A 55,588-nucleotide genomic window follows, 5' to 3' on the forward strand; every position below is an offset into this window, starting at 1 on the left:
CCGAGCTTGCTCGCGATAAGGCTGGAAGCAATCTAAAGTAAACCGCGCCCAGCTTCATCGCGAGCAAGCTCAGCTCCCACAGAGTCCCCGGACCCCACACACAAACAAAAAACCCGCCATCTCTGGCGGGTTTCTTGTTTACAGCAAACGATCGTCAGATCGCGCCGCGGCTGCGCAGCAGGTCGAGGACTTGCTTGACGCTGTCTTCGAGGCTCAACGATTGGGTGTCGATAACCAGATCCGCATTAAGCGGCACGTCGTACGGGAACGACTCGCCCGGAATGTTATCGCCATCAGCTGCGTACAGCCCCTGTGGATCGCGTTCACGGCAAACTGCAGGGGATGCCTGGACGTAGACAGTCAGCAGACGATCCGCGCCAATCAGGGACTTGGCCTGCTCACGACCTTCGCCATCCGGTGCAACGAACGCGGCCAGGGTAATCAGGCCTGCCTGGTTGAATTGACGCGCCACGTGAGCAGCACGACGCCAGTTCTCGGTACGTCCGGCACGGTCCTGCGGAAGCCCCTTGTTCAGGTCGTGACGCAGGTTCTGGCCATCCAGCACATAAACCGCGCGGCCCATGTCGAACAGCTTGCGCTCTACAGCGTAAGCCAAGGTGCTTTTGCCGGCGCCCGACAGGCCGCTGAACAGCACAGTCGCAGGCTGCTGACCGAAACGCTGCGCACGTTCTTCAGTGGCCACGTGCGCAAGTGCACCATGGTGGTTAGCCCCCGCACCACCGACCGGCTTGGCAATGATCATGCCCGCTGCCACGGTGCCGTTAGTCAAACGGTCAATAACAATGAACGAGCCAGTCGTGCGATTGCTGTCGTAACCGTCCAGCGCAATGGCTGAATCGAGGCTGATCTTGACGCGACCAATCTCGTTAAGCCCCAGAGAACTGGCAGGCCCTTCGGCCAGGGTGTTGACGTCTACGCGATGGGTGATGCTGGCGATCGAGCCCGGCACATAGCTGGTGGCACGCTTGATGTCGTATTTCTTGCCCGGCAGCATCGGTTCTTCGGCCATCCAGACCAGCATGGCGTCGAAAGCGTCGGCCACTTGCGGCACGTTATCGGCGTGGACCAGCAAGTCACCACGGGAGATATCAATCTCGTCTTCCATGGTCAGAGTGACGGCCTGACCCGGCCCGGCATTCTCCAGCTCACCTTCGAAGGTGACGATGGATTTGACGCGGCTGCTCTTGCCCGAAGGCAGCACGACGATTTCGTCACCCTTGTGCACGATACCGCTCGCCAGCGTACCGGCAAAACCACGGAAGTTCAGGTTTGGACGGTTGACGTACTGCACCGGGAAACGCATGTCGGTGTAGTTGCGGTCGTTGGCAATCTCGACGGTTTCGAGGATTTCCATCAAGGACTGACCGGTGTACCAAGGCGAACGCTCGCTCTTGTTCACCACGTTGTCGCCCTTGAGAGCCGACATCGGCACGAAGGCCATGGTGGTCGGCTTGAACGCGATGCCGTCGGCGAACTTCAGGTAATCAGACTTGATTGACTCGAAGACGCTTTCGTCAAAGCCATTGAGGTCCATCTTGTTGATGGCCACAACGATATGCTTGATGCCCAGCAGCGATGCGATGTAGCTGTGACGGCGAGTCTGGGTCTGCACGCCGTAACGGGCATCCACCAGAATAATTGCCAGGTCACAGGTCGATGCACCGGTCGCCATATTGCGCGTGTACTGCTCATGGCCAGGAGTATCGGCAATGATGAACTTGCGCTTGGCAGTGGAGAAATAGCGGTAGGCAACATCAATCGTGATGCCCTGCTCGCGCTCGGCCTGAAGGCCGTCAACCAGTAACGCCAGATCGACGTCTTCGCCAGTGGTGCCAGACTTCTTCGAATCGCGAGTAATGGCTTCAAGGTGATCTTCGTAGATCATCTTGGAGTCGTGCAGCAAACGGCCGATCAGCGTGCTCTTGCCGTCGTCGACGTTGCCACAGGTAAGAAAGCGCAGCATTTCCTTGCGTTCGTGCTGGCCCAGATAGGCGAGGATGTCCTCGCTGATCAAATCAGATGCGTGCGACATGACAACCCCTTAGAAATAACCCTGACGTTTCTTTTCTTCCATCGAACCAGCGCCATCGTGATCGATGACTCGGCCCTGACGTTCGGAAGTACGCGTCAGAAGCATTTCCTGAATGATGTCAGTGAGGCTGGTGGCCTCGGACTCGACTGCGCCCGTCAACGGGTAGTCGCCAAGTGTACGGAAGCGGACTTTCTTCTTGACGATGCGTGCCTTGTCCTCATCGCTGAGGTGATTGAGCAGACGCTCGTCGTCGATCATGATCCAGGTGCCATTCATCTCGATGACGTCGCGCTCGGCAGCGAAGTACAACGGGACAATCGGGATGCTTTCCAGATAGATGTACTGCCAGATATCCAGCTCGGTCCAGTTGGACAGAGGGAACACACGAATCGACTCGCCCTTGTTGACGTTGCCGTTGTAGACGTTCCACAGCTCTGGGCGCTGGTTTTTCGGATCCCAGCGGTGCTTGCTGTCGCGGAACGAATACACGCGCTCTTTGGCACGGGATTTCTCTTCATCACGACGCGCGCCGCCGAACGCGGCATCAAAGCCGTGCTTGTCCAGGGCCTGCTTGAGACCTTCGGTCTTCATGATGTCAGTATGCTTGGAGCTGCCGTGGGTCAACGGGCTGATGTTTTGCGCCACGCCGTCCGGGTTGATATGGACGATCAGGTCCAGGCCCATTTCCTTAACCATCTGGTCGCGGAAACGATACATTTCCTGGAATTTCCAGCGGGTGTCCACATGCATTACCGGGAATGGCAGCTTGCCCGGAAAGAACGCCTTGCGCGCCAGATGCAGCATTACGGCTGAGTCTTTACCGACGGAGTACAGCATCACCGGGTTATCAAACTCGGCGGCGACCTCGCGGATGATGTGGATGCTTTCCGCCTCCAGTTGCTTAAGATGCGTCAGTTTATCGACCATGGTTACTCACGGGTTGCATTCATTATTGACCGGACAACGCCCGGGACGGCCAGCGGGCCGTGTTCGAGGCGGCACTCTAGCACAGCGACTACTTCTATTCAGGGGGCCAAATAGACCTAAACGTTCTAACGATATACCGTCTCGTTTGGGAGATCAGACCGGGTTCGGGCAATCAATGAACAGGTGCTCAACAGCAAACCGGCGGGCCAGATAGTCTCCTAATGCCTGAACCCCGTAACGCTCAGTCGCATGGTGGCCGGCCGCGATAAAACTGATGCCGTTCTCCCGCGCACTGTGCACGGTCTGCTCCGACGCTTCACCGCTGATAAACAGATCGACCCCAGCTGCGATCGCCTGATCGATGTACCCCTGCCCGCCTCCTGTGCACCAGCCCACCCGACGAATCATCCCGGCGCCTTCTATCAGCAGCGGTTCGCGGCCCAGTGCTTCCTGCACGCGACGGGCAAAATCCCGGGGCATCACAGGCTCATTCAGCGAACCAACCAGCCCGACAACACGTGTGTTATCCGGATCGAGCGGACCTTCCACAGTAATGTCCAGCTGGAGCGCCAACTGCACGTTATTACCCACGTCCGGGTGCACGTCCAGGGGCAGGTGATAGGCCAACAGGCTGATATCGTGCTTGAGCAAGGTTTTCAGGCGACGCTGCTTCATGCCGACGACGCAGGGGTTCTCGCCTTTCCAGAAATAACCGTGGTGCACGAGAATCAGATCGGCCTGCGCATCAACCGCAGCATCCAGCAAGGCCTGGCTTGCGGTAACACCACTGACGATTCGCATGACCTGTGGACGACCTTCGACCTGCAGGCCATTCGGGCAATAATCCTGGATGCGGGCACTGCCCAGATAACGGTCGGCTTCTTCTACCAGAGTGCTGAGCGCAACAGCCATAAAAGACTCCTGAATGTGTGATTTAAAGCTGATAGGGTCGTGTTGCTGAAATGGTTCACTTCTGAATATCTTATTTGTGAAACACGACACCAAGTGCTCGTATAATGCCGCCCATTATGGCGCAGATGGGCAGAAAGCCGCAGCGTCGGATCACTTTCAGGATTTGCTCAATGTTCAAGGCGCTGCGCTTTTTTGGTTGGCCATTGCTGGCAGGCGTACTTATCGCCCTGCTGATTATTCAGCGTTTCCCGGAGATGGTCGGCCTGCCCAGTCTCGACGTTAATCTGCAACAAGCGCCACAAACCAGCTACGTCCAGCAAGGCCCGGTCTCGTATGCCGACGCGGTGGGCATGGCGGCCCCGGCAGTGGTCAATCTCTACACAACGAAGATGGTCAATAAAGCGGCCAACCCGATGTTCGAGGACCCGCAATTCCGGCGTTTCTTTGGCGATAACATGCCCAAGCAGAAACGCATGGAGTCGAGCCTCGGTTCTGGCGTCCTGATGAGTCCGGAAGGCTACATTCTGACCAATAACCACGTCACGACCGGCGCCGATCAAATCGTCGTAGCGCTCAAGGATGGTCGGGAAACCATCGCCCGGGTCATTGGCAATGACCCCGAAACCGATCTGGCAGTTCTGAAGATCGATCTCAAGAATATCCCGTCGATCACTATTGGCCGCTCCGACAGCATCCGTATCGGTGACGTCGCGCTGGCCATCGGAAATCCTTTCGGCGTCGGCCAGACCGTCACCATGGGTATTATCAGCGCCACCGGCCGTAATCAGCTCGGCCTGAACACCTACGAAGACTTTATTCAGACAGACGCAGCGATCAACCCGGGCAACTCGGGCGGTGCGCTGGTTGACGCCAGTGGCAACCTGACCGGTATCAATACGGCAATCTTCTCCAAGTCCGGCGGTTCTCAGGGGATCGGCTTTGCGATTCCGACCAAGCTGGCGATGGAGGTGATGAAATCGATCATCGAGCATGGCCAGGTGATTCGTGGCTGGCTGGGCATCGAGGTGCAGCCACTGACTCAGGAACTGGCTGAGTCATTTGGCCTGAAGGACCGCCCGGGTATCGTCGTGGCGGGCATTTTCCGTGACGGTCCGGCACAGAAAGCCGGATTGCAGCTTGGGGACGTGATTTTGAGCATCAACGGCGAACCCGCCGGTGATGGTCGCCGCTCGATGAATCAGGTAGCACGCACCAAGCCCAGCGACAAGATCGCCATTCAGGTCATGCGCAACGGGAAGGAAGTGAAACTCAATGCCGAGGTCGGCCTGCGTCCGCCACCTCCGCCTTCGGCTACGCCGGTTGAGGAGCAGTAATCGCACCGCCAGAAATTGACGACGTGGGACCGGATTCATCCGGGAAGGCGATACTGCTGACAATACAAATGCGTCGGCTGTACCGGCCTGTTCCCGGATGAATAGGGTCCCACTGAGTTGCGTAGATACCTGTGGGAGCGAGGGTTGCCCGCGATAAGAGCACTGAGGTTTATCTGATAAACCGTGGCGGCTTTATCGCGGGCAAGCCTCGCTCCCACAGGTGTGACGATGGTGAGACCGGGTTATTACAACCCCGCCAACCCATCCAGCAGCGCCTGGTTTTGCTCCGGCGTGCCAATGCTGATCCGCAGGAACTGGGCAATGCGCTCCTGCTTGAAGTGCCGAACAATCACACCCTGCTCGCGCAGCTTCGCCGCGATACCGGCAGCGTCGTGTTGTGGGTGACGGGCAAAAATAAAGTTGGCCGCCGATGGCAGCACTTCAAACCCGAGCGTTTGCAGCTCGCTGGTCAATGCATCACGACTGGCGATAACCGCATTGCGGGTGAACTCAAAGTGCTCACGATCTTCGAAGGCAGCAGCAGCCCCGACAATGGCCAGACGATCCAGCGGATAAGAGTTGAAGCTGTTCTTGACCCGCTCCAGCGCCTCGATCAAATCCGGATGCCCCACCGCCAGGCCGACTCGCAACCCTGCCAGTGAGCGCGACTTGGACAATGTCTGGGTCACCAGCAGGTTCGGATAACGATCCACCAGAGAGATCGCCGTCTCGCCACCAAAATCGATATACGCCTCGTCAACCACAACCACAGAATCGGGACTCGCCTTGAGCATCTGCTCAACAGCGTCCAGCCCCACTACGCAACCTGTTGGCGCGTTCGGGTTAGGAAAGATGATCCCGCCATTAGGCTTGGCGTAATCCTCAACCCGGATCTGAAACTGCTCATCCAGCGCGATAGCGTCGTACTCAATGCCATACAAACCGCAGTAGACCGGATAGAAGCTGTAGCTGATGTCCGGAAACAACAACGGTTTGCCGTGCAGGAAAAAAGCGTTGAATGCATGTGCGAGCACTTCATCCGAACCGTTACCCAGAAATACCTGGCCGGGTTGCACGTCGTAGTAGCTTGCGACTGCCTGTTTCAGCACGTCGCTGTTCGGGTCAGGATAAAGACGCAGATCGTCGGTCAGCTCGGCACGCATCGCGGCCAAAGCTTTAGGCGAAGGGCCATAAGGGTTTTCGTTGGTGTTGAGCTTGACCAGTTTGGTCAGCTTGGGCTGCTCACCCGGCACGTAGGGCACCAGACCGTTGACGAAAGGACTCCAGAATTTACTCATGCTCAGTTCCCCTGCCCTTCGTTATCGATGATGCGATACTCGGCGCTGCGTGCGTGCGCAGTCAATGATTCGCCACGAGCCAGTACCGATGCGGTCTTGCCAAGTTCGGATGCACCCTGCTGCGAGCAATAGATGATCGACGAACGTTTCTGAAAATCGTAAACCCCCAGCGGCGATGAAAAGCGCGCGGTGCCGGAGGTTGGCAACACGTGGTTGGGACCCGCGCAATAGTCGCCCAACGCCTCAGACGTATGACGCCCCATGAAGATCGCGCCCGCATGTCGAATCTGCGGCAACCAGGCTTCCGGGTCTGCCACCGACAATTCAAGGTGTTCCGGCGCAATACGGTTGGCGACTTCAATGGCCTGCTGCATATCAGCAACCTTGATCAACGCACCACGGCCATTGATCGACTTGTCGATGATCTCTGCACGCTCCATGGTCGGCATCAATTTGGCGATGCTCGCGGCCACCTGATCCAGGAAGTCTGCGTCCGGGCTCACCAGAATCGCCTGAGCGTCTTCATCGTGCTCAGCCTGGGAAAAAAGATCCATCGCAATCCAGTCCGGATCGGTCTTGCCGTCACACACCACCAGAATCTCGGAAGGGCCGGCAATCATGTCGATACCAACCTGACCGAAAACGTGGCGCTTGGCGGTGGCTACATAAATGTTCCCCGGCCCGACGACCTTGTCGACACGCGGCACGCTTTCAGTACCGTAAGCCAGCGCAGCAACGGCTTGGGCGCCACCAATGGTGAACACGCGGTCAACTCCGGCAATACAGGCCGCGGCCAGCACCAGCTCATTGATTTCCCCACGTGGAGTTGGCACCACCATGACCACCTCGCCCACTCCCGCAACTTTGGCCGGAATAGCGTTCATCAATACCGATGACGGGTAAGACGCCTTGCCACCCGGCACGTAGAGACCGGCGCGATCCAGTGGCGTGACCTTTTGGCCCAGCACAGTGCCGTCGGCTTCGGTGTAGGTCCAGGAGTCCTGTTTCTGCTTCTCGTGGTACATGCGCACCCGATCCGCAGCCTTTTCCAGCGCGGCACGCTGGGCCGGGGTGATACGGGTCAGCGCCAGCTCCAAGCGTTCGCGAGGCAGAATCAGATCAGCCATGGAGGCGACTTGCAGCCCGTCGAAGCGCTCGGTGAACTCGACCAACGCAGCATCGCCCCGCTCACGTACGGCCTTGATGATGTCGAGAACACGCTCGTTGACCGAATCGTCAGACACACTTTCCCAGCTCAGCAGATGATCCAGATGATGTGCGAAATCCGGGTCAGCAGCATTGAGTCGGCGAATTGCAGTCGGTGCGGTCATAGCGAGAGCCTCATAGGAATGGCAAAAACTCAGGCGCCCTAAACTAGCAGTCGATCCGCTTGGGCACCTGAGAATTCTGGCTATGAGGCGGATAGACGGGCGCAACTTAACGTCGCGCGGGTAGGTCAGCCGCGGTGTCGTGACTCCACTGCATTGCGCAGGGTATCGATAAGCGACTGGATGCGGGCGTGCTGCATTTTCATGGAAGCCTTGTTGACCACCAGACGAGAACTGATCGTAGCGATCAACTCTTGAGGCTCCAGACCGTTAGCACGCAGGGTGTTGCCGGTGTCCACGACGTCAATGATCTTGTCTGCCAGGCCAATCAGCGGTGCCAGCTCCATGGAGCCATACAGCTTGATGATGTCAACCTGACGACCTTGCTCGGCATAGTAACGTTTAGCGACGTTGACGAACTTGGTTGCAACGCGCAGACGGCCTTTCGGCTCGGCAGCCCCAATAGCGCCAGCAGTCATCAGACGGCACTTGGCAATTTGCAGATCCAGTGGCTCATACAGGCCCTGGCCGGTGTATTCCATCAGCACATCTTTACCGGCAACGCCCAGATCAGCAGCACCATGTTCAACATAAGTCGGCACATCGGTGGCACGCACGATCAGCAAGCGCACATCGGCCTGGGTCGTGGGAATGATCAGCTTGCGGCTCTTGTCCGGATTCTCGGTTGGCACAATGCCCGCTTCGGCGAGAAGCGGCAGGGTGTCGTCGAGGATGCGGCCCTTGGACAATGCGATGGTCAACATGGGAAACGTCAGTCCTTATCAGGAAACTTCTGCCCGAGCGCAATCGGCGCCGAACAAAACCTGATGCCGGTTCAACACGGGCACCAGGTGAAACGAATCAGAATTCACACGCCGTGAAGCGCGCAATACCAACGCCCGAACCACAATTGGCTCGGGCGTCAGGTCGTTCAACTACTAGCCCGGAACGCGGCGAATCTTCGCGCCCAGCATCTGCAGTTTCTCTTCAATGCACTCGTAGCCACGATCTATATGGTAGATGCGGTCGATGAGCGTGTCGCCCTGGGCAACCAGAGCGGAGATAACCAGGCTGGCCGATGCACGCAGGTCGGTGGCCATGACTGGCGCGCCTTTGAGGACCTGGGTACCGGTGACGATAGCAGTGTTGCCCTCGACCTGAATCTGCGCGCCCATGCGATGCATCTCGTAGACGTGCATGAAACGGTTTTCGAAGATGGTCTCGATCACTGCACCAGTGCCTTCGGCGATGGCATTGAGCGAGATGAACTGCGCCTGCATGTCAGTCGGGAACGCCGGGTAAGGAGCGGTACGCACGTTAACAGCCTTCGGACGCTTGCCGTGCATGTTCAGCTCGATCCAGTCGACACCGCTGGTGACTTCAGCACCCGCTTCCTGCAGCTTGAGCAGCACCGCCTCCAGGATGGTCGGATCGGTATCCTTGACCTTCACGCGGCCGCCAGTAGCAGCAGCAGCCACCAGATAGGTGCCAGTCTCGATACGGTCCGGCATGACCTTGTAGGTCGCCGAGTCCAGGCGCTTCACGCCATCGATGGTGATGGTGTCGGTACCGGCACCGTGAATCTTCGCGCCCATCGCAATCAGGAAGTTAGCCAGGTCGACAACTTCAGGTTCACGAGCGGCGTTTTGCAGAACGCTACGGCCGTTAGCCAGGCTCGCAGCCATCATGATGTTTTCGGTACCGGTCACACTGACGGTATCGAAGAAGAAATTTGCACCGCGCAGGCCGCCTTCAGGGGCCTTGGCCTTGATGTAACCACCTTCGACATCAATGATTGCACCCATGGCTTCCAGGCCACGAATGTGCAGGTCCACTGGACGCGAACCGATCGCACAACCGCCAGGCAACGCAACTTCAGCTTCGCCGAAACGAGCAACCATAGGACCAAGCACGAGGATCGAGGCGCGCATGGTTTTCACCAGCTCGTACGGAGCAATCAACGTTTTGATCGTACGCGGATCAATTTCAACACTGAGCTTTTCGTCGATGACAGGCTCGATGCCCATGCGACCGAACAGCTCGATCATGGTGGTGATGTCGTGCAGGTGCGGCAGATTCTGTACGGTTACCGGGCCATCAGCCAGCAGCGTAGCGGCAAGAATCGGCAGGGCAGAGTTTTTCGCCCCGGAAATGCGGATTTCGCCATCAAGACGAACGCCGCCAGTAATAATCAATTTATCCATTAGAGTCTCGACGCCAAGTGGCTCAGGTGCGCTCGGCCCACGCAGCGCGGCTGAAAAATTTCATGGTGACCGCGTGGATGCTGCCATCGGCAATCCAGGGGTTCAAATGCGTGTAGATCTGTTGCTGACGCTTGACCGGGCTCAGCGCAGCCAGCTCGTCATTGATCACGTTCAGCTGGAAGTTGCAGCCTTCGCCTTCAACTTCAACCTGGATCTCGGGCAACTTCCCTTCAAGGAAGCTCTTAACTTCTACGGCGTGCATGCTAAACCTCTATTGGCGACCTACGCGCGCGGGTCGGCCATCATACAAAAAAGCCCACTCAATGCGAACCCCGCAACGCAGGACCCGGACGAGGGGCTTTCATAAACGGGGGATCAATGATCGTGGAGCAGTTCAGTCAGCTCTGAGACCTGAGCAATCTTGCGCATGTCTTCCGGCATCGAGCGGATGCTGACATCCTTGCCAGCGTCTCGTGCATCGCGCATGAAAGCCAGCAACAAGGCCAAGCCTACACTGCTGGATTTTTCAACGCCTGCGCAGTCCAGCACAACGGTCGGCAACTCACTCGACTTGATCAACGCGGCGCCCTGCTTGCGCAACGCCGGACCGGTCAAATAGTCGAGCGTGCCGATCAATTGCAACTCACCCGGCGCGACGAGCCGTACGACTGATTCTGTCATTGCGCGCCCGGACCCGCTGCTTCTGGCGCCTTCTCTTTAGCCTTGGCAACTTCACCTGCCCAGCTATTGATCGTCTCGTCCAGATTATTACCGTTACGCTGCATCGCATCAGCGAACTGATCACGGAACAGCTTCCCGATGTTGATGCCGTTAATGATCACGTTGCGTACTTTCCACTCGCCGCCAATCTTGACGAGCGTGTAGGACACCGGATAAACCGCGCCATTGTTACCCTTCACCTGCATTTCAACGCTGGTGCGGTCCGCGCCTTCAGCCTTTTCCGGGGAAACAGTGATGCCCTGATTGTTGTACTCCAGCAATGCGTTGCCATAGAACTGCATCAGGCTACGTTTGAAGTTTTCCTGAAAACGCTGCATCTGCTCAGGAGAAGCATTGCGTGAATACTTCACGGTCATGATGCTTTTGGAGATGCCGTCGGCATCTACCACCGGGCCAACGATGCGGTTCAAGGCATCATAAAAGGCGCCAGGATTACTTTTGTACTGTTCTTTGTTGGCTGCCAGATCGCTCAACAATTCCTTGGTGGTGCGATCCACCAGATCATGAGCGGACGGTGTGGTGGCAGCATTGCCCAGCATTGGTAACAGTGCCAGCAACACCAACAGACCACGGCGCACGATTGAGATCATCTAAAAGCTCCTCATTTAGCGTCTTTACTCACGGTATTGAGCAGGAATTTTCCGATAAGGTCTTCCAGCACAAGCGACGACTGCGTGTCATGGATAGTGCTGCCATCCTTTAGCAACCCGTCGTCGCCACCCACGCTGATACCCACATATTTTTCACCGAGCAAGCCTGCGGTCAGAATCGACGCAGTGGAATCGACAGGCAGGTTGTTAACCTTTTTCTGCACTTCCATCGTCACTCGACCTGTAAAGGTATCGCGATCCAGATCGATCGCAGTGACCTTGCCGATCGTCACGCCTGCCATGCTCACTTTGGCTCTGACAGTCAAACCGGCAATATTGTCGAAATTTGCATAAAGTTTATAAGTATCAGTGCTGGCACTGGAGCTCAGACCGCTGACGCGCAGGGCAAGCAGGAGCAAAGCCAGTATCCCGGCCAGCAGGAACAGGCCGACACCTGTTTCGATGGTGCGGTTTTGCATCAGAAATCTCCAAACATCAATGCGGTCAGAATAAAGTCCAGGCCCAACACGGCCAGGGAGGCATACACGACGGTCTTCGTCGTGGCACGGCTGATCCCTTCGGAAGTGGGCTCGCAGTCATAACCCTGAAACACGGCAATCCAGGTCACCACGAAGGCAAATACGACGCTCTTGATAACGCCGTTAATCACATCATCTACAAAAGAAACGCTGTTTTGCATGTTCGACCAGAACGAGCCTTCATAGACTCCCAGCCAGTCGATCGCTACCCAGGAACCTCCCCAGATACCCACTACGCTAAAAATCATTGCCAACAGAGGCAGTGAGATGAATCCGGCCCAAAGCCTCGGCGCAGCAATGTACTTGAGCGGGTCGACGCCGATCATTTCCAGGCTGGACAACTGCTCGGTGGACTTCATGTTGCCAATTTCGGCAGTTAATGCAGAGCCTGCACGACCGGCGAACAACAACGCAGTAACCACTGGCCCCAGCTCTCTCAGCAATGTCAGGGCAACCATTTGCCCAACCGCTTGCTCGGAACCGTATTTGGTGAGGATGCTGAAACCCTGCAGCGATAGCACCATGCCGATAAACATGCCCGACACGACGATGATCGCCAGCGACATGACACCCACCGAATAGAGCTGTCGGACGAGCAACTGAAAGCTGCCGCCAATCGAACTGCGCCCCAGCAAGGCATGAACCAGAAAAATCGCTGAACGTCCGAGTACTGCCAGGATATCTATTGCGGAACGCCCAAGCAGGCGTATCCGCTCCATTAATGACTTCTTGCGCATCAGCGCTTCCCCAAAAGATCTTCGCGATAATCCGGCGCAGGATAATGAAACGGCACCGGGCCGTCCGGATCGCCGGTCATGAATTGACGAATGCGCGGGTTATCCGAGCCCATCAGCTCCTCGGGCGTACCCTGCCCCAGCACCTGACCGTCGCCCACAACATAAAGGTAATCGGCGATACTCGCCGTTTCGTCCAGATCATGAGAAACCACGACACTGGTGATCCCGAGCGCGTCATTAAGCAGTTTGATCAGACGCACCAGAACCCCCATCGCAATCGGGTCCTGCCCCACGAAGGGTTCGTCGTACATGAGAATTTGCGGATCAAGAGCAATCGCGCGGGCAAGCGCCACACGACGTTTCATTCCGCCCGACAGTTCATCAGGCATCAACTCGATAGCACCGCGCAGCCCCACCGCCTGCAATTTAAGCAAGACAATGTCGCGAATCATTTCTTCCGGCAGCTCGGTGTGAACGCGCAATGGAAAGGCAACGTTCTCGAATACATCCAGATCAGTGAACAGCGCACCGCTCTGAAAAAGCACACCCATATGCTTGCGCGCATCGAACAGATCGCTGCGCGACAGGGCGGGCAGGTTCTGACCGTTGACCCATACTTCGCCCGCAGAAGGCCGTAACTGGGCGCCCATCAGCCGCAGCAATGTGGTTTTGCCGCTGCCCGAAGGTCCCATGATGCCGGTGACTTTGCCACGGGGAATACGAATATCGACATTTTCGAAAATGCTGCGCGTACCGCGCTTGAAGGAAACGCCCTTCAGCTCGATCGCGTAGGCGTTATCGGCGCTCATCTAAACTCCTTGCGATACAGCCTCACGTTCAGCTGCCGAGTCCCTGGCGGGAGACATGCTGTCCCGGTGGGCTGAACAGGCCGCGAACTATACCACCGCTATAAGGCGCCGCCCAAGAGAGAAGCCGATCAATCAATATCACCGCACACAATTTGCGACACTTCACACAAAGGCAGCCCGCTTTTCGTCATCCGCAACGATTAAAAACAAACCTCGACGATCAGACGTGAGGGAATCGCGCATTACCGCTATAATCGCCGCCTTTTAACGAGCTGACCGATTTTCCACATGAACCAGACCAGCGACCTTATCCAATCAGCACAACGCACCATTCGCCTCGAAATCGAAGCGGTGGAAGGCTTGTTAGCGCATATCGATGCGGATTTCGTCCAGGCTTGCGAGATGATTCTGGCGAGTAAAGGGCGCGTTGTTGTGGTTGGCATGGGCAAGTCCGGCCATATCGGCAAGAAAATCGCTGCCACACTGGCAAGCACCGGCACCACGTCTTTTTTTGTGCACCCTGCCGAAGCCAGTCATGGCGATATGGGCATGATCACCTCCGACGACATCATTCTGGCCTTGTCGAACTCGGGCACTACCGCCGAAATAGTTACCTTGCTGCCCCTGATCAAACGCCTGGGCATCAAGATGATCAGCCTGACCGGCAACCCTGAGTCGACTCTGGCGGAAGCTGCAGACGTCAATCTCAACGCCCACGTAGAACATGAAGCCTGCCCGCTGAATCTGGCCCCGACCTCTTCCACGACCGCAGCGCTGGTCATGGGTGACGCATTGGCGGTCGCATTACTGGAAGCCCGCGGTTTCACAGCCGAAGACTTCGCGTTCTCGCACCCGGGTGGCGCACTGGGCAGACGCCTGCTGCTCAAGGTCGAGCACGTCATGCACAGCGGAGACCAACTGCCGAAAGTACAACGCGGTACCCTGCTTCGTGACGCGCTGATGGAAATGACCCGCAAAGGCCTGGGTATGACCGCCATTCTCGAAGCTGACGGGCAACTGGCCGGGATCTTCACCGATGGCGATTTGCGCCGCACCCTGGATCGCCCTATCGACATTCGCCAGGCGATCATAGACGACGTAATGACAGTGCATGGCAAAACGGCCCGCCCTGAAATGCTCGCTGCTGAAGCGCTGAAAATCATGGAAGACCACAAAATCGGCTCACTCATCGTCGTCGACGAAAAAGATCATCCGGTGGGCGCTTTCAATCTGCAGGACCTGCTGCGTGCAGGCGTCATGTAATGGAGATGTACAAATGACCACCGACCTGCTGCAACGCGGCAAAAATATCAAACTGGCGATTTTCGACGTCGATGGCGTGCTGACCGACGGCCGCCTTTATTTCCTCGAAGACGGCAGCGAATTCAAGACTTTCAACACGCTGGACGGCCAAGGCATTAAAATGCTGATCGCCTCGGGCGTGACAACAGCCATAATCAGTGGCCGCAAGACCCCCGTAGTCGAACGCAGGGCCAAAAATCTGGGCATTGAACATCTTTATCAGGGCCGTGAAGACAAGCTCGTGGTACTCGACGAGCTGCTCGCGCAACTTGGCTTGAATTACGAACAGGTCGCTTATCTGGGTGATGATCTGCCAGACTTGCCAGTCATCCGGCGTGTCGGCCTGGGCATGGCAGTAGCCAACGCAGCTACTTTCGTGCGGCAACATGCCCATGGCATTACCCAGGCGCGAGGCGGCGAAGGCGCAGCCCGCGAGTTCTGTGAATTGATCATGAGCGCTCAGGGCAGCCTTGAAGCAGCCCACGCAGCCTACTTATAGAAGCCATTTATGCTTAGCAAAAGAATTCGAACGTTTCTGATCCTCGGTGTGTTGGCATTCCTGCTAGCGGCTGCAGGCTACTGGAACATCAGCCCGGAAAGCTTCATGGAGCAACCGGCTGCAGCGGTGGATGAAAGCGCCATCGACTTTTACGCGATCAATGCGCACAGCGTGCAGTATCTGCCCGACGGCAAACTGCAGTACGAGATGACCGCCGACAAGGTCGAGCACATCAAGGCTACCGATGTAACAATGCTGACCACGCCAGACCTGCAAATGTACCGTGGCACCCTTTACCCTTGGCATATACAGAGCAAAACAGGTGAAGTGTCCCCAGGTGGCGAGCAAGTGGAATTGATCGATTCGGTTCGCGTAGCACGAACCGACGACAAAAAACGTACGACCATTATCACTAGTAGTCGCATGACCGTATTCCCGCAGAAGCAATATGCGCAGACCGAGCAAGCCGTTAGAATCGACGGCGCAGGCGGTGTGACTACGGCCAAGGGAATGAAAGCGTATTTGAACGACGGCAGGATGGACCTGCTATCTAAAGTAAGAGGACAGTATGAGGCTCGTTAAAACCCTTCCTTTTTTGCTCGGCCTGGGTGCAGCACTGGGAAGCGCGAGCGCCTGGTCCCTGCCGACTGATCGCGATCAGCCGATCCACATCCAGTCCGATGACGCACAACTCGACGACAAGAAAGGCGTTGCCACCTACAAAGGCAACGTAATCATCACCCAGGGCTCGATGAAGATCACCGGTAACACCGTGACCATCACACGTAATGCCCAAGGTGAAGTCGACGTATTCACGTCTGTCGGCAACCTTGCCTACTACGAGCAGAAGCCGTCAGTGGACAAGCCTATCGTTCAAGCCTACGCGATCACTATCCAGTACTACGCTGCCCAGGATCGTATCGTGCTGATCGACAAGGCCAAGGTGATCAACGATGGCAACACGTCCGAAGGCGAAAAAATCGTTTACGACACCGTGAAGCAGATCGTCAGCGCAGGTCGCGCCAATGGCGGCGGCAAAGTGACTACGCCGCGTCCGCGTATCGATATGGTTATCCAGCCGAAAAAGAAACCCGACCAGCAGAAGGCCCAGTAAATGGCGACGCTGAAAGCCCAGCATCTGGCTAAAAGCTACAAGGGCCGTCAGGTCGTTCGTGATGTGAGCCTGTCCATTGAGAGCGGCCAGATCGTAGGATTACTGGGGCCTAACGGTGCCGGCAAGACCACCTGCTTCTACATGATTGTCGGTCTGGTTCAGGCGGATCAGGGCCGCGTGCTCATTGACGACCTGGATGTCAGCCATCAACCCATGCACGGCCGTGCACGTGCGGGTATCGGCTATCTGCCTCAGGAAGCCTCGATCTTCCGCAAGCTGTCCGTGGCAGACAACATCATGGCGATTCTCGAAACCCGCCAGGAACTGGACCGCGACGGACGCCGTAAAGAGCTGGAAAGCCTGCTGCAGGAATTCCACATCACCCATATTCGCGACAACCTGGGCATGAGCCTGTCCGGTGGTGAACGCCGTCGGGTAGAGATCGCCCGCGCACTCGCTACCTCACCGAAATTCATTCTGCTCGATGAACCTTTCGCAGGTGTAGACCCGATTTCGGTAGGCGACATCAAGCAGATCATTCATCACTTGAAAGCCAAGGGCATTGGCGTTCTGATCACCGATCACAACGTTCGTGAAACCCTGGATATCTGCGAAACCGCTTACATCGTCAATGACGGGCAATTGATCGCCGAGGGCGACTCGGAAACCATTCTGGCAAATCAGCTGGTGAAAGAGGTTTACCTCGGCCACGAGTTCCGCCTGTAAATAACCGCAGCGTCTGGCCTCTGAAGGCCAGCAACCTGGGGGGTTAGTTCTGACACTTTTAAAATGCCAGCACTCCCCCTAGGCAAACACTTCGGTTTCAGGCATATAATTTGCTTATGTAGGCGCCTCGGCGCTCGGTAGTGGATGGCGCATGTGCGCCGGCGAATAAGGTGTTAAGCCCCAGCCATGAAACCATCGCTAGTCTTGAGAATGGGCCAGCAGCTGACGATGACGCCGCAGCTGCAACAGGCCATCCGCTTACTCCAACTGTCTACGCTGGACCTCCAACAGGAGATTCAGGAGGCACTGGAGTCAAACCCCATGCTGGAACGCCAGGAAGAAGGCGACGACTTCGACAACGCCGATCCGTTGGCTGACAACATCGAACAGAAGCCGAACCCAGACGTTCAGGAGCCGACCTATCAGGAGTCCGCACCAACGGTAGACAATCTTGAAGAGGGTGACTGGAGCGAGCGCATTCCCAACGAACTGCCCGTCGACACCGCCTGGGAAGATGTCTATCAGACCAGCGCCAGCAGCCTGCCCAGCAATGACGACGATGAGTGGGACTTCACCACCCGCACGTCTGCCGGTGAGAGCCTGCAAAGCCATCTGCTCTGGCAACTGAACCTTGCGCCAATGTCCGATACCGATCGCCTGATCGCAGTGACCCTGATCGACTGCATCAACAATCAAGGTTATCTGGACGAAACGCTCGAAGAAATTCTTGATGCCTTCGATCCCGAGCTCGATATCGAACTCGACGAAATCGAAGCCGTTCTACACCGTATTCAACAGTTTGAACCCGCAGGCATCGGCGCCCGCAACCTCAGCGAGTGCCTCTTGCTGCAACTGCGTCAGTTGCCTGCGAAAACCCGCTGGCTCAGCGAAGCCCAACGTCTGGTCAGTGATTTCATCGATCTGCTGGGCAGCCGCGATTATTCACAGCTGATGCGGCGCATGAAACTCAAGGAAGATGAGCTGCGCCAGGTCATCGAGCTGGTACAAAGCCTCAATCCGCGGCCAGGCTCGCAGATCGAATCAACCGAAGCAGAGTACGTGGTCCCGGACGTCATCGTGCGCAAGGACAACGAGCGCTGGCTGGTCGAGCTGAATCAGGAGTCGGTTCCCCGCCTGCGTGTAAACCCGCAGTACGCCGGGTTTGTTCGCCGCGCCGACACCAGCGCCGACAACACCTTCATGCGCAATCAGCTGCAGGAAGCCCGCTGGTTCATCAAAAGCCTGCAAAGTCGCAATGAAACCCTGATGAAGGTGGCGACACAAATCGTCGAGCACCAGCGCGGTTTCCTTGAGTATGGCGATGAGGCGATGAAGCCTCTTGTCCTGCATGACATCGCCGAAGCGGTAGGCATGCACGAATCGACTATTTCCCGGGTTACCACCCAAAAATTCATGCATACCCCACGTGGCATTTACGAGTTGAAATATTTCTTCTCAAGCCACGTAAGCACCTCGGAAGGCGGTGAGTGTTCGTCCACAGCCATTCGCGCGATCATCAAAAAACTGGTTGCAGCGGAAAATCAGAAAAAGCCGTTGAGTGACAGCAAGATCGCTGGTTTACTGGAGGCACAAGGCATTCAAGTAGCCCGTCGCACAGTTGCCAAATACCGCGAATCACTTGGCATAGCGCCTTCAAGCGAACGCAAGCGACTGATGTGACGAGAGGTACAGTAGTAACCGTACCACCGCTCCACGTTACGGTTTTTACGCAACCCGGTTGCTAGCCACAGCGTTCCAGTGGCAGGCAAAAGCCTGCCTCTTTATGCACTGGCAATAAGGAGAAAGCGGTATGCAAGTCAACATCAGTGGACATCAACTGGATGTGACCGACGCCCTACGCGACTACATCACCGAAAAACTCGGACGACTGGAGCGCCACTTCGACAAGATCACTAATGTGCAGGTCATCATGGAGGTCGAGAAGCTGAAACAGAAAATCGAAGCCACCCTGCACATCCCCGGCTCAAAGGTCGTCGCCAATGCGGAACATGATGATATGTACGCGGCAATCGACCTTTTGACCGACAAGCTGGATAGACAACTGCTCAAGCATAAGGAAAAGCAGCTCAGCCTCCTTCAGGGCGCAACGGCTCGCTGATACCCCCAAAACATGATCCGACTAGAAAATATCCTGACCCCCGGCCGTTCGCGTGCGAACGTGCCGGGCGGCAGCAAGAAAAAAGCACTCGAACGCATTGCCAACCTGATCGGCGAGCAAGTGGCTGATCTGGATTCGCAAGTCGTGTTCGAGAGCCTTGTCGCCCGTGAGAAACTTGGTTCTACCGGCTTTGGTAATGGCATTGCCATTCCTCATTGTCGCTTGAAGGGCTGCAGCGCACCCGTCAGCGCCTTGATACGGCTGGATGCCCCTATTGATTTCGACGCCATCGATGGTGCGCCAGTGGACCTGTTGTTTGTCCTGCTGGTACCTGAAGCCGCTACCGATGAACACCTTGAGCTGCTTCGCCAGATCGCCAGCATGCTGGACCGCACTGAAGTGCGCGACAAGCTGCGTAAGGCCCAGACTGGCGATGAGCTTTATAAAGTGGTGCTGGACGTACAGAACGGGCATTAATCATGCGCATGATCATCGTAAGCGGTCGCTCAGGCTCCGGCAAAAGCACGGCGCTGGACGTACTGGAAGACAACGGCTTTTATTGCGTTGACAACCTTCCGGCGGGACTGCTCCCGGAGCTGGCCGAACGTGCCCTGATCAATACCGAGCTGGCTGAACCTTTACTGGCCGTCTCCATCGATGCCCGTAACCTGCCCAGTCACCTGACCCGCTTCCCGCAGATGCTTGAAGAAGTGCGTTCACGCAATATCCAGTGCGATGTTCTGTACCTGGACGCAGATGAGTCGACCCTCTTCAAACGCTTCTCGGAAACCCGCCGCCGCCATCCGCTGAGTAACGCCAATCGTTCGCTGGCAGAAGCCATCCGCGACGAGACAACGCTGCTCGGGCCGATCATTGATCTTGCCGACCTGAAGATCAACACGACCCACCTGAATCTTTACCAGTTGCGCGATACGCTCAAGCTGCGACTGCTGAACAAGCCTGAGCCAGGTACTGCGTTCCTGATCGAGTCTTTCGGTTTCAAGCGCGGTATGCCAGTGGATGCCGACCTGGTATTCGACGTACGTTGCCTGCCCAATCCTTACTGGAAACCGGAACTGCGAGAGCAGTCGGGAAAAGATCAGCCTGTTATCGACTATCTGGCCGCACAGCCTGATGTCGAAGAGATGTTTCAGGACATTTTCACTTATCTCAACAAGTGGCTGCCGCGCTTCGCTGCCAGCAACCGCTCGTATGTCACCATTGCCATTGGCTGCACCGGCGGGCACCATCGCTCGGTATACCTGACCGAGCGTTTGGGTCAGGTCCTGCAACAATCCCTCAAAAACGTTCAGGTTCGCCACCGCGACTTAAGCTGAAAGGACTTTCCCTGCGATGCCCGCTCGTCAAATTACCATTATCAACAAGCTGGGCCTGCACGCCCGCGCAGCCGCCAAGTTTGTAGGCGTCGCAGGCAAATTCCCCTGCCAGATCCGTGTGGGGCGCTCACCTGAAAGCATGGTTGACGGCAAAAGCATCATGGCGGTGATGATGCTCGCTGCTGGCAAAGGAACCGACATCCACCTTTCAACCGAAGGCGATCAGGAACAGGCCGCGCTGGATGGTCTGGTTGAGTTGATCAATAACAAGTTTGATGAGGGGGAGTAGAGCGGCGCCCGCGTCAAAAGATTTTCTTGACCAGCCCATCTGTCTGCCGCTAAGATTTTTATCTTAAATTTTAGATATTAACCGAGGCGATTATGGCTCTCCAATTTCATGAAAGCCCTTTTCATGTCACGCATGATGATGAAACTGCCAGCAAGATGGCCCTCAAAATGGATTTATCCATATTCATCACTAACTGCCTGAAGCAGTTGAATCTTAAGCAGAGTGAAGCTGCGAAATTGCTTAACCTGACCCAGTCACGGGTGTCAGAACTGGCGAACGGCAAGATTGAGAAATTCACTATCGATGCCATGATCGACATGCTTGATTGCCTGGGCTTTCGTGCCAATTTCACCATGTCGAATGCAGGTGCCGAAGCATCTCCGCAGATTGTCATTACCAAATCTGCCTAAGTTGAGTAGCCCATCCCCCGCAACTCACTTTTCAACAGCTTGAATCTCTGCTCAGCAACGGCCATCGCGTGCCGATCAGTCTTATTGGTGGTTTTCACGAACGAATGTAAAACGACCACCATGTCTGCGTATTTAGCAATGTAGACACAGCGAAATGCAGGGTTGCCGTTTATGATCAGCTCGACCACACCAGCACCTACTGACTCTGTAAGTTGCTTGATTGCTAGCCGCGGGTCCTGCTCGAACTGAATCCTCCGCAAATCCTTGCCAAACTCGTCCTGAACACCTTCGGGCAGATCCTTGTACTCCCGCTCAGCGGCAACGCTTACAAAAGCAAACCTTCTCAAAAAACACCTTCAGATCGACCTGGGTTTACGCTTCAAATAAAGACTCTCCGAACAGAAAGCCCAGCATTCACACGAAATCCATTCTACTCATGAGGCTCGAAGGAAAAGTCTGCAAAACTCGTGCGCCAGATACGAAAAATCCGAAGTCCTCTCGAACTCCGGATTTAGATACTCAGTAATCTGACGTTGGCTCAGAGGTGCTTTAGCAACCCACTACCTTACCCCTTCTTCACAAATTCCGACTTCAGCTTCATCGCACCGATGCCATCGATCTTGCAATCAATGTCGTGATCGCCATCCACCAGGCGGATGTTCTTCACCTTGGTGCCAACCTTGACGACCAGCGAAGAGCCTTTGACTTTAAGGTCTTTGATAACAGTGACGGTGTCGCCATCCTGAAGGGTATTGCCTACTGAGTCTTTGATGACTTTGACGTCATCGGCCGCTTCGCTGCTACCGTCTGCGGACCACTCATGCGCGCATTCCGGGCAGATCAGTTGAGTACCGTCTTCATAGGTATATTCGGAATTACATTTTGGGCAGGCAGGTAAGCTCACAGACATTCTCGCGTCGAAGGGTAAAAACCATGGATTATAAGTGGTTTTAGACGTGCGCAGGAGGCGAATGTCACTTCGCCGCCCTGCCCGCTCCTTCAAGCCAGTGCTGTGTCCATCACCATCATCAGACAGAACCCGGCGATCAGGCCGAGACTGGCGACTTTATCGTGCCCATTACGACGCGACTCAGGGATGATTTCCTGGGTGACCACCAGCAACATGGCACCTGCAGCAAACGCCAGGCCTAGCGGCAACAGCAACTCGGCAATTGCCACCAGCCACGCGCACAGCAACGCAAAAACCGGCTCGACCAGCCCTGAAGCAGCACCGATCAGAAATGCCTTGAAGCGCGACATCCCTGCTCCGGCCAGTACTAGCGCAATGACCAGCCCTTCGGGTACGTCCTGTATCGCGATGCCCATGGCGAGACTGTCGGCGTCGGGCAAACCGCCACCGGCAGACACACCAATAGCCATCCCTTCAGGGATGTTATGGGCAATGATCGCGATCACGAATAACCAGATCCGCGGCGCAATGGCAGGCAGCTCTTGACCGCTCAGGGGCGAACCTTTGGAGACTGTGTGATCAACTATAAACAAGCCCACAGCCCCGAGAAAAATCCCGAAACTGACGAGCCCGCCAGCTCCCCAAGGGGAAAACCCAAGATTTTCAGCCGCCGCCAGCCCGGGCACGATCAGCGAAAATGCCGTAGCTGCCAGCATCACCCCGGCACCGAAGCCGAGCAAACCATCGGACACAGAGGCAGGCATACCTCTGATGACCAGTACAGGAACAGCGCCCAGTGCGGTCCCCAGAGCACAGATTGCTCCGCCCTCCAGCGCCCGCATCAAGCGCGGCTCAAGATCCAGCCATTCGAGCGCGTGCGCAACCAGAAGCGCCATACCTGCCAACAGCAGAACCGAACCCAATGCCAGGCGAAACAACCGCCCACTGCTGATGGTGAGTATTTCCGTGCGCATAAACTGCCCTGGATCTGATTATTGGAAGATCAGGCCAGAGCGGCCTGGTAACGCCGGGCAACTTCCGGCCAGTTGACGACGTTATAGAACGCGGCGATGTATTCCGGACGGCGGTTCTGATAGAGCAGGTAATACGCATGCTCCCAAACGTCCAGGCCCAGAATCGGTGTATTGCCGTTCATGAGAGGGCTGTCCTGATTACCGCTGCTCTCGACGACCAGTTTTTTCTCCGGTGTCACGCTCAGCCAGGCCCAGCCACTGCCGAAACGAGTCAGCGCCGCTTTGGTAAACGCGTCTTTGAACTGCTCAAAACCACCCAGTTGCTCGTCAATGGCTTTAGCCAGTGCGCCGTCAGGCAAACCGCCACCGGTTGGCGCCATAACCGCCCAGAACAACGAGTGGTTGGCATGACCGCCACCTTGATTGATCACTGCCGGGCGCAGTTTCTCAGGAAGTTGAGCAACTGAGGCCACCAGCTTTTCGATCGGCCATTCAGCCCATTCGGTGCCCTCAACTGCAGCGTTGAGGTTATTGATATAGGTCTGGTGATGCTTGCTGTAGTGGATCTCCATGGTCTGCGCATCAATGTGCGGTTCCAGGGCGTCGTAAGCATATGGCAAGGCAGGCAGGGTAAACGGCATATCAATGTACTCCGTAGAAAAGGCCGGAAGTGGCAGCGGCATTCCGTTGTAATGACGAGCGCGAATGCTCGCCGCCACTGTTCAACAGGCGATGGGTGCGCGGGTATTCACCATGCTCACTGATAAAACTCAGCAGCTCGGCGTAGGTTTTACTGCTGTGGCGCAAGGCGGCCTGGCGCAACGCTGGCGGTAAGCGTTGCTCTTGCATGACCCGCAGCAGGTGCTGATGGATCGCGCACAGGTACTCTGCGCTTTCCTCCGGCTGACCCAGACTCAAATGCAGGTCAGCGAGGTTGTGATGGGAAATGACGCAAGCGGCCACCGCTTCGTCAGGGTTGGGCCAACGCTCGAACAACACCTGAGCCAGCGCCAGCGCCTGCAGATACAACTCGCGGGCGTCAACCAGCTCACCGAGATTGAAACAGCGATTGGCTTTTTCGATTGTGCGTTTCCAATGCTCCATGGCGCGACTCCTCAAGCGATGGCCGACAGGTCAGATCCCGCCAGCGGTGAGTTTTTCCGGATCCAGCAATGCCTCCAGTTGGCTGCGCTGCAGGTCGGTGTGTTCAAGGGCGACATCAATAATCGGACGCCCCTGTTTGTAAGCCGTCTTGGCGATTTCGGCGGCCTTCTGGTAACCGATGATCGGGTTCAGCGCGGTAACCAGAATAGGATTTCGCGACAGCGCTTCCTTGAGCTTCGCTTCATTGACCTTGAACGTCGCAATGGCCTTGTTCGCCAACAGTCGACTGGAATTAGCCAGTAGCTCAATGCTGCTCAACAGGTTCTGCGCGATGATCGGTAGCATCACGTTCAACTCAAAGTTGCCCGACTGACCCGCGACCGTGATCGCTGCGTCATTGCCGATGACTTGAGCAGCAACCATGGCAGTGGCCTCCGGGATTACCGGATTGACCTTGCCCGGCATGATGGACGAGCCCGGCTGCAGCGCTTCAAGCTCGATCTCTCCCAGCCCGGCCAGCGGGCCAGAGTTCATCCAGCGCAGGTCATTGGCGATTTTCATCAACGATACGGCGGTGCCTTTGAGCTGGCCTGATACGGCCACAGCGGTATCCTGAGAGCCGATCAGCGCAAACAGGTCCTTGCCCGGTTCAAACGCGACGTTACTCAAGCGGCTCAAATGGCTGCTGAAGCGTTTGGCGAACTCCGGGTGCGCATTGATCCCGGTACCGACCGCCGTACCACCCTGAGCCAACGCCTGAAGGCTCGGCAGTAAAGCCTGTAAATGCTCGATGTTGGCGCGGATCTGCTGAGCCCAGCCATTGAGTACCTGGCTCATGCGCACCGGCATGGCGTCCATCAAATGCGTACGACCGGTCTTGATGAACGGGTGCACCTCATCAGCCTTGCGCTCGATCACTTCGACCAGATGGGTCAACGCCGGTAGTAACTGCTCGTGCAACGCCAGGGCGGCACTGACGTGGATGGTGGTTGGAATAATGTCGTTGCTGCTCTGTCCACAGTTGACGTGGTCGTTGGCATTGACCTTGTCACCCAGTACGCGACTGGCAATGGTCGCGATGACTTCGTTGGCGTTCATGTTGGTGCTGGTGCCTGAGCCAGTCTGAAACACATCCACCGGGAAGTGCGCCATGTAATCACCGCTCAATAGTTCCTGGCAGGCACTGACGATGGCTTCGCTTTGTGCGGCCGTGATTTGCTCAAGCTCAAGGTTGGCATGTGCAGCGGCAGCCTTGGCGAGCAATAGCGCCCGGATGAATTGCGTTGGCATGCGCAGATTACTGATCGGGAAGTTATTTACCGCACGCTGGGTCTGCGCGCCATACAAGGCCTCGGCAGGGACCTGCAGTTCGCCCATGCTGTCGCGTTCGATACGGGTATTACTCATCGGAATTTCCTTGCACCAGTTCAGTGAGAGAGATCGAGGGCTGCAGCAGGCATGTCGCCAATTGCCAGGTACAAGCCTGCCAGCGTTGTTGGTCGGCCGCGCAATTGATCAGGGCCTTGAGATCACGTAACGGACGCCAGGCCTGATCGACGCACAAACAGCGCCAATGCCAGGGCAGAACCGTATCGCGAGCGGTATCGATGAGCAGTCGAAAGGAGGTTTCAGCAATCATTCGCTGAGGCGTGGCGGTAAATCGCGCCAGGTAACGGCCTTCGGCCAGATAACGATCAATCAGCCGTGGTTCGTCAGGCTCAAGGGCACAACGAATTCTGAAACTCATCCCGCGCCAGTTTTCGAGGTGCGCAGGAAGCGCGTGCAAAACAGGACCCATGACCACGGCTCATTCAGATAATGATATTCATTATTAAATGATATTGAGAATCAAAACAACCGTAGAGGATGAAGGGATTTAGAGGGGGAGGAGAATAATTGTCGGAGCGGCATGTTTTTCTTGGGAGCTGAGCTTGCTCGCGATAAGGCTGGACACGTTTCACTTCAGATCGCATCCAGCCTTATCGCGAGCAAGCTCAGCTCCCACAGTGACAAAGGTGGGGGCGACAGCTTTTTGTATCAGCTACCGGCGACGGTCATCCGTTCGATCAATACCGAACCCGTGCGGATATTGCTGCGCAACTCGAGGTCGCTGCCTACGGCGACGATTTGTTTGAACATGTCGCGCATGTTGCCGGCAATCGTCACTTCCTGAACGGGGAACTGGATCTCGCCGTTCTCGACCCAGAAACCAGCTGCACCACGGGAATAATCACCCGTTACCATGTTCAGACCGCTGCCCATCAACTCGGTGACCAGCAAACCGCGGCCCATGCGTCGAATCAGCGCCGCCTGGTCCTCAGTACCATGAGTGACGAACAGATTGTGCACACCGCCCGCGTTGGCGGTACTTGGCAAACCCAGTTTACGGCCCGAATAGGTGCTGAGAATGTATGAGACCAATTCGCCATTTTCGACGAATGGCTTGGCGTAAGTCGCCAGGCCATCACCGTCGAACGCCGAACTGCCCATGGCGCGCATCAAGTGCGGACGCTCGTCTATGGTCAGCCACTCGGGAAACAATCGCTGACCGATAGAGCCCTCAAGGAACGATGATTTGCGGTACAGATTGCCGCCAGAAATCGCCCCGAGGAAACTGCCGAACAGTCCGCCAGCCAGCTCGGCCGAGAACAGCACCGGCACTTCGCACGTCGGCACCGGACGCGCGCCCAGCCGACTCGCAGCACGCTCGGCGGCTTTACGGCCGATGCTCTGTGGATCCGCCAGCAGCTCACCCTGGCGACTTACGTCATACCAGTAATCGCGCTGCATCTGGCCATCGCCTTCAGCAATCATTACGCAACTCAAACTGTGACGGGTCGACGCATAGCCGCCGATAAAGCCATGGCTGTTGCCGTACACGCGGCAACCCTGATGGGTATTAAGCGTTGTGCCGTCGGCATTCTTGATCCGGCTATCAGCGTCAAAAGCTGCTGCTTCGCAGATCAAGGCTTTCTCGATAGCCTGTTCGGGCGTGATATCCCATGCGTGAAACAGGTCAAAATCCTGCTGTTCCCTGGCCATCAATGCAGCATCGGCCAGTCCTGAGCTTTCGTCTTCGGAGGTGTGTTTAGCGATTGCGAGCGCAGCGGCGACGGTTTCACGAATCGCGTCAGCACCACTTGCCGAGGTGCTGGCCGAACCTTTGCGCTGGCCGACATACAAGGTGATACCGAAACCCTGATCACGATTGAATTCGACAGTTTCGACTTCACGTTGACGAACGGATGTCGACAGGCCCTGCTCCAGCGACACTGCAACTTCACAGGCACTGGCACCCTGGCGTCTGGCTTCGGCGATGATTTGTTCGACTTGTTCCTGCAGTGCAGGCAGGGCCTGTGGGCCGACGCTTTGTGATGCACTCATGACTTTCTCCATCAAATTCTGCTTTCGGCACGAGCCGAATACCGAGTGGGCCGGACAAGAGGCCCCTGACTGGTTATCATGGCGGCGTTTATTTGCGGACTGCCCCCATGGTTGATTCTTACGACGACTCCCTCGACGGGGAGAAAAGCAAAACCCAGGTCAAACGTGAGCTGCATGCTCTGGTTGAACTTGGCGAGCGTCTTGTGTCGCTCAAACCCGACCTGCTGAACAAGCTGCCTTTGACCGATCCGCTGCGTAGAGCTTTGGCCGATGCGCCCAAGCACACCGCTCATATCGCACGCAAACGGCACATTCAGTTCATCGGCAAGCTGATGCGCGATCAGGATCTGGACGCCATTCTGGTGCTTCTCGATCAACTCGATGCCTCCACTCGCCAATACAACGAACGTTTTCACGGCCTGGAACGCTGGCGTGATCGCCTGATCGCCGGCGATGACGGCGTCCTCGAAATGTTTGTTGCTGAATATCCGGAAGCGGATCGTCAGCAACTGCGTTCTTTGATCCGTCAGGCTCAACACGAGCTGGCCCATAACAAGGCGCCCGCTTCGAGCCGCAAAATCTTCAAGTACATTCGTGAGCTGGACGAGAAACAACGCGGTTTGCGTTAACACTCGACCATGGGGCGGACTGTTCATCAGTCTGCCCCGGCCTCACATCCTCAACCGCCTGTGCCGCCTACCGTGATCGCATCGATCTTCAGGGTCGGCTGACCCACGCCTACCGGAACCGATTGGCCATCCTTGCCGCAGGTACCGACGCCGCTGTCCAGCGACAGATCGTTACCCACCATCGACACCTTGCTCATGGCCTCCGGCCCGTTACCGATCAAGGTGGCACCTTTGACCGGCGCAGTAATTTTGCCGTCTTCGATCAGATACGCTTCGCTGGTTGAAAACACGAACTTACCGCTGGTGATATCCACCTGACCGCCGCCCAGATTCGCGCAATAGATGCCGCGTTTGACCGACGCAATGATTTCCTGCGGATCGCTCTGTCCACCCAGCATGTAAGTGTTGGTCATGCGCGGCATGGGCAGATGCGCGTAGGACTCACGGCGCCCGTTACCGGTACGCGCCACGCCCATCAGGCGCGCGTTGAGCTTGTCCTGCATGTAGCCCTTGAGGACGCCATTTTCAATCAGCGTGGTGCATTCGGTTGGCGTGCCTTCGTCATCGACGCTCAACGAGCCGCGACGTCCGGCCAGGGTGCCATCGTCGACGATGGTGCAAAGCTTCGAAGCAACCATTTCGCCCATACGGCCGCTATAAGCCGAACTGCCTTTGCGATTGAAGTCGCCTTCCAGACCATGGCCGACAGCCTCATGCAGCAGAACGCCGGACCAACCGGACCCTAGAACCACAGGCAGCGTGCCCGCCGGAGCCGGAATCGCTTCAAGATTGACCAGCGCCTGACGCAGCGCTTCCCGGGCATAGCCCATGGCGCGGTCCTCGTTGAGGAAATAACGGTAATCGGTACGCCCGCCGCCGCCATGGCCGCCACGCTCACGACGTCCGTTCTGCTCGACGATCACGCTGACGTTGAAACGCACCAGAGGCCGCACATCAGCCGCCAGCCCACCATCGGTGGAGGCTACAAGAATCCGCTCCCAAACCCCGGCCATACTCACCGTGACTTGCTGAATGCGTGAATCCAGCGCCCGGGTCGCAACGTCGATACGCTTCAATAACTCAACTTTTTCGGCGCGGGTCAGGACTTCCAGCGGATTGTCCGGCGCGTATAACTGGGCCACATCCTGAGATGTGAACGCCTGTACGGTGCCATTCTGACCGGCCCGAGAAATCGAACGAGCCGCGCGAGCAGCAGTGCTCAGTGCTTCCTGCGTGATCGCATTGCTGTAGGCAAAGCCGGTTTTCTCTCCGGACTGGGCGCGTACACCGACACCCTGGTCGAGGTTGAAACTGCCTTCTTTGACAATGCCGTCTTCCAGAGACCAGGACTCAGAAATCTGCCCCTGGAAATACAGGTCAGCGGCATCGATACCCGGACCCGCCAGCTCACCCAGCACCGACTGCAGGCTGTCGAGGTTCAAGCCGCCGGGAGCCAAAAGGTGTTCGCTGACAGAGGACAAGTCGCTCATATTCACTCCGAGGTCTGCACAGGCCGCACTGCGTCCTGCGTAAAAAATCGCCGATGACTGGACACCGGCATCCGCGCCCGTATGGACGCCTGTTCTTCATTGTCTCGCGTGGCCAGCAGCACCGCTTCACCCTGTGCCTGCTCAGCCAGCACTCGTCCCCAAGGGTCGACGATTGCCGCATGTCCATAAGTTTCACGGGGTCCCGGATGGACTCCGCCCTGCGCGGCCGCCAGCAGGTAGCACTGGGTTTCAATAGCACGCGCACGGATCAGAATGTCCCAGTGCGCTGCGCCAGTCACCGCGGTGAAGGCCGACGGCGCAGTAATCAATTCGGCACCTGCTTCTCGCAGGGCGGTGTACAGCTCAGGAAAGCGCAAGTCGTAACACACGCTTAACCCCAATCGGCCTACGGGCGTATCGACGACCACCACATTGCTGCCATGAGCATAGTCATCAGACTCCCGATACCGTCCACGGCTGTCAGCAACATCCACATCAAACAAATGTAGCTTGTCGTAACGCGCCACTTGTTCGCCCTGCTCATCAATCAATAGCGAGCACGCCGTGATTTTGCCTTCAGGCTGAGCGCCTGGCGGCAACGGCACGGTACCCGCAACTATCCATAACTTGAGGTCGCGGGCGGCGAGTTTCAACCATGGCAGGATTGGCCCTTGCCCCAAAGCCTCGGCCCGACCGATATCAGCGGCGTCGCGACGGCCCATGGCAGCAAAATTTTCCGGCAATACCGCCAACCGCGCGCCAGAGGCTGCGGCCTGCTCCAGCAAACGCCGCGCCTGAGCCAGATTACCCGCTACATCGCTCTGGCTAACCATTTGAATCACGGCAAACGACATGGCGGCTTCTCCTCAAACAACACGCAACCACCCGAACCGGAATGCTTTTCTCTGTAGGCGCTGACGAGCACCGCGAGGCTGCGATAGCGGTCCACCTGATCGACCGCTATCGCAGCCTCGCGGTGCTCGTCAGCTCCTACAGAGTCTTCCGGCGCTTGAACGGTCACTGTACTCCATAGCGCCCTATTGAGGCTTTTCGAAAGGCTTGTCGAAGGTAATCTTCGGCTCTTTCCAGGGCCCTTCAACCTTGTACTGAACACTGGCGAAACGTGCGACGCGATCACCCAGTAATTTATCGACCAGGAACAATGCCCCACCAATCGCGGGCGCCCCGACAATCAGAGCGGCAATCGGCAGGTTGTTGGTGACTGGCAGCGTAACCAGAAGCTTGGCATCGACACGGTCTTTGACCATGTCCAGCGTACCGTTCAGCTCAAGATTGCTTGAAGGGCCGGTCAAGGTAATCGGGGTTCGCGTGACATAAACGCCATCGCTCGCCACCAGCAGACCTTTGACCCTGTCGTAGCTCAGGCCTTTGCCGAGCAAATCCGAGAAGTCCAGGCGCAAACGACGACCAATGGAATTGAAGTTGAGCAGGCCAAACACTCTCAGTGCCTGTGCGCCGCCCTCGACTTCGACAAACTGCCCTGTTTCGAGCTTGGCATCCAGGCTGCCAGAGAACCGCTTGAGCGATACCCAGGCAGGCGAACCGGGCCAACGGCCGTCTGCTTTCAGTTCGAACGATTCGCTGGTGACCGTTGGAGCAAACCCCCAGGCTTTGAGCACATCACCCAACTGCTTGCCTTCAATGTTGCCACGGTACCAACTGCTGGTAGCGCCCGGTGCGCCTTCCCAGCCGCCCTCGCCTTTCAACTGCATGCCTTTGAGGCCAAGGTTCAGATCGGACAGACGAAGACCGGTAGCCGTCGGACGAACTTTAAGCGACCAGGCGCCAAGTAGTTGTTCACCCTGAAAGAGCTGCGTGACCTTGATATCCAGTGCCGGGATTTTGCCCGGATCGACATCTGCCAGTGGGTCGGGAGCGTTTTCCACGACAACCGCAGCGGGGTCAGGCGCAGGCAGACGGACATAAAGCATGTCGATGCCAATGGGCGCACCCTTGGCATCCGGTAACGTTGCAGTCCCTTTGGCAAGCTGACTGTCCAGCGACAACGCCCAATTGTCAGTACTGCGTTTGAGCTGAACACTGGCCTTGTCCAACGTTGTCCCCATGGCCGTCAGCTTGCCGATTTGCAGGTCGACGTTATTGACCAACTGCTTGGCACTACCGCCCGGATCTTCACCGGCATAACGGTTGACCATTGCCTGCCAGGGTGCAACATCGAGCTCAGGCAGAGAGCCGCGAACGCGCAGGCCTTTGGCCTCAGGTACGATTGCACCGCCATCCCCCAGAAACAACTCGCCACGCCCCTCCGCCAGCTTGCCCGGCGCGGCAGCGTACGCCAGATTGGCCAGCTTGCCGTAAGCAAAACCAAAGCGCCGCTCCGCGCCCTGAAGTGTCATGCGAAACTCGCTGTCCAGGCCTGTATCCGCTGGCTTGCCAAAAGGCGCCGGCAAATCAACCGCTACACCCTTCAGGCTGGAGTTGATCCGCAGCAGGCTGTCGGGACCACCGAGACTGAGCTGCAACTGAAACGGAATATCACCCGATACGGGCAATGGCTGGGTAACGCCCAACCATTCGGTGAGCCTTTTGACGGGGATCTGACCATTGGCAACCACACGGGTCAGGTTCGCACCTGGCTTACCTTCCGCCGCGATTTCCGCGGTGACCGGACGATCAAACGCCTGAGCCCGCACACCTTTGCCACTCAACCCTTTGGCATTGTCGAAGCGAAACTCGCCTTTCAACTGGGTCAGATCCAGCGCCGGATCAGCCAGTTTCAAACGCGCCCCTTCGGTGCGGAAGTCCACCGCTATCTTAGGTTCCTGATTCTTGACCAGCGGGATATCCAGTTTCAGCTTGCCATCCAGAGGACCATCGCCCTGCCAGCCCGCGAAGGTGCTGGCGGTGCCAATGGGGGCCTCCTGGAGGATCTTCACACCGTCGGCCAGATCGCCGGAAAAATTGCCGTCTACCAGCAAATGACTGGGTTGCCCGGCTGGCACGTGGGGAATATTGACCAGCACCTTGCTGACGTCAGTATTGAGCAGCTTGCCCTTGCTGGCCTTGACTCGTACACCGCTGTTCTCCACATAGACTTTGCCATCCACGCCGGTCAGGCGTGGCCAGCCCGGCTCGAAGTCCAGTGTTGCGTCACGCACCTTGAAGAACAGACTGATCACCCGCGCAGTGTCCGCAGCGTTCTTGCTCAATGAACCTTGATACTGGAAGAATCCCTGATCGACCTTGCCGCCAATGATCGCCGTACGCAGCCACTTGTCCAGGTCCGGGCTAAGCACCGCTGGAAGGTACTTGCTGGTGTAACTGCCATCGCCATCGACCATGCCGACCCGCAGGTCCATGTAATCTTCGTCAGCCCGCTCATGAGCCAGATGCAGCCGGATCAGGAAGTCGGCTGCGATCTTGCCCTCATCACCCAAGACCTTGATATAGGGCGCCATGAGGGTAAATGTCTCATCATCCAGGCGCCAGGTCAGACGTGCATTGGCTTTCGGGTAAGTCCATTCGTTGTTGAAGATCGGATACAGATGCAGCATGAAACTGTCGCTGTCGAGGCGCAACTCACCCTGGCCCAGATCCCCACTGATTGCACCGCTGACGTTTCCGGCAGCCGGGGCACCGTGATAAGCGTGGAAACCGATATTCTCCAGATTGGCAGCGAAGCTCAATCGCTGGTCGCCTGCTGCCTGGGGACGGTAATCAAGCAACACGTTGCGCAGAGCGCCGGTCACCTTGAGGTTATCAATCACCTCTTTGAGCGTTTCAGGGAGCGGAGCAAGAGAATCCAGCAGCGGTGTAACAGGCGTCAGATCGAGCCGGTCAGCCTGAACGTGCCAGAGTTCTTCCTGATCAGTGCTCGCAACCTTCTGATCGAGCTGAATGTGGCTTTCCCAACGCTTGCCATTGAGGTCCATGGCCAGAGAACTCAGGTTCACCTTGAGGCCATCGTCGCGACCACGACTGAGCCAGGCATTCAGCGCCAGATTCTTGATTGTCGATGATTTACGTTCGGCGTATCCGGCCTTCACCACCAGAGCATTAAGGCGCGCAACCGCGCTTTGTACGGTGCCCTCGCCCCAACTCAACCAGAATTCGCCACCGGCCTTGAGCGTCGACACCTTCCATTGGCGGGTCAGGGTTTTAGGCAGCCATTTCGACCAGTCGCTTTGTGGAAGACTCAGGTAAATATCCGCTTCACCCTGTTGCCACTGCCGGGCCTGAATCCGCGAACGAACGTTCAGCGCCAGCGGCTGACCGTCGGGAAGCGTCAAACGCGCGTCAATACGTTGATGAACGCTACCCGTGGCCAGGCTTAGGTTGACGTAAGTGAGGGTAAGCGGAGCTTGCTCAAAAGGTTGCAGGGTAACCTGACTGTTGAGCAGCGAGAGACGTGACACAACCTGCAGCTGGTTGAGTATCTGCTCAGGGTCCAGAGGTTTGTCATCCTGAACTGGCAGCCCTTGCAGGGCCCAATGACCGTCCTGATCTTCCTTCAGAATGAGTTGCAGCCCGTTGACTTCCACGTGTGCCAACCGCACGTCCCATGCCAGCAGACTGGCCCAGAGGTCAGGCTCTGCCCGCACTTCATCGAGACGCACGGCACTCGCGCCGTCCCCTACCATCACATCGTTGGCAACGAAAACCGGGGAAAAGCCCCGCCAGCTCCCCTCCAGGCTACCAATCGCCAAAGGCATTCCGATTGCTGCCTGAGCCTTGCTCTGGACCTCAACGCGATACCCGGCGATCAGCGGCGTCAGTTCACGGCCTACGCTGACATACAACGCTGCCATGACCAGAACCAACGCGCAGAGGCTCAGACCCCAACGCGTCAGCAGCGAGAAGAAACGTGTCAGGCGCCCCATATCGGCGAGCCTCCAGACGGAGGCGCGCAGCAGCTGGCTTGCGTGAAATGACCCCACTCAATGGTGCAGGTGCTGTAGGGGGTTTGCTCATTTACCACGCAGAGTTCTCTTAGTGACGGCTTCCTTGCCGCTGGCCCTGAGGCACCGTTATCAAATCATTTTCATTTTGAGCAATGTCAGAGCAGTACGACGTCGTATTGTTCCTGTGAATACATGGTTTCGACCTGAAAACGAATCGTACGGCCGATGAACGCTTCCAGTTCGGCCACATTACCCGACTCTTCATCAAGCAGGCGGTCCACGACACGCTGGTTAGCCAATACACGGTAGCCCACAGCCTGATAGGCGCGGGCTTCGCGCAGGATTTCCCGGAATATCTCGTAACAGACAGTTTCCGGTGTTTTCAATTTGCCGCGTCCCTGACACGCATGACAGGGCTCGCAGAGCACCTGCTCAAGACTTTCACGGGTACGCTTGCGGGTCATCTGTACCAGACCCAGCTCAGTGATACCGATAATGTTGGTTTTAGCGTGATCGCGCTCCAGTTGCTTCTCCAGAGTCCGCAACACCTGGCGCTGATGCTCACCGTCTTCCATGTCGATGAAATCAATAATGATGATGCCGCCCAGATTGCGCAGACGCAGCTGTCGGGCAATAGCGGTAGCCGCCTCCAGGTTGGTCTTGAAGATAGTCTCTTCGAGATTGCGATGCCCCACGAATGCACCGGTATTGACGTCGATGGTGCTCATCGCCTCAGCCGGATCAATCACCAGATAGCCACCGGATTTGAGCGGTACCTTGCGTTCCAGGGCTTTCTGGATTTCATCCTCGACGCCATAGAGATCAAAAATCGGTCGTTCACCTGGGTAGTGCTCCAGACGATCAGCGATTTCCGGCATTAGTTCAGCGACAAACTGCGTGGTTTTCTGAAAGGTTTCCCGGGAATCGATACGGATCTTCTCGATACGCGGGCTGACCAGATCACGCAGGGTGCGCAATGCCAGGCCAAGGTCTTCGTAAATCACATTGGGCGGGCTGACGGTCTTGATCTGCTCTCCGATCTGATCCCAGAGACGACGCAGGTAACGAATATCCATAAGGATTTCGTCAGCTCCGGCGCCTTCAGCGGCGGTACGCAGGATAAAACCACCGGCCTCCTTGATGCCTTCGAGGGCGACGCAATCGCTGACTACTTTTTTAAGCCGCTCACGCTCGGCTTCGTCTTCGATTTTCAGGGAGATCCCGACGTGTGCGGTCTTGGGCATGTACACCAGATACCGCGACGGAATGGACAGCTGTGTCGTCAGACGCGCGCCCTTGCTGCCGATCGGGTCTTTGGTCACTTGTACGACCAAACTCTGACCTTCGTGAACCAGCGAGCTGATGGTTTCTACGGCCGAGCCTTCACGCATGGATATTTCCGAAGCATGAATGAATGCGGCACGGTCCAGACCTATGTCGATGAACGCCGCCTGCATGCCCGGCAAAACCCGTACAACCTTGCCTTTGTAAATATTGCCAACGATGCCACGCCGCTGGGTCCGCTCGACATGGACCTCTTGCAGAACACCGTTTTCCACCACTGCCACTCGTGATTCCATTGGCGTGATGTTGATCAGAATCTCTTCACTCATGACTTGTCACCTTCCTGGCCTTGCCAACAGGGTATGCCGAAACGGCCCAGCAGTTCTGCGGTTTCGCATAGAGGCAACCCGACCACTGCGGAATAACTGCCCTGCAAGCCCTCGACGAAAATCGCCGCCAGCCCCTGAATAGCGTAGCTGCCCGCCTTATCCACAGGCTCGCCACTGGCCCAGTAGGCTCGGGCTTCGGTGCCGGAAACAGCACGAAACCTCACTCGGCTGGCCACGACGCGAGTTTCGCAGCGTTGCCGGGTCACCAGCGCAATCGCCGTCAACACTTCGTGCTCACGCCCGGACAAGGCCGCCAGCATGCTCAGAGCATCAGCTTCATCGACCGGTTTGCCTAGGATACGGCCATCGAGCACCACTGCCGTATCAGCCCCCATGACGCAACCCTGATCGTCCGCCAACGACGCCAGCCCGGCTTGCGCTTTGCCACGGGCGAGCCGCTCGACATAAGCAGTGGGGGTTTCGTCGTCGAGGGGAGTTTCGTCAATCTGTGCGCTAAGCACCGTGAAAGGAACGCCAATCTGGGTCAGTAATTCCCGACGGCGTGGCGAGCCAGAGGCCAGAAAAAGCGAGGGCATGGGGACATCTCCGTGTCAAAGATCGTGATGCCGCCCCCGAGCCAGAGATGCTCGCCCGGGACCGGACGTACACGCTGCGTCAGTTGATTTTCAAACGCTTGCTCAGGCCGCGCAGGCCATAGCTGACCCATGGCCACAACAATGCGCTGACCAGAGCAGGCAAGACCAGCGCCAGCGTAGGCTGCCGGTTACCGGTCAAGGCACTGAGCCAGAGCTGTGCCAACTGGGCGAGACCGAAGATGACCAGCAAAATCAGGCACTGCTGCCACATGGGAAACATGCGCAAACGTTGTTGCAGAGACATCACCAGGAATGCGATCAGACACAGGGTCAGAGCATTCTGTCCCAACAATGTGCCGTACAGCACGTCTTCCATCAGCCCCAACAGCCATGCCGTGGTCATGCCGACCTTATGGGGCAGATACAGCGCCCAGAAGGTCACCAGCAGCGCCAGCCAGAGCGGACGAAAGATCTCCATGAACTGTGGCAGCGGTGAAACGCTTAACAACAAACCCACGACAAAAGTGAACCAGACGACCCACCCGTTACGTTCCGGGGCATGACTAGCCATCAATTCTCTCCCGAGTAGTGGCAGGCGCGGTGGCCGGTGGCTTGGTCGCGGCAGGCTTTACGGGCGGCTTGCTGGCGGGCTTGGGTGCAGGCGTTGCGGGCGAAGCAGGTGTGGTGGCTGGCGCAGCAGCCGGAGTGGCAGCGCCATGGGCAGCGGGCGCAGGATGTGCAGCCCCCGCAGGCGCAGCAGCGTTATTTGCAGGAGCAGTCACTGGTGCAGCCGTTGGATCAGCCGCTTTCTCGATGGATTCCTGCGCTCTCGCGGCATCGGCCGCACGCTCTTCGGGAGAGCGGCCATCAGAAAACACCAACAACAGGTAGCGACTGCGGTTCAGCGCAGCAGTCGGCACCGCACGAACAATGGCGAATGGCTGCCCGGAGTCATGAATGACTTCTTTGACCGTCGCGACAGGGTAACCAGCAGGAAAACGCTGACCCAGACCGGAACTGACCAGCAGATCGCCTTCCTTGATGTCAGCGGTGTCGGCCACATGACGTAATTCCAGACGCTCCGGGTTACCGGTACCGCTGGCGATAGCGCGCAATCCGTTACGGTTGACCTGTACCGGAATGCTGTGCGTGGTGTCTGTCAGCAACAAAACACGCGACGTGTAAGGCATCAGTTCGACCACCTGCCCCATCAGACCGCGAGCATCGAGCACCGGCTGACCCAGGACAACGCCGTCGCGCTCGCCTTTGTTGATAATGATTCGATGGGTGAACGGATTGGGATCCATGCCGATGAGCTCGGCCACTTCAACCTTCTCATTGACCAGTGCCGACGAGTTGAGCAACTCGCGCAGACGCACGTTCTGCTCGGTCAGGGCTGCCAGCTTTTGCAGGCGCCCTTGCAGGAGCAAGGCTTCAGTCTTGAGTTTTTCATTTTCGGCGATCAGTTCGGTACGGCTGCCGAACTGACTGGCAACGCCCTGAATAAGACGTTGCGGCAGATCGACGATCCAGTACGACTGCATCAGCACCAGAGACATCTGGCTACGCACGGGCTTGAGCACGGTAAACCGGGCGTCAACCACCATCAGCGCCACCGATAAAACGACCAGCACCAACAGGCGCACGCCCAGTGAAGGGCCCTTTGCGAAAAGCGGTTTAATAGGCCGCTCCTCCGAAGCAAGATTTCAATCGGCTGTTGTTATTCATGCGGTATCAAACCGGCCTGGGCAGATGAAAAGGTAAACGCCATATTTCGGCGGCCTAAAGCATACAGGTAGCCAAAGCGCTACCTGTATGCAGAAGGATGCATGATAGATGCTCGCCGCGCGTTATTCGCTGGAGAGCAGATCCATCGTGTGTTTATCCATCATTTCCAGCGCACGGCCACCGCCACGCGCTACACAGGTCAGCGGATCTTCGGCAACGATCACCGGCAGACCTGTTTCCTGAGCCAGCAATTTATCCAGATCACGCAGCAAGGCGCCACCACCGGTCAACACCAGACCGCGCTCGGCGATGTCCGATGCCAGCTCTGGAGGGGATTGCTCCAGCGCGCTTTTGACTGCCTGAACAATGGTCGCCAGAGATTCCTGCAGCGCTTCAAGCACTTCGTTGGAATTCAGGGTGAAGGCACGTGGGACGCCTTCAGCCAGGTTACGGCCGCGCACGTCGACTTCACGTACTTCGCCCCCCGGGTAGGCAGTACCGATTTCCTGCTTGATGCGCTCGGCAGTCGACTCACCGATCAGGCTGCCGTAGTTACGACGCACGTAAGTGATGATCGCTTCGTCGAAACGGTCGCCGCCGACCCGTACGGATTCGGCATAAACCACGCCATTGAGCGAGATCAGGGCGATTTCAGTGGTACCACCACCGATATCGACCACCATCGAACCGCGTGCCTCTTCAACCGGCAGACCGGCACCGATAGCAGCAGCCATTGGCTCTTCGATCAGGAACACTTCACGTGCACCGGCACCCAGAGCGGATTCGCGAATCGCACGACGCTCAACCTGAGTGGATTTGCACGGTACGCAGATCAGCACCCGAGGGCTTGGCTGCAGGAAGCTGTTCTCGTGAACCTTGTTGATGAAGTACTGCAGCATTTTCTCGCAAACGCTGAAGTCGGCAATAACGCCGTCTTTCATCGGACGAATAGCCGCGATGTTGCCTGGAGTACGGCCGAGCATGCGCTTGGCTTCCATCCCGACAGCAACGACGCTTTTCTGGTTTCCGTGGGTCCGAATGGCCACAACTGATGGTTCATTCAGAACGATGCCGCGCTCACGCACGTAAATAAGGGTGTTGGCAGTGCCCAGGTCGATAGACAGATCGCTGGAAAACATGCCACGCAGTTTCTTGAACATGGGAAAGGGACCCTAGGGAACGCGTGGGTAAAAAAGTGCGGCAAACTCTAACAACGACAGGGATTTTGGGCAAGGAGCCAATATGCTAAATTAGCGGTTTTTCCGAGCACGACCCTCGACGTTCGCGGCCTTATGACCGTAGAAAATGCGATAGTGTTCGCCAATCTAACACACGGACCCCATCCGTAGGCATTCCACTGGAGAACCCCATGGCGCTTGATCGCTCCGACGTGGAAAAGATCGCTCATCTGGCCCGACTTGGTCTGAATGACGCCGATATCCCACGTACTACCGAAGCACTTAACAGCATTCTTGGGCTGGTAGATCAGATGCAGGCGGTCGATACAACCGGTATCGAACCCCTTGCACACCCCCTCGAAGCGTCCCAACGCCTGCGCGAAGATGCGGTTACCGAACAAAATCATCGGGAAACTTATCAAGCCATCGCACCAGCGGTCCAAGACGGCCTTTATCTGGTTCCAAAAGTCATCGACTAAGGGAATGTGCCTTCAATGCATCAAATGACTCTGGCTGAGATCGCTCGCGGGCTCGCCGATAAAAAGTTTTCTTCCGAAGAATTGACCCGTGTCCTGCTGGCTCGCATTACCCAGCTCGATCCACAGCTCAACAGCTTCATTACCCTCACCGAAGACCTGGCGATCACCCAGGCGCAGGCCGCTGACGCTCGACGCGCGGCCGGTGAAAACAATCCGTTGCTGGGCGCACCCATTGCCCACAAGGATCTGTTTTGCACAAAAGGTATCCGCACCAGTTGCGCGTCGAAGATGCTTGATAACTTCAAGGCACCGTACGACGCCACTGTGGTCAGCAAACTGGCTGCTGCGGGCACTGTGACGCTGGGCAAGACCAACATGGACGAATTCGCCATGGGTTCTGCCAACGAGTCCAGCCACTATGGCGCAGTGAAAAACCCGTGGAATGTCGAGCACGTACCGGGCGGTTCTTCCGGCGGTTCGGCTGCGGCCGTTGCTGCACGCCTCCTGCCTGCTGCAACCGGCACCGACACCGGCGGCTCGATTCGCCAACCGGCTGCACTGACCAACCTGACCGGGCTGAAACCGACCTACGGGCGTGTTTCCCGTTGGGGCATGATCGCCTATGCGTCCAGCCTCGATCAGGCTGGCCCGATGGCCCGCACGGCTGAAGACTGCGCACTGCTGCTGCAAGGCATGGCCGGTTTCGATCCGCAGGATTCCACCAGCATCGACGAACCGGTGCCGGATTACAGCGCCAGCCTCAACGGCTCGCTGCAAGGCCTGCGCATCGGTATCCCGAAAGAATATTTCAGCGCCGGTCTCGATCCACGCATTGCCGATCTGGTCATGGCCAGCGTCGAAGAACTGAAAAAACTGGGTGCCGTGGTCAAGGAAATCAGCCTGCCAAACCTGCAACACGCTATCCCGGCTTATTACGTGATCGCTCCGGCAGAAGCATCGTCGAACCTGTCGCGCTTTGACGGCGTGCGTTTCGGCTATCGCTGCGACGACCCCAAGGACCTGACTGATCTGTACAAACGCTCCCGTGCCGAGGGCTTTGGCCCGGAAGTGCAGCGTCGGATCATGGTGGGCGCGTATGCTCTGTCAGCCGGTTATTACGACGCTTATTACCTGCAGGCACAGAAAATCCGTCGCCTGATCAAGAACGATTTCATGAATGCTTTCGCCGAAGTCGACGTGATCCTTGGCCCGACCACGCCTAACCCGGCCTGGAAAATCGGCGCCAAGACCAACGACCCGATCGCCGAATATCTGGAAGACTTCTACACCATCACCGCCAACCTCGCGGGTCTGCCGGGCTTGTCCATGCCAGCAGGCTTTGCTGACGGTTTGCCGGTAGGCGTGCAATTGCTCGCCCCGTATTTCCAGGAAGGCCGCTTGCTGAACGTCGCTCATCAGTATCAGCAAGTTACCGATTGGCATCTGCGCACGCCTAGCGGCTTCTAAGGAGAAAACACAATGCAATGGGAAGTCGTTATCGGGCTGGAGATTCACACCCAGCTTTCGACCCAATCGAAGATTTTCTCCGGCAGCGCCATCGCGTTTGGCTCCGAGCCCAACACACAGGCGAGCCTGGTTGACCTGGGCATGCCCGGAGTTTTGCCGGTTTTGAATAAAGAAGCCGTGCGTATGGCCGTCAAGTTCGGCCTGGCGGTAGACGCCGAGATCGGCCAGCACAACGTTTTCGCACGCAAGAACTACTTCTACCCGGACCTTCCAAAGGGTTATCAGATCAGTCAGATGGAGCTGCCTATTGTCGGCAAAGGCCACCTGGACATCACCCTTGAAGACGGCACCGTAAAACGCGTGGGCATCACTCGTGCTCACCTTGAAGAAGACGCAGGCAAAAGCCTGCACGAAGACTTCAGTGGCATGACCGGCATCGACCTGAACCGCGCTGGCACCCCCCTGCTGGAAATCGTTTCCGAGCCGGACATGCGTTCAGCCAAAGAAGCGGTGGCTTATGTCAAAGCCATGCACGCACTGGTTCGTTATCTCGGCATTTGCGACGGCAACATGGCGGAAGGCTCGCTGCGTTGCGACTGTAACGTTTCGATCCGTCCGAAAGGCCAGGTCGAGTTCGGCACCCGCTGCGAGATCAAGAACGTCAACTCGTTCCGCTTCATCGAGAAAGCGATCAACAGCGAAATTCAGCGTCAGATCGATTTGATCGAAGACGGCGGCAAGGTCATTCAACAGACCCGCCTGTACGATCCGAACAAAGACGAAACCCGCGCCATGCGCAGCAAAGAGGAAGCCAACGACTACCGTTACTTCCCCGACCCTGACCTGTTGCCGGTGGTGATCGAAGACTCGTTCATCGAAGAAACCCGCGCCACGCTGCCGGAACTGCCGCCGCAAAAACGCGAACGCTTCCAGAGCCAGTTTGGCCTGTCAGCCTACGACGCCAGCGTACTGGCATCCAGCCGCGAGCAAGCCGATTACTTCGAGCAAGTGGTCAGTATCAGTGGCGACGCCAAACTGGCTGCCAACTGGGTCATGGTCGAACTGGGCAGCCTGCTGAACAAGCAAGGCCTGGAAATCGAAGAATCGCCGGTCAGCGCCGAGCAACTGGGCGGCATGCTCAAGCGCATCACCGACAACACCATTTCCGGCAAAATCGCGAAAATGGTCTTTGAGGCCATGGCCAATGGCGAAGGCAGCGCCGATGAAATCATCGACAAACGCGGCCTGAAGCAAGTGACTGACAGCGGCGCCATCGAGTCGATGCTCGACGAGATGCTGGCAGCCAATGCCGAGCAGGTTGAACAGTACCGCGCGGCTGATGAAGCCAAACGCGGCAAGATGTTCGGCTTCTTCGTCGGTCAGGCGATGAAAGTTTCGAAAGGCAAAGCGAATCCGCAGCAGGTCAATGAACTGCTGAAGAAGAAACTGGAAGGTTGATTTAAAAAACTCTAACAGTCACAACGACCTGTAGGAGTGAGCTTGCTCGCGATTCGGTATGCCATCCAACGCATCTATCGAATGGCCTGACGCTATCGCGAGCAAGCTCACTCCTACAGACTGCGTCCAGGCATTCAAGGATCGCACCCATGCTGCGGCTTCTCGGCACCACAGCTCTATTTACCTTTCTGGTTGGCTGCGCCAGCCAGAATCAGACCATTGACGCTCGCGGCTACGATCAAACGGGCGATGCGTCCTACTACGGTGCCCGGCATCACGGCAAACGTACCGCCAGCGGCGAACCCTTTGACCAAAATGCGCTCACTGCGGCCCACCGCCAGCTCCCCTTTGGCACGCGAGTCAAAGTCACCAACCTGGATAACGACAAAAGCATCATTGTCCGGATCAATGATCGCGGCCCCCATACACGTGGCCGACTGATTGATTTATCACGCGCGGCTGCCGAACAGATCGGCATGGTGCGCAGCGGAACCGCGCCCGTGCGCGTACAAAGTCTGAGCGACTAAGGACGCCCCGAATTCTCGAACTATCATCCCTGCCCCTCCCCGACGTCATTCAGTGGGTATGCGGCCTGCTGTTGCTGCTGATCGGTGCTGAACTTTCCGTACGCGCCGCAGTGAGTCTCGCCACGACCCTTGGGGTTCGGCCGCTGTTCATCGGCCTGACGTTTGTCGCTTTGGGCAGCAGCGCGCCGCAAATGGCGGTAGGCCTGCAAGCGGCCTTCACCTCCAGCGCCGATATCGCCGTGGGCAGTGTGGTAGGCAGCAATATTTTCAATGTACTGGTTACACTCGGCCTGTGCGCCTTGATCATCCCGCTGCGGGTTACCCGGCAACTGGTTCGCCTGGAAATCCCGTTGATGATTACAGCCAGCGCACTGGTGCTGGCCCTTTCCTGGAACGGCGTATTAGGCGCGCTGGATGGCGCGATTCTGCTGCTGGGCTTGCTGGTTTACCTGCTGACCGTATTCCGTCAGTCCGGGCAACGCTTTGCCTATCGCCAATCCAGCGGCACGGAACACTCCCGTAAAACGGGCCAGGTCATGCTGCGCCTGGGCGCTTTGTTTGGCGGTATCGCGTGCGTGGTGCTGGGCAGTCATCTGCTGGTGGCCGCATCAGTGGTCATCGCACTGGATCTTGGCTTGTCCGAGCGGGTCATCGGCCTGACGGTGATTGCCGTCAGCACATCCCTTCCCGCCCTGACCACCTCGTTGATCGCGGCATTGCGCGGCGAGCGCGATATTGCCGTGGGCAACGTGATTGGCAGCAACCTCTTCAATTTGTTGGGCGTGCTGGGCATCACCGCCTTGATCGCGCCGGTGCCTCTGTCCGTCTCACCCAACGCACTGGATTTCGACCTCCCGGTGATGTTCGGGGTAGCGGCGCTGTGCTTGCCGTTGTTCTACTCGGGCTACCGGATCACACGTATCGAAGGGTTGATGCTGTTGGCCCTGTATCTGGCTTACGGGCTGCACATCGTGTCATTCACCACCGGCATGCCACTGGCCGACAAGCTTGAGCGGCTGATGGTCCAGTTCGTCCTACCGGTGTTCGCCGTAATGATCATGTTCAGCACCATCAGAGCATGGCGTCGCCAGCACTAGATCCAGCCACCCCATTGCAGAATGAAAATCCCGATATTGGTGGTCACTGCGGCCGCCAATGTCGTGATAACGATGATCGCAGCCGCCAGCACATGATTGCCATTGGCCGCACGGGCCATGACGTAACTGGACGCGGCGGTCGGGCTGGCGAAGTACAGAAATAGAATCCCCAATTCTGCTCCGCGGAAACCACACAGCCAGGCTGCCAGCGTAGACAGCACCGGCAAGGTGACCATCTTCATCATGCTCGCGCTGATTGCCAGCTTGCCGCTCTGATGCAGCGAACTCAGAGACAAAGTGCCGCCGATACAGATCAGGGCCAGCGGCAAGGTCATTTGCGCCAGGTAATTGCCCGACGTTTCGATCCAGTGCGGCAGTGGAATCTTGAAATAGGCGAAGGGTGTAGCCGCGATGATGCTGATGATCAACGGGTTGCCCAGCACACTTTTGAACAGGCTCCACGGATCAGACTTGATCACCGGGCTGTACACCGCGAGCACGATGGTCGAGAGCGCGTTGTAGAACAGGATGACCAGGGCCGCGAGAATCGCCCCCAGAGAAATCCCGTAATCGCCGTACATGCTGGCGGCCAGCGCCAGACCGATCACGCCGTTGTTACCACGAAAGGCGCCCTGAACAAAAACGCCACGGTCTACCAGTGGTACGCGCCAGATGGCCCAGCCCCACGCAAACGCGAACCCGGCCAGGGTAATGATGGTGAAAAAAATCAGTAGCGACGGTTGCAGCGCTTCACGAAGATCGGCATGGATGATGCCCAGAAACAGCAGCGCCGGCATTGTCACGTTAAACACCAGACTCGATGCTGTCATGATGAAACCGTCATCAATCCAGTTGATGCGCTTGAGCAGCACACCCAGGAACAACATGGCAAAAACCGGCGCAGTGATGGCCAGGGTCTGATAGAAAATGTCCAGCATTCGTCGAACCCTGTCCCGTCGTTAGGTAGCTAATGATAAGCCAGCATAGACGATAGCGTTACAGGGAATTTCTGGAGGGGCTCCGGACAAAACCCATACACGGTGATTGTGTGCCTGCCAAAAAGTCGATGTGCGACACAAATCCTGTGGGAGCCAGGCTTGCCGGCGATAAGGCTAGGCGCGATCTAAAGTGAATCGCATCCAGCCTTATCGCCGGCAAGCCTGGCTCCCACAGAAGATTTCATTACATATCCAGATGCTGTTTGGTTCTAGGCGTCCCGCGCGGGCACCAGCTTCTTCTCAAACACCGAGACCCCATCCAGATCCCGCAGTGTCACGGTCATCTCTGAGCTTTGCCCGTCGATGTTCACTTCACCAAAAAACTGGAAACCGGCAAACGGCGAGGTGTTTTGCGCAGGCGGTGCTTTCTGGAAGACCAGTTCAGGACCAAAGGTCTTGTCCAGCGGGTTGGGCCCGAAGCTCCCGGCATTCAACGGTCCGGCGACAAACTCCCAGAACGGGTCGAAGTCCTGAAACACGGCGCGATCAGGTTGATAGTGATGCGCGGCGCAGTAATGCACATCGGCGGTCAGCCATACGCAGTCGCGGATTTTTTGGGCGCGTAGATACGTCAACAGCTCGGCAACTTCGAGTTCACGACCGGCTGCCGGGCCATCTTTGCCATTGGCGATGGCTTCCCAGCGCGCCACACCCGGGCTGACTTCGCCATCAGGAACGCCCAGACCAATTGGCATGTCGGCAGCGATCACCTTCCATTGCGCGGTTGAATTCTTCAGCCCGCTTTTGAGCCAGTCCAGTTGCGTACGCCCCAGGAAAGCCGTGGTAGGGCCAGGTTTATCCGCCAGGTTGGAGTCGTTGCCATCGCGGTAGCTGCGCATGTCCAGCACGAACACATCGAGCATCGGCCCGTAACTCATTTTGCGGTAGATACGCCCGCCGTTATCCGCCTCCTGCAGACGCATCGGTGCGTATTCGAGAAAGGCCTGGCGGCCACGCGAGGCCAGTAACTGTATGTCCTTGACCTTGTAACGATCATCCAGCTGTTTGCTCGGCGACCAGTTGTTGGTCACTTCGTGATCGTCCCACTGCCAGATCTGCGGCACTTCGGCATTGAAGCGGCGCAAGTTGTCATCCATCAGGTTGTAGCGATATGCGCCGCGATACTCGTCCAGGGTTTCCGCAACTTTGCTCTTGGCCTCAGTGGTGATGTTGCGCCAGATACGCCCGCCTTCCGTGACGATTTGTGCCGGAACAGGGCCGTCGGCGTAAATCGTGTCGCCACTGTGAATAAAGAAATCCGGCAGACGCAAACGCATCGCCTCATAGATTCGCATGCCACCCACGTCCGGGTTGATGCCGAAGCCCTGACCCACCGTGTCGCCACTCCAGACAAATCTCAGGTTACGGCGTTGCTGCGGCACGCTACGCAGATGGCCGAACCAGGGCTCGCTGGTCACACCGGACTGGGCGTCTTCAAATTGCACACGGTAAAAAATCGCCTGATCGGCTGGCAATCCGCTCAACTCGACTCGCGCGGTGAAGTCTGTACGCTGATCTGCCAGGGCCGAAACCACACGACGCGGATTGGTGAACATGCTGCGCGTGTCCCACTCAACCACCATGCGCGCCGGCCGATCGCTTCGGCTCCAGACCATCGCCCGATCACCGAGTACATCACCGGACTGCACACCGTCAGTGATTTTCGGTCGATCCTGCACTGAAGCGATAACGGCCGGAGCCAGACCAGGCAAAAGCAGGCCTGCTCCAGCAGCCTGAATAATGCGACGTCGCGTAGGGTCGAACTGAGTCATGGAGGGTCCCCTTGTGGAAAGTAAAGGGGAACGCTAGCAGTGCAAGATGGGGAAAATATGACAGTGGGGCCAACAGTGAACCGGTAGGAGCCAACTTGTTGGCGAGAGGCTGTGAGCCTGTCCAATCGCCTCGCGAACAAGTTCGCTCCTATCGGGACATCGCATTATCAGGGCAAAGTGTAAATCACGCCTGCGCTGGCGCAACCTCCATCTCAACCACTTCCGGACGTTTAAGCACTGCGTATACAACCCCCGTCACCACACTGCCCGCAACAATCGCGAACAGATACAACAGCGCATGATTCATTGCGTTAGGGATCAACATCACGAACAAGCCACCGTGGGGCGCCATCAGCTTGCAGCCAAAGTACATGGACAAAGCACCGGTCAGCGCACCACCGGCAATGCTGGCCGGGATGACCCGCAACGGATCTTTTGCTGCAAACGGAATAGCACCCTCGGAGATAAAGCACAGCCCCAACACAAACGCGGCCTTGCCCGCCTCCCGCTCACTCTGGGCAAACTTGCGCCGGGCGATGAAGCTGGCGATGCCCATACCAATCGGTGGCACCATCCCGGCGGCCATGGCTGCGGCCATCGGCGCATAGCTCTGGGATGCCAGCAATCCGACAGAAAACGCATAGGACGCTTTGTTGATCGGCCCACCCAGATCGACACACATCATCGCACCGAGCACTACACCCAACAGAATGGCGTTAGTGGTGCCCATGCTGTTGAGGAACAGTGTGAGGCTTTCCAGCAACCCAGCGACGGGTTTGCCCACCGCGTAAATCATCAGCAACCCGGTGATCAGGCTAGCCAACAGAGGAATGATCAAAATCGGCTTGAGCGCCTCTACGCTAGCAGGCAAACGAACATAACGATTGATTGCCCAGGCACTGTAGCCCGCAATGAAACCCGCTGCGATCCCGCCGATGAAGCCTGCTCCGAGCGTGCTCGCTAACAGACCACCAATCATGCCCGGGGCCAGCCCCGGACGGTCAGCGATGGAATAGGCGATATAGCCAGCCAGCAAGGGGACCATCAACGTAAAGGCCGCATCGCCCACCTGTTTCAGCACCGCAGCCAGCGTTCCGGGTTCCTTGAACGCCTCAATACCGAACACAAATGACAATGCGATCAACAGGCCGCCCGCCACCACCATCGGCAGCATGTACGACACGCCGGTCAGCAAATGTTTGTAAACGCCGGTCTTTTCCTGCCTGGCGGGTGCCTTCGACGTGCTGCCGGAAGACTCCACCTCGGCCTCGGCCAAGGCTTTTTTCAGTGTCGCATCGGACTGCTTGAGCGCGATCCCGGTGCCGCAGCGGTAAATACGCTTGCCCGCAAATCGCTCGGTGGCCACTTCGATGTCGGCCGCCAGCAATACCACATCAGCGTCGGCAATCGCCTTGGCGCTCAGCGGATTGCGCGCGCCCACCGAGCCTTGAGTTTCAACCTGAAGCTCATAGCCCAGACGCTTCGCGGCTTGCTGGATGGCCTCGGCAGCCATGAACGTATGCGCTACGCCCGTTGGGCAGGCGGTGACCGCGACAATACGCGGCACGCTGCCAGAAACCGCCGCGGGCGACGCTGTCGTGGCAGGCGCTGCGTAGACTTGGGCCTGTTCGGCAGCCCGGTGCAGAAAACCGTCCACGTCTTGCAGCGCGTGGGCCGGAGAGTCCTGAAACAGACGCTTGCCGACGAAGCGGGAAAGATCCACTTCACCAGTGTTGACCACCAGAATCCAGTCCGCGTCGGCGACTTCCTGGGCGGACAGAAGCTGCGTCGGATTGCGTGGATCAAAGACCTCGACACAGGTGCTCCAGCCCATACGCTGGGCGGCAGCATCCAGCAGCCTCGCACTGAGAACGCTGCTGACCTTGCCATTTGGGCAGGCTGTCACAATGGCTAATTTCATTACCTGGCCTCTCTTATTAAACAGCGCATAACCAAGTTGATTGGAATGCATTCTGTAGGAGCTGCCGAAGGCTGCGAAAGCGGCGTGTCTGACACACCTGATCGCAGCGTCCGGCAGCTCCTGCATCGACCATGCAGTGGCCGGTTCCTTTATCTTTCCGACAAAGTGCGAACGTTCACGCCGCCTTCAAGCTTTTTGAGCGTTGCGTTGTCGGTGATACCAAACCCGATCTGAGTCACCGCCATGGCCGCAATGGCCGTCGCAGTACGCAACGTCTGTTGTGCTGAATGGCCACTGAGCAAACCGTGCACCATGCCCGCGAGCAACGAATCTCCGGCGCCCACCGTGCTTGCCACGGTCACTTTCGGCGGCAATGACTGCAATGCGCTATCCGCGCAGAACCAGTGCACACCCTCGGAGCCCTGCGAAATCACCACATGCTCAATCCCACGGGCATGCAGGCTTGCTGCAGCTTCGGCCTGAGCAGCGATCGAAATGATCGGCGCATCGAGTGCGTCAGCCAGCTCTTCGGTATTGGGTTTGATCAGCCACGGCCCAGCCGCAAGACCGGCACGCAAAGCCAGACCACTGGTGTCCAGCACGACTTTTAGGCCCAGATCTTTCAGGCGCACCAGCAGCTTGTGCAGCCATTCCGGGCTGACACCGCGCGGCAAGCTGCCCGCAACCACGACCGCATCAAACTGCGTTGCGATCTGCTCGACACGGGCAAACAAAGCCTGCTGCGCATCTTCGCTCACCATCGGGCCGGGGCCATTCAGGTCGGTGATACGTCCGCTCTGCTCCGCCAGCTTGATGTTGCTGCGAGTCTCGCCCGGCACGCGAACAAACTCGTCAACAAAGCCTCGACGCGTGAAAAGAGCTTCAAAAGGCTGCTGATTATCGACACCCAGAAAACCGGCGACGGTAAGCTCATGCCCCAGATCCGCGAGCACCTGAGCGACGTTCAGACCTTTGCCCGCCGCGTGGCTGAGCATGGCTTCACTGCGATTGACCTGGCCCAGTTGCAACGGCCCCAACTGTACAGTCAGGTCCATCGCCGGGTTCATGGTCAGGGTCAGAATCTTGGCCATTACAGAGCCTCCACAAGGGCACGCACTTCGGCGGCACTGCCTACCGTCAGCGCGTTTTGCGCCAGTTGCTTTGCCGTACTCAAATTCAGTTCGCGCACACAGGCTTTGACCTCACCGATGCTGCGCGCCGAAACGCTCAGTTCGTCGACGCCCAGGCCCACCAGTACAGGGACCGCCAGCGGATCTGCCGCCAGCTCACCGCAGATGCCGACCCACTTGCCATTGGCATGGGCCGCGCGCACGGTCATATCAATCAGTTGCAACACCGCCGGATGCAGACCGTCAGCCTGAGCCGACAACGTCGGGTGGCCACGGTCGATGGCCAGCGTGTATTGAGTCAGGTCGTTGGTACCGACGCTGAAGAAGTCCACTTCTTTTGCCAGGACTGGCGCAAGCAAAGCGGCCGAGGGGACTTCGATCATGATGCCGATCTGCAAGTCTGCGACCGGAATCTCTTCACGCAGACGCAGGGTCATGTCCCGCGCCTGACGCCACTCTTCAACAGTGCCAACCATCGGGAACATGATGCGCAGCGGACGATTGTCAGCGGCGCGCAGCAGGGCACGCAACTGGCTCTCCATGACCTGCGGACGTTGCAGGGTCAGACGGATGCCGCGTACGCCGAGAAACGGGTTTTCTTCTTTATCGATTGGCCAGTAAGGCAGCGGTTTATCGCCGCCTACGTCCAGCGTACGAACCACCAACGGACGCCCTTGCAGGTCGTCCAGCACGCGGCGGTATTCGGCTTCCTGAGTCGCTTCATCCGGCGCCTGGGAATGCGCCATGAACAACAATTCGGTGCGCAACAGGCCGACGCCTTCCGCACCTTGCTCTACGGCCGCAGGCGTACCGGCGCTGTCGCCGATATTGGCGAAGACTTCAACGGCATGGCCGTCCAGGGTGATTGCAGGCTCCATACGTTTTGCTGCAGCGGCTTGCAGACGCTGCTCGCGGTTGTCACGATCCTGAGCAGCGCGCTGCAAGGTCTCGGTGTCTGGCGCGACAGTCAAACGGCCCTTCTGGCCATCGAGCAGCAACAGCGTGCCAGGCTTGAGCAACAGCACGCCGTCACCCGCGCCCACCAACGCCGGAATACCCAATGCACGGGCAACAATTGCGCTGTGTGCAGTAGCGCCACCGCGAGCAGTGAGAATGCCTGCGACTTGCACCGGGTCCAGCCGGGCGACATCGGACGGGCCGACCTCATCCATCACCAGAATGTAGGGCTCGTCCGGGGCAACCAGGGTTTCAATGCCACAAATCTGCGCCAGCACTCGACGACCGACATCACGCAAATCAGCGGCGCGTTCTGCCAGCAGTGCGTCCTGCAGTTGTTCCTGCTGACGCGCGGCGCTGTCGATCACGTTGTTCCAGGCGGCAGCAGCGCTTTCGCCCTGCCTCAGACGCAAGATGACTTCGTTAACCAGTTCAGGATCGTCGAGCATTTCGACGTGAGTGATAAAAATTTCGCGGATCGCTTTGGCTTTGCTGCGTTGAATGAGGCCCTGAATGTCCTGACGGACTTCAGCAAGTGCCTTCTCCAGACGCTCGCGTTCAATGGCAGCCGATTCGCCCTGCATCGGGTAATCGAAGGCTTGCAGCACCTGAATGTGCGCGGGGCCAATGGCGATGCCAGGAGATGCCGGAACTGCAGCGATCTGGCTGCCATCTGCGGGAGCCAGGGTTTCCTTAGGGACGATCGCGGCTACCGGCGTCGGCGATGTGGCGGTCGGCAGCGGCTCAACGTCTTCACCAAGGCCTTGCTCGACAGCGGCCAGCAAGGCGGGCAACGCATCAGCTGCAACACTGGGCTCGGCGATGAACTCCAGCACCTGGCCACGGCGTGCGCCCAGACTCAACAGCTTGCTTAAACTCTTGGCGGAAACAGCGCTTTCGCCAGTATCCAGGACGCGAACGCGGATATCGCCTTCAAACTCCTTGGCCAACTGCGCAAGGATCTTCGCCGGGCGAGCGTGCAGACCATGGGCATTGGCCAGGGTCACGTGTTGGGTCGGCCACTCGGCAGGCACTTCACCGCCCAGCGCTTCAAGCACCGCGCGGTTGCTGGTGGCGTGCCCCAGTTCGTGACCCCGCCCCTCAATCAACAGGGAGCACAAACGCTCAAGCAACGCCTGATGCGCTTCCCCCAGACTGGCGAGACAGAACAACCCGGTGAGCGGCTGCCCCAGGTAACGGATCGGTTTATCAGGCGTGACAAACGCCAGGCCTGGACGTTTGACAGTTTGTTCGCTGTGCAACCACCACAAGCCATCGCCCAACGACAGGGCTTCCACTTGCTGGAGCACCGCAGCGAAACCGTTATTGACGCAGTCGGCCTTGCGCAGCAAACGCGCGCCCCGCCAGACCAGTTCTTCAAAATCGTCGGCAGAAACACCCAGGCTGATCATCTGGCTATCAAGGGCCAGCTCTTGCGGCGCGCCTTGCAGCAGTTTGAGCAGCGCTTCAGGGCTATCAGCCTGGCGCAGCGCTTCACCCAGATCGGTTTCGCCCAAAGCGCGGGTCAAGAGTTGCAGAAGGCGCAAATGCTCGTCGGATTTGGCAGCAATACCAATGGCCAGATACACCATGTGGCCATCACCCCAATCCACCCCGTCGGGAAACTGAATCAGGCGTACGCCCGTGGCGAACACCTGGTCACGTGTTTCCGGTGTGCCGTGAGGGATTGCAATGCCCTGCCCAAGAAAAGTCGAACCTTGTTTTTCACGGTTCTGCAGACCCGTCAGATAGCCGTCGGCAACCAGACCATCGGTCACCAGCAAGTCGGCAAGCAGTTGCAAAGCGGCGGACTTATCCACAGCCGTCTGGGCCATGGATATTTGCTCAACAGTGAGCTCGAGCATGCCTGTCTCCTGTACAGCGCGGGCACGCGCCTGATTCTTGTTTTAAGAACGATCATGGACTGATCGACAGCTTAGGTGATGAAACAGATAAACGATCAAAGGTATGCCTATGACAACAGCAACGAAAATAGTTGCTGAAACGTTTAATCTAATTGCTCGGCACGTTACTCGATTATCTCCACCGGTTGAAGAGCACTCGGTCCAATGTTGCCCGGCAAACGCAAATAAACCTGAGAACATTGGGGTGGACCATGGTCTGCTGTGCAGATCAGCCACTTTCGGTGAAAATCGCTTCTCTCTGATGAGGCATCAATAACAAAAGGAATCACGAGTGAAGCTCAGTGATATTGCACGTCTGGCGGGAGTGTCCGTCACCACGGCCAGTTACGTGATCAACGGAAAGGCCGAACAACAGCGCATCAGTAACGCCACCGTCGAGCGCGTTCAGGCTGTGGTCGAAGAGCACGGGTTCCGCCCCAATCCGCAGGCGGCGGGTTTGCGTAGCCGCCATACCCGGACGCTGGGGTTCATTCTGCCCGACCTGGAAAACCCCAGTTATGCGCGGATCGCCAAACTTCTTGAGCAAGGCGCCCGGGCTCATGGCTATCAGTTGCTAATCGCCAGCTCCGATGATGACCCCATCAGCGAACTGCAACTGCTGCAACTGTTTCGGGCCCGGCGCTGCGACGCATTGTTCGTTGCCAGTTGCCTGCCCGCCAGCGATGACAGCTATCGGGAATTGCAAAGCAAAGGTTTGCCGGTCATTGCCATCGACCGGGAAATGGACGCCGAACACTTCTGCTCGGTGGTCAGCGACGACCATGACGCCAGCCTGCAATTAACCCGTAGCCTGCTACAAACGCGGCCAAGGCACATCGCCCTGATCGGTGCCCGTCCGGAGCTGAGCATCAGCCGCGCACGTGCGAGCGGCTTTGAAGATGCGCTGCTTGGTTTTGAAGGCTCAGTGATTGTCGAGCATGGCGAAGCATTCAGCAGGCAATGTGGTCAGCAATTGATGCAGGATATTTTTGACCGCCTCGGTTATTTCCCGGATGCCCTGGTGACCACCTCCTACGTGCTATTGCAGGGTGTTTTCGATGTACTGCAACGCCGCGCAGTCAATCCCGACCAGTTTCATCTGGGGACCTTCGGTGACACGCAATTGCTGGATTTCCTGCCGTTGCCCGTCAACGCGATGGCACAGCAACACCAACTGATCGCCACCGCAGCGCTGGATCTGGCATTGGCCGCCATCGAGAAAAACCAATACGAGCCTGGCGTCCACGCCATTGTGCGGACCTTCAAACAACGCATTCACGAGGCCTGAATGTGAAGCTCATCGACACCCACACTCACCTGGACTTCGACGATTTCGCTGCTGATCGCGCAGCAGTTCTCGCCAACTGCCGCGCGCTGGGCGTCGAACGCATGGTGGTGCTGGGCGTGTATGAGCGTAACTGGCAGCGCGTGTGGGACCTCACCCTGGACAACCCGGCCCTGCACGCTGCGTTTGGCCTGCATCCGGTGTACATCGATGAACACCAGCCGCAACACCTTGATCACTTGGCTGACTGGCTGACCCGCCTGCAAGGCCATCCACAGCTATGTGCAGTCGGGGAAATTGGCCTGGATTACTATGTTGAAACGCTGGATCGTCAGCGTCAGCAGCAGGTTTTCGACGCCCAGCTACAGTTGGCTGCGGACTTCAATCTGCCCGCGCTGCTGCATGTTCGCCGCAGCCATGCCGATGTGATTGCCACCCTCAAACGTTTCAAACTCAAACGCAGCGGGATCATTCATGCGTTTGCGGGCAGCCGTGAAGAGGCGCGTGAATACATCAAGCTGGGCTTCAAACTGGGCCTGGGCGGCGCAGCGACATGGCCCCAGGCGCTGCGCATGCACCGGGTGATTGCCGAGCTGCCGCTGAACAGCATCGTGCTGGAAACCGACTCCCCGGACATGGCACCGGCCATGTACCCCGGCCAACGCAACAGCCCGGAGCATTTGCCGGATATCTGCGCGGCGCTGGCGGGCTTGATGGGCATTACGCCTGAGCAGTTGGCGGAGGCGAGTACCCGCAATGCGTGTGAGTTGTTTGGGTGGTATTGACCTGACCCCGCCCTATAGCGCAGCAAACATAGGTACTGTAGGAGCTGCCGA

Annotated in this window: 55 protein-coding genes; 20 read left to right on the forward strand and 35 right to left on the reverse strand. The window is 57.5% G+C overall.

Annotated features, from left to right (window positions below):
* Positions 1 to 154: 154 nt before the first annotated feature.
* The 3 genes from cysN to AUC61_RS05775 all read right to left on the reverse strand — a co-directional run bounded on the left by cysN (position 155) and on the right by AUC61_RS05775 (position 3,892).
* Positions 155 to 2,053 (reverse strand): sulfate adenylyltransferase subunit CysN, encoded by a 1,899-nt coding sequence (gene cysN, locus AUC61_RS05765; RefSeq protein WP_243244913.1) that lies wholly within the window; start codon positions 2,051 to 2,053, stop codon positions 155 to 157.
* 9 nt (positions 2,054 to 2,062) lie between these two features.
* Positions 2,063 to 2,980, reverse strand: a complete 918-nt coding sequence (gene cysD, locus AUC61_RS05770; protein WP_087264873.1) for a sulfate adenylyltransferase subunit CysD — start codon at positions 2,978 to 2,980, stop codon at positions 2,063 to 2,065.
* A gap of 153 nt (positions 2,981 to 3,133) precedes the next feature.
* Positions 3,134 to 3,892, reverse strand: a complete 759-nt coding sequence (locus tag AUC61_RS05775) for a Nif3-like dinuclear metal center hexameric protein (protein WP_243244915.1) — start codon at positions 3,890 to 3,892, stop codon at positions 3,134 to 3,136.
* 170 nt (positions 3,893 to 4,062) lie between these two features.
* Here AUC61_RS05775 and algW point away from each other — a divergent pair, with 170 nt between their 5' ends.
* A complete protein-coding gene (gene algW, locus AUC61_RS05780; RefSeq protein ID WP_243244917.1) occupies positions 4,063 to 5,226 on the forward strand; it encodes a Do family serine endopeptidase AlgW in 1,164 nt (387 codons plus the stop codon).
* A 245-nt stretch (positions 5,227 to 5,471) separates the two neighbouring features.
* On the opposite strand, the gene hisC is transcribed toward algW, so the two are convergent.
* From hisC to AUC61_RS05830, 10 genes are all read right to left on the reverse strand, one after another.
* On the reverse strand, positions 5,472 to 6,524 hold the full coding sequence (gene hisC / locus AUC61_RS05785) for a histidinol-phosphate transaminase (protein ID WP_243244918.1): 1,053 nt from the start codon (positions 6,522 to 6,524) through the stop codon (positions 5,472 to 5,474).
* Positions 6,525 to 6,526: 2 nt separating this feature from the next.
* Positions 6,527 to 7,855: a histidinol dehydrogenase gene (hisD, locus tag AUC61_RS05790; RefSeq protein ID WP_243244919.1), complete on the reverse strand. Its 1,329-nt coding sequence runs from the start codon at positions 7,853 to 7,855 to the stop codon at positions 6,527 to 6,529.
* A 125-nt stretch (positions 7,856 to 7,980) separates the two neighbouring features.
* Positions 7,981 to 8,616 carry an ATP phosphoribosyltransferase gene (gene hisG / locus AUC61_RS05795; RefSeq protein ID WP_087264878.1) on the reverse strand — a complete coding sequence of 212 codons (636 nt, stop codon included), beginning with the start codon at positions 8,614 to 8,616 and terminating at the stop codon, positions 7,981 to 7,983.
* 174 nt (positions 8,617 to 8,790) lie between these two features.
* The gene (gene murA / locus AUC61_RS05800) at positions 8,791 to 10,056 is read right to left on the reverse strand and encodes a UDP-N-acetylglucosamine 1-carboxyvinyltransferase (RefSeq protein WP_122662770.1); all 1,266 of its coding nucleotides are present in this window, start codon (positions 10,054 to 10,056) and stop codon (positions 8,791 to 8,793) included.
* A 22-nt stretch (positions 10,057 to 10,078) separates the two neighbouring features.
* Complete coding sequence (locus tag AUC61_RS05805; protein ID WP_122662772.1) at positions 10,079 to 10,318, reverse strand: BolA family protein; 240 nt, start codon at positions 10,316 to 10,318, stop codon at positions 10,079 to 10,081.
* 113 nt (positions 10,319 to 10,431) lie between these two features.
* Positions 10,432 to 10,737, reverse strand: coding sequence for an STAS domain-containing protein (locus AUC61_RS05810; RefSeq protein ID WP_122662774.1), 306 nt, complete (start codon positions 10,735 to 10,737; stop codon positions 10,432 to 10,434).
* Positions 10,734 to 11,387, reverse strand: a complete 654-nt coding sequence (locus tag AUC61_RS05815) for an MlaC/ttg2D family ABC transporter substrate-binding protein (RefSeq protein WP_243244922.1) — start codon at positions 11,385 to 11,387, stop codon at positions 10,734 to 10,736. The genes AUC61_RS05810 and AUC61_RS05815 overlap by 4 nt, the downstream gene beginning before the upstream one ends.
* Before the next feature lie 11 nt (positions 11,388 to 11,398).
* Positions 11,399 to 11,866, reverse strand: a complete 468-nt coding sequence (mlaD, locus tag AUC61_RS05820) for an outer membrane lipid asymmetry maintenance protein MlaD (protein WP_243244924.1) — start codon at positions 11,864 to 11,866, stop codon at positions 11,399 to 11,401.
* Positions 11,866 to 12,663: a lipid asymmetry maintenance ABC transporter permease subunit MlaE gene (gene mlaE / locus AUC61_RS05825; protein WP_122662780.1), complete on the reverse strand. Its 798-nt coding sequence runs from the start codon at positions 12,661 to 12,663 to the stop codon at positions 11,866 to 11,868. Before mlaE ends, mlaD begins: the two co-directional genes overlap by 1 nt.
* A complete protein-coding gene (locus AUC61_RS05830; protein WP_122662782.1) occupies positions 12,663 to 13,472 on the reverse strand; it encodes an ATP-binding cassette domain-containing protein in 810 nt (269 codons plus the stop codon). Before AUC61_RS05830 ends, mlaE begins: the two co-directional genes overlap by 1 nt.
* A 288-nt stretch (positions 13,473 to 13,760) precedes the next feature.
* On the opposite strand from AUC61_RS05830, the gene AUC61_RS05835 reads away from it, so the two are divergent.
* From AUC61_RS05835 to AUC61_RS05885, 11 genes are all read left to right on the forward strand, one after another.
* On the forward strand, positions 13,761 to 14,735 hold the full coding sequence (locus AUC61_RS05835; RefSeq protein WP_243244926.1) for a KpsF/GutQ family sugar-phosphate isomerase: 975 nt from the start codon (positions 13,761 to 13,763) through the stop codon (positions 14,733 to 14,735).
* 13 nt (positions 14,736 to 14,748) lie between these two features.
* A complete protein-coding gene (locus AUC61_RS05840; protein ID WP_122662786.1) occupies positions 14,749 to 15,273 on the forward strand; it encodes a KdsC family phosphatase in 525 nt (174 codons plus the stop codon).
* A gap of 9 nt (positions 15,274 to 15,282) precedes the next feature.
* Entirely contained in the window at positions 15,283 to 15,855 is a 573-nt protein-coding gene (lptC, locus tag AUC61_RS05845) for an LPS export ABC transporter periplasmic protein LptC (protein WP_243244928.1), read from the forward strand.
* The gene (gene lptA, locus AUC61_RS05850) at positions 15,842 to 16,387 is read left to right on the forward strand and encodes a lipopolysaccharide transport periplasmic protein LptA (protein WP_243244930.1); all 546 of its coding nucleotides are present in this window, start codon (positions 15,842 to 15,844) and stop codon (positions 16,385 to 16,387) included. Before lptC ends, lptA begins: the two co-directional genes overlap by 14 nt.
* Complete coding sequence (gene lptB / locus AUC61_RS05855) at positions 16,388 to 17,113, forward strand: LPS export ABC transporter ATP-binding protein (protein WP_122662792.1); 726 nt, start codon at positions 16,388 to 16,390, stop codon at positions 17,111 to 17,113.
* 186 nt (positions 17,114 to 17,299) lie between these two features.
* On the forward strand, positions 17,300 to 18,793 hold the full coding sequence (locus AUC61_RS05860) for an RNA polymerase factor sigma-54 (RefSeq protein ID WP_122662795.1): 1,494 nt from the start codon (positions 17,300 to 17,302) through the stop codon (positions 18,791 to 18,793).
* 130 nt (positions 18,794 to 18,923) lie between these two features.
* Positions 18,924 to 19,232, forward strand: a complete 309-nt coding sequence (hpf, locus tag AUC61_RS05865) for a ribosome hibernation-promoting factor, HPF/YfiA family (protein ID WP_027897842.1) — start codon at positions 18,924 to 18,926, stop codon at positions 19,230 to 19,232.
* 12 nt (positions 19,233 to 19,244) lie between these two features.
* Positions 19,245 to 19,709, forward strand: a complete 465-nt coding sequence (ptsN, locus tag AUC61_RS05870; protein WP_243244932.1) for a PTS IIA-like nitrogen regulatory protein PtsN — start codon at positions 19,245 to 19,247, stop codon at positions 19,707 to 19,709.
* A gap of 2 nt (positions 19,710 to 19,711) precedes the next feature.
* The gene (gene rapZ, locus AUC61_RS05875) at positions 19,712 to 20,569 is read left to right on the forward strand and encodes an RNase adapter RapZ (RefSeq protein WP_243244935.1); all 858 of its coding nucleotides are present in this window, start codon (positions 19,712 to 19,714) and stop codon (positions 20,567 to 20,569) included.
* Between the two features lie 16 nt (positions 20,570 to 20,585).
* Positions 20,586 to 20,858 carry an HPr family phosphocarrier protein gene (locus AUC61_RS05880; RefSeq protein WP_122662802.1) on the forward strand — a complete coding sequence of 91 codons (273 nt, stop codon included), beginning with the start codon at positions 20,586 to 20,588 and terminating at the stop codon, positions 20,856 to 20,858.
* 92 nt (positions 20,859 to 20,950) lie between these two features.
* On the forward strand, positions 20,951 to 21,268 hold the full coding sequence (locus tag AUC61_RS05885; RefSeq protein ID WP_027897846.1) for a helix-turn-helix domain-containing protein: 318 nt from the start codon (positions 20,951 to 20,953) through the stop codon (positions 21,266 to 21,268).
* On the opposite strand, the gene AUC61_RS05890 is transcribed toward AUC61_RS05885, so the two are convergent.
* The 8 genes from AUC61_RS05890 to pmbA all read right to left on the reverse strand — a co-directional run bounded on the left by AUC61_RS05890 (position 21,265) and on the right by pmbA (position 27,640).
* The gene (locus AUC61_RS05890) at positions 21,265 to 21,615 is read right to left on the reverse strand and encodes a type II toxin-antitoxin system RelE/ParE family toxin (RefSeq protein ID WP_243244936.1); all 351 of its coding nucleotides are present in this window, start codon (positions 21,613 to 21,615) and stop codon (positions 21,265 to 21,267) included. The two genes, AUC61_RS05885 and AUC61_RS05890, sit on opposite strands and share 4 nt — an antisense overlap.
* A gap of 218 nt (positions 21,616 to 21,833) precedes the next feature.
* Positions 21,834 to 22,178, reverse strand: a complete 345-nt coding sequence (locus tag AUC61_RS05895; protein ID WP_027897848.1) for a zinc ribbon domain-containing protein YjdM — start codon at positions 22,176 to 22,178, stop codon at positions 21,834 to 21,836.
* Positions 22,179 to 22,267: 89 nt separating this feature from the next.
* Positions 22,268 to 23,152 (reverse strand): ZIP family metal transporter, encoded by an 885-nt coding sequence (locus AUC61_RS05900; RefSeq protein ID WP_243244937.1) that lies wholly within the window; start codon positions 23,150 to 23,152, stop codon positions 22,268 to 22,270.
* Between the two features lie 29 nt (positions 23,153 to 23,181).
* On the reverse strand, positions 23,182 to 23,793 hold the full coding sequence (locus AUC61_RS05905; protein ID WP_243244939.1) for a superoxide dismutase: 612 nt from the start codon (positions 23,791 to 23,793) through the stop codon (positions 23,182 to 23,184).
* Position 23,794: 1 nt separating this feature from the next.
* Positions 23,795 to 24,256: a hypothetical protein gene (locus tag AUC61_RS05910; RefSeq protein ID WP_122662810.1), complete on the reverse strand. Its 462-nt coding sequence runs from the start codon at positions 24,254 to 24,256 to the stop codon at positions 23,795 to 23,797.
* A gap of 30 nt (positions 24,257 to 24,286) precedes the next feature.
* The gene (locus AUC61_RS05915; RefSeq protein ID WP_243244941.1) at positions 24,287 to 25,663 is read right to left on the reverse strand and encodes a class II fumarate hydratase; all 1,377 of its coding nucleotides are present in this window, start codon (positions 25,661 to 25,663) and stop codon (positions 24,287 to 24,289) included.
* Positions 25,656 to 26,054 carry a FagA protein gene (locus AUC61_RS05920; RefSeq protein WP_122662814.1) on the reverse strand — a complete coding sequence of 133 codons (399 nt, stop codon included), beginning with the start codon at positions 26,052 to 26,054 and terminating at the stop codon, positions 25,656 to 25,658. Before AUC61_RS05920 ends, AUC61_RS05915 begins: the two co-directional genes overlap by 8 nt.
* A 239-nt stretch (positions 26,055 to 26,293) precedes the next feature.
* On the reverse strand, positions 26,294 to 27,640 hold the full coding sequence (gene pmbA / locus AUC61_RS05925; RefSeq protein WP_243244943.1) for a metalloprotease PmbA: 1,347 nt from the start codon (positions 27,638 to 27,640) through the stop codon (positions 26,294 to 26,296).
* A gap of 107 nt (positions 27,641 to 27,747) precedes the next feature.
* Between pmbA and yjgA the strand changes: the two genes are divergently transcribed.
* Positions 27,748 to 28,269 carry a ribosome biogenesis factor YjgA gene (yjgA, locus tag AUC61_RS05930; protein WP_231673386.1) on the forward strand — a complete coding sequence of 174 codons (522 nt, stop codon included), beginning with the start codon at positions 27,748 to 27,750 and terminating at the stop codon, positions 28,267 to 28,269.
* A 50-nt stretch (positions 28,270 to 28,319) separates the two neighbouring features.
* On the opposite strand, the gene tldD is transcribed toward yjgA, so the two are convergent.
* The 9 genes from tldD to mreB all read right to left on the reverse strand — a co-directional run bounded on the left by tldD (position 28,320) and on the right by mreB (position 39,739).
* A complete protein-coding gene (tldD, locus tag AUC61_RS05935) occupies positions 28,320 to 29,759 on the reverse strand; it encodes a metalloprotease TldD (RefSeq protein WP_122662818.1) in 1,440 nt (479 codons plus the stop codon).
* 2 nt (positions 29,760 to 29,761) lie between these two features.
* Positions 29,762 to 30,613 carry a carbon-nitrogen hydrolase family protein gene (locus AUC61_RS05940; RefSeq protein ID WP_243244945.1) on the reverse strand — a complete coding sequence of 284 codons (852 nt, stop codon included), beginning with the start codon at positions 30,611 to 30,613 and terminating at the stop codon, positions 29,762 to 29,764.
* Positions 30,598 to 30,780 (reverse strand): hypothetical protein, encoded by a 183-nt coding sequence (locus AUC61_RS05945; RefSeq protein ID WP_243244947.1) that lies wholly within the window; start codon positions 30,778 to 30,780, stop codon positions 30,598 to 30,600. The genes AUC61_RS05940 and AUC61_RS05945 overlap by 16 nt, the downstream gene beginning before the upstream one ends.
* Before the next feature lie 16 nt (positions 30,781 to 30,796).
* Complete coding sequence (locus AUC61_RS05950; RefSeq protein WP_243244948.1) at positions 30,797 to 34,621, reverse strand: YhdP family protein; 3,825 nt, start codon at positions 34,619 to 34,621, stop codon at positions 30,797 to 30,799.
* A gap of 176 nt (positions 34,622 to 34,797) precedes the next feature.
* Complete coding sequence (rng, locus tag AUC61_RS05955) at positions 34,798 to 36,255, reverse strand: ribonuclease G (protein WP_243244950.1); 1,458 nt, start codon at positions 36,253 to 36,255, stop codon at positions 34,798 to 34,800.
* Positions 36,252 to 36,851, reverse strand: coding sequence for a Maf family protein (locus AUC61_RS05960; RefSeq protein WP_243244952.1), 600 nt, complete (start codon positions 36,849 to 36,851; stop codon positions 36,252 to 36,254). Before AUC61_RS05960 ends, rng begins: the two co-directional genes overlap by 4 nt.
* A gap of 79 nt (positions 36,852 to 36,930) precedes the next feature.
* Entirely contained in the window at positions 36,931 to 37,422 is a 492-nt protein-coding gene (mreD, locus tag AUC61_RS05965; protein WP_243244953.1) for a rod shape-determining protein MreD, read from the reverse strand.
* Positions 37,415 to 38,485 (reverse strand): rod shape-determining protein MreC, encoded by a 1,071-nt coding sequence (gene mreC, locus AUC61_RS05970; RefSeq protein ID WP_243245313.1) that lies wholly within the window; start codon positions 38,483 to 38,485, stop codon positions 37,415 to 37,417. Before mreC ends, mreD begins: the two co-directional genes overlap by 8 nt.
* Positions 38,486 to 38,701: 216 nt before the next feature.
* Positions 38,702 to 39,739, reverse strand: coding sequence for a rod shape-determining protein MreB (gene mreB, locus AUC61_RS05975; protein WP_020292894.1), 1,038 nt, complete (start codon positions 39,737 to 39,739; stop codon positions 38,702 to 38,704).
* Positions 39,740 to 39,948: 209 nt separating this feature from the next.
* On the opposite strand from mreB, the gene gatC reads away from it, so the two are divergent.
* The 5 genes from gatC (at position 39,949) to AUC61_RS06000 (ending at position 44,785) form a co-directional block, all read left to right on the forward strand.
* Positions 39,949 to 40,236, forward strand: a complete 288-nt coding sequence (gatC, locus tag AUC61_RS05980) for an Asp-tRNA(Asn)/Glu-tRNA(Gln) amidotransferase subunit GatC (protein WP_122662830.1) — start codon at positions 39,949 to 39,951, stop codon at positions 40,234 to 40,236.
* 15 nt (positions 40,237 to 40,251) lie between these two features.
* A complete protein-coding gene (gene gatA, locus AUC61_RS05985; RefSeq protein ID WP_243244955.1) occupies positions 40,252 to 41,703 on the forward strand; it encodes an Asp-tRNA(Asn)/Glu-tRNA(Gln) amidotransferase subunit GatA in 1,452 nt (483 codons plus the stop codon).
* Between the two features lie 12 nt (positions 41,704 to 41,715).
* Positions 41,716 to 43,161, forward strand: a complete 1,446-nt coding sequence (gatB, locus tag AUC61_RS05990) for an Asp-tRNA(Asn)/Glu-tRNA(Gln) amidotransferase subunit GatB (RefSeq protein WP_243244956.1) — start codon at positions 41,716 to 41,718, stop codon at positions 43,159 to 43,161.
* A gap of 149 nt (positions 43,162 to 43,310) precedes the next feature.
* Positions 43,311 to 43,688, forward strand: a complete 378-nt coding sequence (locus AUC61_RS05995) for a septal ring lytic transglycosylase RlpA family protein (protein WP_243244959.1) — start codon at positions 43,311 to 43,313, stop codon at positions 43,686 to 43,688.
* 29 nt (positions 43,689 to 43,717) lie between these two features.
* Complete coding sequence (locus AUC61_RS06000) at positions 43,718 to 44,785, forward strand: calcium/sodium antiporter (RefSeq protein ID WP_243245314.1); 1,068 nt, start codon at positions 43,718 to 43,720, stop codon at positions 44,783 to 44,785.
* On the opposite strand, the gene AUC61_RS06005 is transcribed toward AUC61_RS06000, so the two are convergent.
* From AUC61_RS06005 to ptsP, 5 genes are all read right to left on the reverse strand, one after another.
* Positions 44,782 to 45,723: an AEC family transporter gene (locus AUC61_RS06005; protein ID WP_243244962.1), complete on the reverse strand. Its 942-nt coding sequence runs from the start codon at positions 45,721 to 45,723 to the stop codon at positions 44,782 to 44,784. The two genes, AUC61_RS06000 and AUC61_RS06005, sit on opposite strands and share 4 nt — an antisense overlap.
* A 269-nt stretch (positions 45,724 to 45,992) precedes the next feature.
* A complete protein-coding gene (locus AUC61_RS06010; protein WP_243244964.1) occupies positions 45,993 to 47,555 on the reverse strand; it encodes an alkaline phosphatase D family protein in 1,563 nt (520 codons plus the stop codon).
* A gap of 184 nt (positions 47,556 to 47,739) precedes the next feature.
* Positions 47,740 to 49,476: a PTS fructose-like transporter subunit IIB gene (locus AUC61_RS06015; RefSeq protein ID WP_243244966.1), complete on the reverse strand. Its 1,737-nt coding sequence runs from the start codon at positions 49,474 to 49,476 to the stop codon at positions 47,740 to 47,742.
* A gap of 149 nt (positions 49,477 to 49,625) precedes the next feature.
* A complete protein-coding gene (gene pfkB / locus AUC61_RS06020; RefSeq protein ID WP_243244967.1) occupies positions 49,626 to 50,567 on the reverse strand; it encodes a 1-phosphofructokinase in 942 nt (313 codons plus the stop codon).
* On the reverse strand, positions 50,567 to 53,428 hold the full coding sequence (gene ptsP / locus AUC61_RS06025) for a phosphoenolpyruvate--protein phosphotransferase (protein WP_243244969.1): 2,862 nt from the start codon (positions 53,426 to 53,428) through the stop codon (positions 50,567 to 50,569). The genes pfkB and ptsP overlap by 1 nt, the downstream gene beginning before the upstream one ends.
* A 331-nt stretch (positions 53,429 to 53,759) precedes the next feature.
* Between ptsP and cra the strand changes: the two genes are divergently transcribed.
* Positions 53,760 to 54,755, forward strand: a complete 996-nt coding sequence (gene cra, locus AUC61_RS06030) for a catabolite repressor/activator (RefSeq protein WP_243244971.1) — start codon at positions 53,760 to 53,762, stop codon at positions 54,753 to 54,755.
* The gene (locus AUC61_RS06035; RefSeq protein ID WP_243245315.1) at positions 54,752 to 55,537 is read left to right on the forward strand and encodes a TatD family hydrolase; all 786 of its coding nucleotides are present in this window, start codon (positions 54,752 to 54,754) and stop codon (positions 55,535 to 55,537) included. Before cra ends, AUC61_RS06035 begins: the two co-directional genes overlap by 4 nt.
* Positions 55,538 to 55,588: the final 51 nt, after the last annotated feature.

This window comes from Pseudomonas maioricensis, from assembly GCF_022790535.1.
GTDB lineage: Bacteria > Pseudomonadota > Gammaproteobacteria > Pseudomonadales > Pseudomonadaceae > Aquipseudomonas > Aquipseudomonas maioricensis.

Coding starts and splice junctions, on each gene's coding strand:
- AUC61_RS05950 (WP_243244948.1), bottom strand. CDS start 34,621: ATGGGGCGCCTGACACGTTTCTTCTCGCTGCTGACGCGTTGGGGTCTG.
- AUC61_RS05900 (WP_243244937.1), bottom strand. CDS start 23,152: ATGCGCACGGAAATACTCACCATCAGCAGTGGGCGGTTGTTTCGCCTG.
- hisC (WP_243244918.1), bottom strand. CDS start 6,524: ATGAGTAAATTCTGGAGTCCTTTCGTCAACGGTCTGGTGCCCTACGTG.
- AUC61_RS05905 (WP_243244939.1), bottom strand. CDS start 23,793: ATGCCGTTTACCCTGCCTGCCTTGCCATATGCTTACGACGCCCTGGAA.
- AUC61_RS05880 (WP_122662802.1), top strand. CDS start 20,586: ATGCCCGCTCGTCAAATTACCATTATCAACAAGCTGGGCCTGCACGCC.
- AUC61_RS05920 (WP_122662814.1), bottom strand. CDS start 26,054: ATGGGTCCTGTTTTGCACGCGCTTCCTGCGCACCTCGAAAACTGGCGC.
- gatC (WP_122662830.1), top strand. CDS start 39,949: ATGGCGCTTGATCGCTCCGACGTGGAAAAGATCGCTCATCTGGCCCGA.
- rng (WP_243244950.1), bottom strand. CDS start 36,255: ATGAGTGAAGAGATTCTGATCAACATCACGCCAATGGAATCACGAGTG.
- AUC61_RS05835 (WP_243244926.1), top strand. CDS start 13,761: ATGAACCAGACCAGCGACCTTATCCAATCAGCACAACGCACCATTCGC.
- tldD (WP_122662818.1), bottom strand. CDS start 29,759: ATGAGCGACTTGTCCTCTGTCAGCGAACACCTTTTGGCTCCCGGCGGC.
- AUC61_RS05815 (WP_243244922.1), bottom strand. CDS start 11,387: ATGATCTCAATCGTGCGCCGTGGTCTGTTGGTGTTGCTGGCACTGTTA.
- AUC61_RS05805 (WP_122662772.1), bottom strand. CDS start 10,318: ATGCACGCCGTAGAAGTTAAGAGCTTCCTTGAAGGGAAGTTGCCCGAG.
- yjgA (WP_231673386.1), top strand. CDS start 27,748: ATGGTTGATTCTTACGACGACTCCCTCGACGGGGAGAAAAGCAAAACC.
- cysD (WP_087264873.1), bottom strand. CDS start 2,980: ATGGTCGATAAACTGACGCATCTTAAGCAACTGGAGGCGGAAAGCATC.
- AUC61_RS06010 (WP_243244964.1), bottom strand. CDS start 47,555: ATGACTCAGTTCGACCCTACGCGACGTCGCATTATTCAGGCTGCTGGA.
- gatA (WP_243244955.1), top strand. CDS start 40,252: ATGCATCAAATGACTCTGGCTGAGATCGCTCGCGGGCTCGCCGATAAA.
- mlaD (WP_243244924.1), bottom strand. CDS start 11,866: ATGCAAAACCGCACCATCGAAACAGGTGTCGGCCTGTTCCTGCTGGCC.
- hpf (WP_027897842.1), top strand. CDS start 18,924: ATGCAAGTCAACATCAGTGGACATCAACTGGATGTGACCGACGCCCTA.
- lptC (WP_243244928.1), top strand. CDS start 15,283: ATGCTTAGCAAAAGAATTCGAACGTTTCTGATCCTCGGTGTGTTGGCA.
- mreD (WP_243244953.1), bottom strand. CDS start 37,422: ATGGCTAGTCATGCCCCGGAACGTAACGGGTGGGTCGTCTGGTTCACT.
- mlaE (WP_122662780.1), bottom strand. CDS start 12,663: ATGCGCAAGAAGTCATTAATGGAGCGGATACGCCTGCTTGGGCGTTCC.
- AUC61_RS06015 (WP_243244966.1), bottom strand. CDS start 49,476: ATGAAATTAGCCATTGTGACAGCCTGCCCAAATGGCAAGGTCAGCAGC.
- AUC61_RS05840 (WP_122662786.1), top strand. CDS start 14,749: ATGACCACCGACCTGCTGCAACGCGGCAAAAATATCAAACTGGCGATT.
- AUC61_RS06005 (WP_243244962.1), bottom strand. CDS start 45,723: ATGCTGGACATTTTCTATCAGACCCTGGCCATCACTGCGCCGGTTTTT.
- AUC61_RS05940 (WP_243244945.1), bottom strand. CDS start 30,613: ATGTCGTTTGCCGTGATTCAAATGGTTAGCCAGAGCGATGTAGCGGGT.
- hisD (WP_243244919.1), bottom strand. CDS start 7,855: ATGACCGCACCGACTGCAATTCGCCGACTCAATGCTGCTGACCCGGAT.
- algW (WP_243244917.1), top strand. CDS start 4,063: ATGTTCAAGGCGCTGCGCTTTTTTGGTTGGCCATTGCTGGCAGGCGTA.
- mreB (WP_020292894.1), bottom strand. CDS start 39,739: ATGTTCAAGAAACTGCGTGGCATGTTTTCCAGCGATCTGTCTATCGAC.
- AUC61_RS05810 (WP_122662774.1), bottom strand. CDS start 10,737: ATGACAGAATCAGTCGTACGGCTCGTCGCGCCGGGTGAGTTGCAATTG.
- AUC61_RS05885 (WP_027897846.1), top strand. CDS start 20,951: ATGGCTCTCCAATTTCATGAAAGCCCTTTTCATGTCACGCATGATGAT.
- rapZ (WP_243244935.1), top strand. CDS start 19,712: ATGCGCATGATCATCGTAAGCGGTCGCTCAGGCTCCGGCAAAAGCACG.
- lptA (WP_243244930.1), top strand. CDS start 15,842: ATGAGGCTCGTTAAAACCCTTCCTTTTTTGCTCGGCCTGGGTGCAGCA.
- lptB (WP_122662792.1), top strand. CDS start 16,388: ATGGCGACGCTGAAAGCCCAGCATCTGGCTAAAAGCTACAAGGGCCGT.
- AUC61_RS05775 (WP_243244915.1), bottom strand. CDS start 3,892: ATGGCTGTTGCGCTCAGCACTCTGGTAGAAGAAGCCGACCGTTATCTG.
- cysN (WP_243244913.1), bottom strand. CDS start 2,053: ATGTCGCACGCATCTGATTTGATCAGCGAGGACATCCTCGCCTATCTG.
- hisG (WP_087264878.1), bottom strand. CDS start 8,616: ATGTTGACCATCGCATTGTCCAAGGGCCGCATCCTCGACGACACCCTG.
- gatB (WP_243244956.1), top strand. CDS start 41,716: ATGCAATGGGAAGTCGTTATCGGGCTGGAGATTCACACCCAGCTTTCG.
- ptsP (WP_243244969.1), bottom strand. CDS start 53,428: ATGCTCGAGCTCACTGTTGAGCAAATATCCATGGCCCAGACGGCTGTG.
- AUC61_RS05860 (WP_122662795.1), top strand. CDS start 17,300: ATGAAACCATCGCTAGTCTTGAGAATGGGCCAGCAGCTGACGATGACG.
- pfkB (WP_243244967.1), bottom strand. CDS start 50,567: ATGGCCAAGATTCTGACCCTGACCATGAACCCGGCGATGGACCTGACT.
- AUC61_RS05910 (WP_122662810.1), bottom strand. CDS start 24,256: ATGGAGCATTGGAAACGCACAATCGAAAAAGCCAATCGCTGTTTCAAT.
- murA (WP_122662770.1), bottom strand. CDS start 10,056: ATGGATAAATTGATTATTACTGGCGGCGTTCGTCTTGATGGCGAAATC.
- AUC61_RS05915 (WP_243244941.1), bottom strand. CDS start 25,663: ATGAGTAATACCCGTATCGAACGCGACAGCATGGGCGAACTGCAGGTC.
- AUC61_RS05830 (WP_122662782.1), bottom strand. CDS start 13,472: ATGAGCGCCGATAACGCCTACGCGATCGAGCTGAAGGGCGTTTCCTTC.
- AUC61_RS05960 (WP_243244952.1), bottom strand. CDS start 36,851: ATGCCCTCGCTTTTTCTGGCCTCTGGCTCGCCACGCCGTCGGGAATTA.
- pmbA (WP_243244943.1), bottom strand. CDS start 27,640: ATGAGTGCATCACAAAGCGTCGGCCCACAGGCCCTGCCTGCACTGCAG.
- ptsN (WP_243244932.1), top strand. CDS start 19,245: ATGATCCGACTAGAAAATATCCTGACCCCCGGCCGTTCGCGTGCGAAC.
- AUC61_RS05995 (WP_243244959.1), top strand. CDS start 43,311: ATGCTGCGGCTTCTCGGCACCACAGCTCTATTTACCTTTCTGGTTGGC.
- AUC61_RS05895 (WP_027897848.1), bottom strand. CDS start 22,178: ATGTCTGTGAGCTTACCTGCCTGCCCAAAATGTAATTCCGAATATACC.